The 56,370-nt window shown below is 65.3% G+C and carries 55 protein-coding genes (1 of these 55 only partly in view); 30 read left to right on the top strand and 25 right to left on the bottom strand.

The annotated features are described in order from the left end of the window. From BM297_RS14815 to BM297_RS22380, 3 genes are all read left to right on the top strand, one after another. A protein-coding gene (locus tag BM297_RS14815; RefSeq protein WP_092432857.1) for a peptidase U32 family protein crosses the window boundary here: on the top strand, positions 1–962 show its 3' portion. The gene continues 1,033 nt to the left of window position 1, outside the view; the window shows 962 of its 1,995 coding nt (coding positions 1,034–1,995); its start codon lies beyond the left edge, outside the window; its stop codon occupies positions 960–962. A gap of 225 nt (positions 963–1,187) precedes the next feature. Continuing rightward, positions 1,188–1,568, top strand: a complete 381-nt coding sequence (locus BM297_RS14810) for a hypothetical protein (RefSeq protein WP_092432856.1) — start codon at positions 1,188–1,190, stop codon at positions 1,566–1,568. Further along, entirely contained in the window at positions 1,499–1,987 is a 489-nt protein-coding gene (locus BM297_RS22380; RefSeq protein ID WP_281250251.1) for a peptidylprolyl isomerase, read from the top strand. Before BM297_RS14810 ends, BM297_RS22380 begins: the two co-directional genes overlap by 70 nt. 94 nt (positions 1,988–2,081) lie before the next feature. Here the strand turns inward: BM297_RS22380 and BM297_RS14800 are convergent, their stop codons facing one another. The 3 genes from BM297_RS14800 to BM297_RS14790 all read right to left on the bottom strand — a co-directional run bounded on the left by BM297_RS14800 (position 2,082) and on the right by BM297_RS14790 (position 3,170). Beyond that, positions 2,082–2,363, bottom strand: coding sequence for a cell division protein ZapA (locus BM297_RS14800; protein WP_092432854.1), 282 nt, complete (start codon positions 2,361–2,363; stop codon positions 2,082–2,084). After that, positions 2,360–2,587, bottom strand: a complete 228-nt coding sequence (locus BM297_RS14795) for a hypothetical protein (RefSeq protein WP_092432851.1) — start codon at positions 2,585–2,587, stop codon at positions 2,360–2,362. Before BM297_RS14795 ends, BM297_RS14800 begins: the two co-directional genes overlap by 4 nt. Before the next feature lie 154 nt (positions 2,588–2,741). Further along, on the bottom strand, positions 2,742–3,170 hold the full coding sequence (locus tag BM297_RS14790; RefSeq protein ID WP_092432848.1) for a universal stress protein: 429 nt from the start codon (positions 3,168–3,170) through the stop codon (positions 2,742–2,744). 248 nt (positions 3,171–3,418) lie between these two features. Here BM297_RS14790 and BM297_RS14785 point away from each other — a divergent pair, with 248 nt between their 5' ends. Then, on the top strand, positions 3,419–4,117 hold the full coding sequence (locus BM297_RS14785; protein WP_092432847.1) for a YebC/PmpR family DNA-binding transcriptional regulator: 699 nt from the start codon (positions 3,419–3,421) through the stop codon (positions 4,115–4,117). Between the two features lie 90 nt (positions 4,118–4,207). Here the strand turns inward: BM297_RS14785 and BM297_RS14780 are convergent, their stop codons facing one another. Continuing rightward, positions 4,208–4,933, bottom strand: coding sequence for a DUF2076 domain-containing protein (locus BM297_RS14780; RefSeq protein WP_092432845.1), 726 nt, complete (start codon positions 4,931–4,933; stop codon positions 4,208–4,210). Positions 4,934–5,248: 315 nt separating this feature from the next. Between BM297_RS14780 and BM297_RS14770 the strand changes: the two genes are divergently transcribed. From BM297_RS14770 to BM297_RS14755, 4 genes are all read left to right on the top strand, one after another. After that, positions 5,249–5,590: a zinc ribbon domain-containing protein YjdM gene (locus BM297_RS14770; protein WP_092432843.1), complete on the top strand. Its 342-nt coding sequence runs from the start codon at positions 5,249–5,251 to the stop codon at positions 5,588–5,590. A 125-nt stretch (positions 5,591–5,715) separates the two neighbouring features. Continuing rightward, a complete protein-coding gene (locus BM297_RS14765) occupies positions 5,716–6,729 on the top strand; it encodes a patatin-like phospholipase family protein (protein WP_092432838.1) in 1,014 nt (337 codons plus the stop codon). Positions 6,730–6,819: 90 nt separating this feature from the next. Continuing rightward, positions 6,820–7,212 (top strand): DUF3597 domain-containing protein, encoded by a 393-nt coding sequence (locus BM297_RS14760; protein ID WP_092432834.1) that lies wholly within the window; start codon positions 6,820–6,822, stop codon positions 7,210–7,212. A gap of 27 nt (positions 7,213–7,239) precedes the next feature. Continuing rightward, positions 7,240–7,677, top strand: a complete 438-nt coding sequence (locus BM297_RS14755) for a GNAT family N-acetyltransferase (RefSeq protein WP_092432833.1) — start codon at positions 7,240–7,242, stop codon at positions 7,675–7,677. A gap of 109 nt (positions 7,678–7,786) precedes the next feature. Here BM297_RS14755 and BM297_RS14750 read toward each other — a convergent pair whose 3' ends face one another. The 4 genes from BM297_RS14750 to BM297_RS14735 are packed head-to-tail and all read right to left on the bottom strand — an operon-like array spanning position 7,787 to position 10,030. After that, entirely contained in the window at positions 7,787–8,146 is a 360-nt protein-coding gene (locus BM297_RS14750; RefSeq protein WP_092432831.1) for a hypothetical protein, read from the bottom strand. 8 nt (positions 8,147–8,154) lie between these two features. Next, complete coding sequence (locus BM297_RS14745; protein WP_092432830.1) at positions 8,155–8,598, bottom strand: roadblock/LC7 domain-containing protein; 444 nt, start codon at positions 8,596–8,598, stop codon at positions 8,155–8,157. A 2-nt stretch (positions 8,599–8,600) separates the two neighbouring features. Further along, positions 8,601–9,131: a GTP-binding protein gene (locus tag BM297_RS14740; RefSeq protein ID WP_217648270.1), complete on the bottom strand. Its 531-nt coding sequence runs from the start codon at positions 9,129–9,131 to the stop codon at positions 8,601–8,603. Then, a complete protein-coding gene (locus BM297_RS14735; protein ID WP_092432829.1) occupies positions 9,131–10,030 on the bottom strand; it encodes a hypothetical protein in 900 nt (299 codons plus the stop codon). The genes BM297_RS14740 and BM297_RS14735 overlap by 1 nt, the downstream gene beginning before the upstream one ends. A 227-nt stretch (positions 10,031–10,257) precedes the next feature. Between BM297_RS14735 and BM297_RS14730 the strand changes: the two genes are divergently transcribed. Then, complete coding sequence (locus BM297_RS14730) at positions 10,258–10,491, top strand: hypothetical protein (protein ID WP_092432827.1); 234 nt, start codon at positions 10,258–10,260, stop codon at positions 10,489–10,491. A gap of 162 nt (positions 10,492–10,653) precedes the next feature. Here BM297_RS14730 and BM297_RS14725 read toward each other — a convergent pair whose 3' ends face one another. The 4 genes from BM297_RS14725 to BM297_RS14710 form a co-directional block, all read right to left on the bottom strand. Continuing rightward, positions 10,654–11,799: a serine hydrolase domain-containing protein gene (locus tag BM297_RS14725; protein ID WP_092432826.1), complete on the bottom strand. Its 1,146-nt coding sequence runs from the start codon at positions 11,797–11,799 to the stop codon at positions 10,654–10,656. A gap of 125 nt (positions 11,800–11,924) precedes the next feature. Next, complete coding sequence (gene dinG, locus BM297_RS14720) at positions 11,925–14,069, bottom strand: ATP-dependent DNA helicase DinG (RefSeq protein WP_092432825.1); 2,145 nt, start codon at positions 14,067–14,069, stop codon at positions 11,925–11,927. 102 nt (positions 14,070–14,171) lie between these two features. Then, positions 14,172–14,534, bottom strand: a complete 363-nt coding sequence (locus BM297_RS14715; RefSeq protein WP_092432822.1) for a DUF1145 domain-containing protein — start codon at positions 14,532–14,534, stop codon at positions 14,172–14,174. A gap of 129 nt (positions 14,535–14,663) precedes the next feature. Further along, the gene (locus BM297_RS14710; RefSeq protein WP_092432819.1) at positions 14,664–15,395 is read right to left on the bottom strand and encodes a PA1041 family peptidoglycan-binding anchor lipoprotein; all 732 of its coding nucleotides are present in this window, start codon (positions 15,393–15,395) and stop codon (positions 14,664–14,666) included. 138 nt (positions 15,396–15,533) lie between these two features. Between BM297_RS14710 and BM297_RS14705 the strand changes: the two genes are divergently transcribed. Together BM297_RS14705 and BM297_RS14700 are read left to right on the top strand one after the other, a co-directional pair. Continuing rightward, positions 15,534–16,016 (top strand): YchJ family protein, encoded by a 483-nt coding sequence (locus BM297_RS14705; RefSeq protein ID WP_092432818.1) that lies wholly within the window; start codon positions 15,534–15,536, stop codon positions 16,014–16,016. 14 nt (positions 16,017–16,030) lie between these two features. Beyond that, complete coding sequence (locus BM297_RS14700) at positions 16,031–17,656, top strand: recombinase family protein (protein ID WP_092432817.1); 1,626 nt, start codon at positions 16,031–16,033, stop codon at positions 17,654–17,656. A 175-nt stretch (positions 17,657–17,831) separates the two neighbouring features. Here BM297_RS14700 and BM297_RS21615 read toward each other — a convergent pair whose 3' ends face one another. The 8 genes from BM297_RS21615 to BM297_RS14685 form a co-directional block, all read right to left on the bottom strand. Then, complete coding sequence (locus BM297_RS21615; protein ID WP_139231067.1) at positions 17,832–18,281, bottom strand: hypothetical protein; 450 nt, start codon at positions 18,279–18,281, stop codon at positions 17,832–17,834. A gap of 45 nt (positions 18,282–18,326) precedes the next feature. Beyond that, positions 18,327–19,028, bottom strand: a complete 702-nt coding sequence (locus BM297_RS14695; protein WP_092432815.1) for a recombinase family protein — start codon at positions 19,026–19,028, stop codon at positions 18,327–18,329. A gap of 299 nt (positions 19,029–19,327) precedes the next feature. Further along, positions 19,328–20,599, bottom strand: a complete 1,272-nt coding sequence (locus BM297_RS21610; protein ID WP_139231066.1) for a hypothetical protein — start codon at positions 20,597–20,599, stop codon at positions 19,328–19,330. A 422-nt stretch (positions 20,600–21,021) separates the two neighbouring features. Next, on the bottom strand, positions 21,022–21,489 hold the full coding sequence (locus BM297_RS21605) for a hypothetical protein (RefSeq protein ID WP_139231065.1): 468 nt from the start codon (positions 21,487–21,489) through the stop codon (positions 21,022–21,024). A gap of 18 nt (positions 21,490–21,507) precedes the next feature. Beyond that, the gene (locus BM297_RS21600) at positions 21,508–21,711 is read right to left on the bottom strand and encodes a hypothetical protein (RefSeq protein WP_139231064.1); all 204 of its coding nucleotides are present in this window, start codon (positions 21,709–21,711) and stop codon (positions 21,508–21,510) included. Further along, entirely contained in the window at positions 21,698–21,904 is a 207-nt protein-coding gene (locus tag BM297_RS21595) for a hypothetical protein (protein WP_139231063.1), read from the bottom strand. The genes BM297_RS21600 and BM297_RS21595 overlap by 14 nt, the downstream gene beginning before the upstream one ends. Then, the gene (locus BM297_RS14690) at positions 21,888–22,127 is read right to left on the bottom strand and encodes a DUF2116 family Zn-ribbon domain-containing protein (RefSeq protein ID WP_092432814.1); all 240 of its coding nucleotides are present in this window, start codon (positions 22,125–22,127) and stop codon (positions 21,888–21,890) included. Before BM297_RS14690 ends, BM297_RS21595 begins: the two co-directional genes overlap by 17 nt. A 1,605-nt stretch (positions 22,128–23,732) precedes the next feature. Continuing rightward, positions 23,733–24,314, bottom strand: coding sequence for a hypothetical protein (locus tag BM297_RS14685; protein ID WP_092432812.1), 582 nt, complete (start codon positions 24,312–24,314; stop codon positions 23,733–23,735). Between the two features lie 128 nt (positions 24,315–24,442). On the opposite strand from BM297_RS14685, the gene BM297_RS14680 reads away from it, so the two are divergent. From BM297_RS14680 to BM297_RS14650, 7 genes are all read left to right on the top strand, one after another. Next, positions 24,443–24,940, top strand: a complete 498-nt coding sequence (locus BM297_RS14680; protein ID WP_092432809.1) for an LEA/WHy family protein — start codon at positions 24,443–24,445, stop codon at positions 24,938–24,940. Between the two features lie 3 nt (positions 24,941–24,943). Beyond that, on the top strand, positions 24,944–25,138 hold the full coding sequence (locus BM297_RS14675) for an SEC-C metal-binding domain-containing protein (RefSeq protein WP_092432805.1): 195 nt from the start codon (positions 24,944–24,946) through the stop codon (positions 25,136–25,138). Between the two features lie 7 nt (positions 25,139–25,145). Continuing rightward, positions 25,146–25,613 carry a DUF2489 domain-containing protein gene (locus BM297_RS14670; RefSeq protein WP_092432801.1) on the top strand — a complete coding sequence of 156 codons (468 nt, stop codon included), beginning with the start codon at positions 25,146–25,148 and terminating at the stop codon, positions 25,611–25,613. Positions 25,614–25,832: 219 nt separating this feature from the next. Continuing rightward, the gene (locus BM297_RS14665; RefSeq protein ID WP_092432796.1) at positions 25,833–28,373 is read left to right on the top strand and encodes a penicillin acylase family protein; all 2,541 of its coding nucleotides are present in this window, start codon (positions 25,833–25,835) and stop codon (positions 28,371–28,373) included. A gap of 115 nt (positions 28,374–28,488) precedes the next feature. Then, positions 28,489–29,625, top strand: a complete 1,137-nt coding sequence (locus BM297_RS14660; protein ID WP_092432795.1) for a VIT1/CCC1 transporter family protein — start codon at positions 28,489–28,491, stop codon at positions 29,623–29,625. Between the two features lie 133 nt (positions 29,626–29,758). Then, positions 29,759–30,304, top strand: a complete 546-nt coding sequence (locus BM297_RS14655; RefSeq protein WP_092432794.1) for a DUF4124 domain-containing protein — start codon at positions 29,759–29,761, stop codon at positions 30,302–30,304. 85 nt (positions 30,305–30,389) lie between these two features. Continuing rightward, the gene (locus tag BM297_RS14650) at positions 30,390–31,715 is read left to right on the top strand and encodes an erythromycin esterase family protein (protein ID WP_175526660.1); all 1,326 of its coding nucleotides are present in this window, start codon (positions 30,390–30,392) and stop codon (positions 31,713–31,715) included. Positions 31,716–31,781: 66 nt separating this feature from the next. On the opposite strand, the gene dcd is transcribed toward BM297_RS14650, so the two are convergent. Together dcd and apbC are read right to left on the bottom strand one after the other, a co-directional pair. Further along, positions 31,782–32,348: a dCTP deaminase gene (gene dcd, locus BM297_RS14645; RefSeq protein ID WP_092432793.1), complete on the bottom strand. Its 567-nt coding sequence runs from the start codon at positions 32,346–32,348 to the stop codon at positions 31,782–31,784. 316 nt (positions 32,349–32,664) lie between these two features. After that, complete coding sequence (gene apbC / locus BM297_RS14640; RefSeq protein ID WP_092432792.1) at positions 32,665–33,759, bottom strand: iron-sulfur cluster carrier protein ApbC; 1,095 nt, start codon at positions 33,757–33,759, stop codon at positions 32,665–32,667. A 275-nt stretch (positions 33,760–34,034) separates the two neighbouring features. Between apbC and metG the strand changes: the two genes are divergently transcribed. The 9 genes from metG to BM297_RS14595 all read left to right on the top strand — a co-directional run bounded on the left by metG (position 34,035) and on the right by BM297_RS14595 (position 43,837). Continuing rightward, positions 34,035–36,080 (top strand): methionine--tRNA ligase, encoded by a 2,046-nt coding sequence (gene metG, locus BM297_RS14635; RefSeq protein ID WP_092432791.1) that lies wholly within the window; start codon positions 34,035–34,037, stop codon positions 36,078–36,080. Between the two features lie 252 nt (positions 36,081–36,332). After that, positions 36,333–36,917 (top strand): electron transport complex subunit RsxA, encoded by a 585-nt coding sequence (gene rsxA, locus BM297_RS14630; protein WP_092432790.1) that lies wholly within the window; start codon positions 36,333–36,335, stop codon positions 36,915–36,917. Further along, a complete protein-coding gene (rsxB, locus tag BM297_RS14625) occupies positions 36,914–37,489 on the top strand; it encodes an electron transport complex subunit RsxB (protein ID WP_092432789.1) in 576 nt (191 codons plus the stop codon). Before rsxA ends, rsxB begins: the two co-directional genes overlap by 4 nt. Then, the gene (gene rsxC, locus BM297_RS14620; protein ID WP_092432788.1) at positions 37,486–40,167 is read left to right on the top strand and encodes an electron transport complex subunit RsxC; all 2,682 of its coding nucleotides are present in this window, start codon (positions 37,486–37,488) and stop codon (positions 40,165–40,167) included. The genes rsxB and rsxC overlap by 4 nt, the downstream gene beginning before the upstream one ends. A 289-nt stretch (positions 40,168–40,456) precedes the next feature. Continuing rightward, positions 40,457–41,512, top strand: coding sequence for an electron transport complex subunit RsxD (gene rsxD / locus BM297_RS14615; RefSeq protein ID WP_092432787.1), 1,056 nt, complete (start codon positions 40,457–40,459; stop codon positions 41,510–41,512). Positions 41,513–41,516: 4 nt separating this feature from the next. After that, positions 41,517–42,182: an electron transport complex subunit RsxG gene (gene rsxG, locus BM297_RS14610; RefSeq protein WP_092432786.1), complete on the top strand. Its 666-nt coding sequence runs from the start codon at positions 41,517–41,519 to the stop codon at positions 42,180–42,182. Further along, positions 42,179–42,895: an electron transport complex subunit E gene (locus BM297_RS14605; protein WP_092432785.1), complete on the top strand. Its 717-nt coding sequence runs from the start codon at positions 42,179–42,181 to the stop codon at positions 42,893–42,895. Before rsxG ends, BM297_RS14605 begins: the two co-directional genes overlap by 4 nt. A gap of 4 nt (positions 42,896–42,899) precedes the next feature. Continuing rightward, positions 42,900–43,538 (top strand): endonuclease III, encoded by a 639-nt coding sequence (gene nth, locus BM297_RS14600; protein ID WP_092432784.1) that lies wholly within the window; start codon positions 42,900–42,902, stop codon positions 43,536–43,538. Between the two features lie 110 nt (positions 43,539–43,648). Further along, positions 43,649–43,837 carry a PA3496 family putative envelope integrity protein gene (locus BM297_RS14595; RefSeq protein WP_092432783.1) on the top strand — a complete coding sequence of 63 codons (189 nt, stop codon included), beginning with the start codon at positions 43,649–43,651 and terminating at the stop codon, positions 43,835–43,837. A gap of 68 nt (positions 43,838–43,905) precedes the next feature. Here the strand turns inward: BM297_RS14595 and BM297_RS14590 are convergent, their stop codons facing one another. From BM297_RS14590 to BM297_RS14580, 3 genes are read right to left on the bottom strand one after another with little or no spacing between them, the layout of a single operon-like run. Further along, entirely contained in the window at positions 43,906–44,601 is a 696-nt protein-coding gene (locus tag BM297_RS14590) for an SDR family NAD(P)-dependent oxidoreductase (RefSeq protein WP_092432782.1), read from the bottom strand. Continuing rightward, positions 44,601–45,128 (bottom strand): DUF3833 domain-containing protein, encoded by a 528-nt coding sequence (locus tag BM297_RS14585; RefSeq protein WP_092432781.1) that lies wholly within the window; start codon positions 45,126–45,128, stop codon positions 44,601–44,603. The genes BM297_RS14590 and BM297_RS14585 overlap by 1 nt, the downstream gene beginning before the upstream one ends. A gap of 11 nt (positions 45,129–45,139) precedes the next feature. Continuing rightward, positions 45,140–45,682, bottom strand: a complete 543-nt coding sequence (locus tag BM297_RS14580) for a chalcone isomerase family protein (protein WP_092432779.1) — start codon at positions 45,680–45,682, stop codon at positions 45,140–45,142. 621 nt (positions 45,683–46,303) lie between these two features. Between BM297_RS14580 and BM297_RS14575 the strand changes: the two genes are divergently transcribed. From BM297_RS14575 to BM297_RS14565, 3 genes are all read left to right on the top strand, one after another. Then, entirely contained in the window at positions 46,304–47,818 is a 1,515-nt protein-coding gene (locus BM297_RS14575) for a TolC family protein (protein WP_092432776.1), read from the top strand. Between the two features lie 2 nt (positions 47,819–47,820). Then, on the top strand, positions 47,821–48,594 hold the full coding sequence (locus tag BM297_RS14570; RefSeq protein ID WP_245768264.1) for an efflux RND transporter periplasmic adaptor subunit: 774 nt from the start codon (positions 47,821–47,823) through the stop codon (positions 48,592–48,594). 92 nt (positions 48,595–48,686) lie between these two features. After that, positions 48,687–56,370, top strand: a 7,684-nt coding sequence (locus BM297_RS14565; protein WP_139231062.1) for a VCBS domain-containing protein, incomplete at its 3' end; no start/stop codon positions are given.

Raw genomic sequence — 56,370 nt, 5'->3', positions numbered from 1 at the left:
GCCTGAACGTGCTGGTCAAGCGCGAGGTGGTGGGTTTTCGCGCCAACACGGTCGAGCCGCTCGGCCAGTTCGAGGAGGACGGCCAGCCCCGCTGGCAGTACCGCATCGTGCCCAACGAGATGCCGGCGGAGCTGAAGCAGCTGCGCCCGCAGCACGTGCTGAACCGTAACCTCGACCACAACTGGCAGCAGGCGCTGCTGAAGACTTCCGCCGAGCGCCGCGTGGCGGTCAGCTGGCAGGCCCGGCTGAGCGCGCAGCAGCTCACCCTCAGCGTGACCAGCGAGGAAGGGATCAGCGCCTCGGCCAGCCTGGCCGGGCCGTTCGGGCTGGCGAAAAACCCCGAGCAGGCCCACGAGCAGCTGCGCGATACCCTGAGCAAGCTGGGCACCACCATCTACCATGCGCAAGACGTGCAGATCGACGCGCCGCAGGCCTTTTTCGTGCCCAACTCGCAGCTCAAGGCCCTGCGCCGCGAGGCCATCGAGGCGCTGACCGCCGCGCGCATCGCCGCCCACCCGCGCGGCGCTCGCAAGCCGGTCAGCGTGCCGCCTCCGGTGTATCCGGAGTCGCACCTGACCTTCCTGGCCAACGTGTACAACGAGAAGGCCCGCGCCTTCTATCACCGCTTCGGCGTGCAGCTGATCGATGCGGCCTACGAGGCCCACGAGGAAAGCGGCGAAGTGCCGGTGATGATCACCAAGCACTGCCTGCGTTTCTCCTTCAACCTGTGCCCCAAGCAGGCCAAGGGCGTCACCGGCGTGCGCACCAAGGTCGCGCCGATGCAGCTGGTGCATCAGGACGAGGTGCTGACCCTGACCTTCGACTGCAAGCCGTGCGAGATGCACATCATCGGCAAGATGAAAGGCCACATCCTCAACCTGCCGCAACCCGGCAGCGCCGAGAGCATCGTCGGTCACATCAGCCCCGAGGATCTGCTGAAGACCATCAAGAGCAGGCACTGAGGCCAGCTCGCCTGCCCCGCCCTGCCGCAGGCGGGACAGGCGCCGTTCACCGTGTTCAAGGCGCCATGCCAGCGAGGATTCTCCAGGGGAAACTCTTGCGCAGGGTAGAAACGCTCAGGGCCTCGCCGGCCAGGCCCGCCTGGCGGCAAGCCGCCCGCCAGCGCTTCCGTGCATAAAATCGGCCAATCGCCTAAGATATCGGCAATCTCACCAAGAAAAGATGCCATGCCCTCCGAAGAAATCGCTCACGACCCCAAGAACGCCCTCAAGCACCAAGTGAGCGATGGCTGCGCCTGCGCCATGTGCGGCGCCACTGACCGCCCCCTCGCCTTTCATGTTCTCGAACGCGCCTATCCGAAGGACGACACCCCGGCCAAGGGCTTCCTGGTCATGTCCATGACGGTCGACGCCCTGCGCGGGGTATTCCCGCTCTGCGACCAGTGCGCACCGGCCTGCTCGCTGTGCCGCCTGCCGGTCGAGACCGACCAGGTCCGCGCCTTCAAGCGCTCCGTGGGCGCCGACAACGGCAAGGGCGTATGCCCGCAGCACAAGGGTATCGGCGGGCGCCTCAAGGCGATCATCAAGCGCACCCTCAGCATCGGCTGAGTCCCGGCCTGCCACTCCCGAGACACCGCCAGCCAGTAGCGGGCGCCGCGGCCAGAGGTCAGCGCCCCCTCCCGGCGCTTGAATCGTCCGCGGATTCCGGTAGGCTCAGGAGCTTCTTTGAAAGGAGTATCCCCATGGCCAAAAAAGCCACCGCCCGTCACATCCTGGTCGCCAGCGAAGCCAAGTGCCTGGAGCTGAAAGCCGCCATCGAAGCCGGTGCCGACTTCGCCCAGGTTGCCAAGGAAAATTCGACCTGCCCGTCCAGCCGCCAGGGTGGCGACCTCGGCTCGTTCGGCCCGGGCCAGATGGTCAAGGAATTCGACACCGTGGTGTTCAGCGCCCCGATCAATGTCGTGCAGGGCCCGGTGAAGACCCAGTTCGGCTACCACCTGCTGGAAGTCACCAGCCGCCAGGACTGATGGCGCGCGCCCCAGGGCGCCGCACATAAAAAAGAGGGGCTGCCACTGGCAGCCCCTCTTTTCGTTTGCCCCGCAAGGCCCGGCAGGACGAAGCCTAGACCCGCAACTGCCGGCTGATCAGCTCCACGCTGGCGGCCAGGCGCTCCTGCACGGCGCGCAGTTGCTCGCCCTGCTCGAGCAGCGGAACACACAGATTCAGCGCGGTGAGCACCAGCAGTTCCTGGCTGCCCGCAGCCGGGAAGCGCTGCTGGTTCTCGTTGACGCGCTGCTGCAGCAAGGCCGCGGCCTGTTGCAGCACGGCCTCTTCGCTGGCGGAGGCGCGGACCGAGTAATCGCGCCCGAGGATCTTCAGGACACGGACGCCAGTCTCCTTCATGCGGCGCTACTGACACCGGCACGCTGCACCAGCGCCTGCAGGCGGGCCAGGGTGGCGCTCTGCTGTTCTTCCTGCTCGAGGGCGGCCATCTGCAGGCTGTCGTTCTCGTCACGGGCCTGACGCAGCTGTTGCTCGAGCTGTGCGCAGTTGGCGGCCAGGGTCTGGTTCTGTTGCAGCAGCTCGGCTACCAGGCTTTCCAGTTGCGCGAGGGTTGTTTCTAGCATGGTAATTGTCCGGAGTTCGTGAAAGATGGCGGAAGGATAAAGAAAAGCAGGCGCCCCTACAACCGCGCTACCCGCAGCGTTGGTATTGACGCCAATCCGCACCGGCCGCGACGGCCCCACGCGGCGGCGCAGGAGCCATCGGGGCTTGCCGCGACTACTTGACCAGCGTTACCGGCACCGCCACCTCATGCACCACCTGGGTGGCAACCGAGCCCAGCACCAGGTTCTTGAGGCTGCCCATGCCGCGGGTGCCCATGACCACGGCATCGCAGGCGTATTCCTTGACCACGCGAGCGATCTCCGGCGCCACCATGCCCGTCGCCACATGGGTTTCATGGCTGACATTGGCGGCGCCGAGCAGGGCCGTCGCTTCGGCATTGATCTCGGCGGCGTGCTGCAGGGCACCGGCATGCAGCTGATCCAGCAAATCCGGGGTCACGTATTCGCCATAGAGCACCGGCTCGGTCTGGACATTCAGCACATGCACCTTGATCTGCGCAAAGTCCTTGGATAAATCGATCAGATACTGGATGGCACGTTTGGCACTTGCCGAACCGTCGAAGGGAATCAATACCGTATGCATGACGACTCCTGAACCGTGCAAGGAATGAGTCATTAACTGTAACCAGTCTGTGCGTCGCTGCCAGCCTTTTCGTGCCGGCTGGGCCCTGCCCAGGCGCTCGCCTGGCCGCGCCGGCGCACGTGCCGCAGACCGCCTGCCGATTCCGCCGGCGGAAAATTTTGCTTGTCCGACCACACCCGCGAGCCGCTAGAATCGCCCTCCCGTTCCCGGGCCGGCCCGGGACTCAACCGTCACAGCGGAGAACCGATATGGGCGCCCAGTGGAAAGCCAAACCGAAAGAAGCCGCCGCCAACGCCAGGGGCAAGATCTTCGGCAAGCTGGTGAAGGAAATCATGATTGCCGCGCGCAACGGCGCCGACCCGGACATGAACCCCAAGCTGCGTCTGGCCGTACACCAGGCCAAGAAGGCGTCGATGCCCAAGGAGACCCTGGAGCGCGCGATCAAGAAGGGCGCTGGGTTGTCCGGTGAGATCGTCCACTACGAGCGCACCCTGTACGAAGGCTTCGCCCCGCATCAGGTGCCGGTGATCGTCGAGTGCCTGACCGACAACGTGAACCGCACCGTGGCGGAAATCCGCGTGCTGTTCCGCAAGGGCCAGATGGGCACCTCCGGCTCGGTGAGCTGGGACTTCGACCACTTGGGCATGATCGAAGCGACACCGGAAGGCGACGCCGATCCGGAACTGGCCGCCATCGAGGCCGGCGCCCAGGACTTCGAGCCGGCCGAGGAAGGCGCCACCCTGTTCTATACCGACCCGACCGACCTGGACGCGGTGTGCAAGGCGCTGCCGGAATTCGGCTTCACCGTGCAATCGGCCCAGCTCGGCTACAAGGCGAAGAACCCGGTCAGCCTGTCGGGCAGCGACCTCGAGGAAGTCGAAGCCTTCCTCGAAGCCCTCGACAACCACGACGACGTGCAGAACGTCTACGTCGGCCTCGCCGGCTGAGTTCCCCCTCCGGCCGACACCACACCGTAGATCGCCGCGGGCACGGTGTCGGCCAAGGTCAGACGGTCAGACGGTCAGACGGTCAGACGGTCAGACGAAGTCTTCGTCATCGCCACCGAAGAAGCCGCCTTCATCGCCGCCACCGAAGAAGCCGTTGTCGGCATAGTTCTCTTCCGCGGCGACCGGCTCTTCCATCGCAGCGGGCTGTTCTGCCGGCTCGGCGGGCGCCTGCTCGGCGACCTTCTCCGCTTCGTCACCCTGGAACATGTCCATCAGCATATTGCCCAGCACCATGCCGCCGGCCACGCCGGCAGCGGTCTGCAGCGCGCCGGAGAGGAAGCCGCCGCCCTGCTGGGGTTGGGCGCCGCGCTGGCCGAAACCCGGCTGCTGACCGAAACGTGCCGGCTGGCCGAAGCTGTTGCGGTTGCCGGCCGCCGGTTCTTGCCAGCCCGACTTCGCCGGCTGCGCGGCCACCGAAGCACTGGCGGGCTGCTGCGCCTGCGGCTGCGACTGGCTGCGACCGCCGCCGAACAGGCTGGACAGGAAGCCGCCGCTGCTCTGCTGCGGGGCGCTGCTCTGGCTGCGCTTGAGCGTTTCGATCTGCGCTTCCAGCTCCTTGACGCGGCCATCCAGCTGCTGGATGGCATTTTCCTGCACGACGATGGCCTGAGCCATGTAGTAGGGCGCCGCCGGCTGGCGGGCGAGGTGCTCGTTGATCAGCGCTTCGGCCTCGGCCTCGCGCGGCGCGGCCTGGCTTTCGGCGTCGCGCAGGCGGGAAAACAGGCCATCGATCAAACTCTTCTCTTCAGCGTGCATGCTTGTCTCTATTCCGTGGATTACCGCAAGGATGGCCATCTTCGGAACCCGCCTGGGCAATGTCAAAATCCAGCTATTGCAAGAGTTGTCCTGCCACCACCGGCTGGCTGGCGAACACCCTGGCGGCCCACTGCCCGGGCCTTGCCGTGCATTCGCCACATGACCAAAGGTCATGCGCCTGGGCGCCTCCCAGCCTGGCGAACCGTCCGTCGCCGAGGCGGCCATTCGCGATCTTCCGCCGCAAGGTGTTACTCGGAAGCGGCAAAACCTCATATAATCTCCGGCTTTCTTCCTGCCAGAACATGAGGATCATTCATGAGCACTCTGCCGCCCTGCCCCAAATGCGGTTCCGAATACACCTACGAAGATGGCCCGTCGCTGATCTGCCCGGAGTGCGCCCATGAGTGGTCCGCCCTCGCTGCCGAGACGCCGACCGAAGGCGACAAGGTGATCCGCGACTCGGTCGGCAACGTCCTGCAGGATGGCGACACCGTTTCCGTGATCAAGGACCTCAAGGTCAAGGGCTCGTCGCTGGTGGTCAAGGTCGGCACCAAGGTCAAGGGCATCCGCCTGTGCGACGGCGACCATGACATCGACTGCAAGATCGACGGCATCGGCGCGATGAAGCTGAAGTCCGAGTTCGTCAAGAAGGTCTGAGCCCGAGCGCTCCCGCCACCGCGGCGGGAGCGCGACGCGCAGACCGGCGCCGCTGACACACGCGTGACACTGGAATGGGTTTTGCTGGGCTAACGCCATTCCCGGTCCAACCGCAGGGTCACGCCATGTTCCTTCGCGCGCGCAAGTCGCCGCCCATCAACCTCGCCCTGCAGGGCGGCGGTGCGCATGGGGCCTTTACCTGGGGCGTGCTGGATGCCCTGCTCGAGGACGGCCGAGTCGACTTCGAGGGCATCAGCGGCACCAGCGCTGGAGCGATGAACGCCGTGGTGCTCGCCCATGGCCTGCTGCAGGGCGGCCGCGAAGGGGCGCGCCAGGCACTGGCGCGCTTCTGGGAGGCGGTGGCGCACAGCGCGCCGCTGATCAGCGCGGGCGCCGACATCGAGAGCGGCAGCCTGTCGCCCAGCGCCAAGATGATGCTGTACTGGATCCAGCAACTGTCGCCGCAGCAGTTCAACCCGCTCGACATCAATCCGCTGCGCGACATCGTCAGCACGCAGATCGACTTCGAACGCCTGCGCGCCAGTCCGCTGCGCCTGTTCATCGCCGCCACCAACGCCAACAGCGGCCGGCTGCGCCTGTTCCGCACCGCCGAGCTGAGCGTGGCGAGCGTGCTGGCCTCGGCCTGCCTGCCCAGCCTGCACCACGCCATCGAGATCGACGGCGAGCCCTACTGGGATGGCGCTTTCGCCGCCAACCCGGCGATCTTCCCGCTGCTCTACGACTGCAGCAGTGCCGACATCCTGCTGGTGCTGCTCAGCCCGCCGGTGCAGGGGGCGACCCCGCACAGTCCCGAGGAGATCCGCCGCCGCTCGCAGGACCTGGCGTTCCAGTCCACCTTCCTGCGCGAGATGCGCAGCATCGCCCGCGCCCGGGAGTTCGTCGGGCGCTCGCTGCTGCCGCTCGGGCGCCTGGAGCGCCGCCTGATGCGGACCAACCTCCACCTGATCGCCATGGGCGAGCTGACCCGGCGGCTGGCCAGCGAGTCCAAGCTGACCACCAGCCTGCCCTTCCTGGAGATGCTGCGCGACCAGGGCCGGGCGTGCACCCGCGACTGGCTCGCCGCCCACCACCAGGATCTCGGCCGGCGCTCGACGGTGAATATCGGCGACCTGTTCTGATTTTCGTCGCCCGGCACGCGCCCTCGGGCGGCAACGCCTGCCGTGTGCGGCTATCCTCCCTTGCGCCACTCACTCGATAGAGGAATTCCCATGGGACTGTTCAGCAAGATCCTGGCCAAGCTCGGCTTCGGCGAAGAGGCGCAGGCCGCGCCGGTGGAGCCATCAAGCCCGCCGACCGCCACGCCCGCCACCCCGACGCCGGCAGCACCCGCGGGCATGGCCCTGGTCGACGTGGTCGCCAAACTGGAAGGGCTGGCCGCCGCCAATCCGGAAAAGCTCAACTGGAAAGTCTCGATCGTCGACCTGCTCAAGCTGCTCGGCATGGACAGCAGCCTGACCGCCCGCAAGGAGCTCGCCAGCGAGCTGGGCTGCCCGCCGGAGAAGATGGCGGACTCGGCGCAGATGAACATGTGGCTGCACAAGACCGTGCTGCAGAAACTGGCGGACAACGGCGGCAACGTGCCGGCCGAGCTGCTCGACTGAACCCCAGCGCTAGGCGCGATCAGCCGCATGCACGAAACACGCGACATCCACTGCGAGCTGCTCGCGCCGCTGCTGCAGCCCCTGCTGGGCAAGTTCTACCGCGCCCATCGCTCGCCGATGCGTGCTCCCAGCGGAGCGCAGACCTGGGTGGCGCGGCGGCAGGAAATCCTCGCCGCCCTCAACCTGACCCCGCTGGACCACGGCCACTGGCTGACCGGCCTGCTGGTGGCGCCCACCGCACGCAGCCAGGGCCTGGCCAGCCAGCTGATCGAACATGCCCTGGCGCGAACCGCGGGGCCGGTGTGGCTGTTCTGCCACCCGGACCTGGTCGGCTTCTATCGACGCCTGGGCTTCGAACCGGCCACCCAGCTGCCGCCAGCGCTGGCCGAGCGCCTGGCGCGCTACCAGCGCAGCAAGGCCTTGCTGGCCCTGGCCCGCGGATCAGGCGCCCACGGCGAGGCGTGATGCGCGCAGCCGCCAGCCGGGAGAGGGACACAACAGGGCAGGAAGGCAATCGGGAGGGCGCGAGAAGCGCAAACCTGCCGCCCGCAGCCGGACAGCAGGTCGGGGGACTTCAGACTTCCAGGGCGTCGCCGACATCCACCAGCTTGCGGCGGGCCAGGGCGAGGTTGGCCTTGGTCTTGTCCAGCACGTAGTAGGCGAACAGGTCGCTGGACTTGGCCAGCGGGCGGATCAGGTGGTACTGCTTGCCGAGGGTGATCAGGATGTCCTCGATGGCGTCGTCCAGACCGAGCATCTGGATGGTCTTGACCTTGCTGCGCATCACCTCGGTGTTGCCGCCAGCGGCCAGCTCCAGGTCGATGCCGCCGCCCGCCGAGCCCAGCAGCATGCCGGTGCCGTAGTCGACCACGGCGCAGGCCAGGGCGCCGTCGACGGTCATGAGTTGATCCAGGCTGTCTTTGATAGCTGTCATTGCTTTACTCACAGGTTGCTGGCCGGGCGGTCGCCCAGCGCGTTCAGGGATTCGCTCAGCCGCTTGGCGGCATGCTTGACGGCCCACTGGGCATAGCCGTAGTTGGTTTCCTCATCCGTCACCACCAGGAGGACCATGGGGGTGACGCTGTTGGGGATCTGCCGGCACAACACCAGCCCCTGCGCGGCCTCGATCACCGTGCCCTCCAGCCCCGACAGGGCCAGTTCCTGGACGATGCGCAGGCTGAGCGCACTCAGCGCCGCGCCCATCGCGGTGATGCGCCGGCTGTCCTGCGCCTCCAGATTGAGGCTGGCCAGCGGGAAGCCGTCGCTCGAAGCGACGATGGCCACGCGCACGCCCTGGGTGGTGGCCGCCAGTTCGGCCAACTGCTGCTGGCAGAGGCTCTTCAGTTGCGGCTGCTTGGCTTCGGTTGCGTCAACGGGGAGGCTCATAGTCAGGTCCACGCATTCATTTCGGCATTGGCAATCAGGGTTTCGATGAGCAACAGCACATCGGTCTTGCGCCGCACATCGGCGGCGAACACCGGCAGCGCCATCTGGCGCGCGCCCAGGGCTTCGCGGTACGGCTGCAGGGCATGGCCTGGCGCAGCACCGGCACGGCCGACCGCCACCACCAGCGCGCCGCGCTCGCTGAGTTCAGGGAAGGCATCGAGGTAGTCGAGCAGGTCCTGTCGCGCCTGCGGCCGCTCGTGGTTGAGCAGCAGCACCGCGCCCAGCGCCCCCTCGGCGAGGATCGACCACATGAAGTCGAAACGCTCCTGGCCGGGAATGCCGTAGAGGACCACCATGTCGTCCTCCAGCTGGATCTCGCCATAGTCCATGGCCACCGTGGTGGTCGGCTTGTCGCACTGGGCGGTGTCGGTGTTGAGCACATCGGTGGCGATCGGCGCCACATCGCTGACCGCCGCGATGGCGGTGGTCTTGCCGGCCCCCATGGGACCGATGAACAGGATCTTGGCCGGCACTAGCGGCTCCCTCCAAAGCTGATTCCCAGGCGCTCGCGCAGACGCTGAAGCAGACCACCGCTGGGCGCTGCAGGGCTGCTCGACTGCGGCGCGGGTGTCTTGTCGTAGTCCATGGTCACCCCGACCTGGCAGAGTTCGCAGGCCAGCAGGAAGCCCCTGACCGCGGCCTCGTCCATCCCGGCCAGCCGGCAGCCGCTGGCGATACTGGCCGGCTTGCGGGTATAGAGCGCGGCCAGCCGCAGCAGCGCCGGCGAAACCGCCCACTCGCCGAAGTGCGGCCAGGCCGAGAGGCGGAACAGCAGGCTGTCCGGGTTCCAGCTGCGCCCGCAGCGCGCACCGCTGCGCAGGGCCAGCGCCCAGATCACGCTGCGCAGCGAGGCCTGGAACGTCAGCTCGACGCCATCGTCCGGCGGCAGATCGAGATGCAGTGCGGCCAGCAGATCGAGTTGCGGGCGCAGAAGCAGATCGAGCAGCTCGTCGAGGCTGCCAACCGCCGCCGCGAGACGATCCTGGCGCGGCTGGAGGACAACGCGCCGCCCGTCGAGCGCCAGCCAGCCATCCGGCTTCAACGCGGCCAGCTGCTCGGCGGCGCAGGCTTGCGCGCTGCGGCCGACCTCGAGGCGCTTTTCCACCTCGAGCAGCAGCTCGAGCAGCGCAAACATGCGCAGCGGCCACTCCAGGAACAGATCACCGGCCCGGCTCGGCGGGGTGCCCGCATGCGCCAACAGCGTCGCACCGGCGCCCGCCACCAGCGCGGGATTGCGCACGATCAGCAGATCGGCCTCCTGCGCTTCGCCCACGTACAAGCAAGGCGCGGCAGTACGGCCCGCAAGGATCTTCAGCTGCTGTGCCAGCAGCCCCTGCTCGTGTTCGTTCAGACCGATTGAGGCGATTCGCATATCGACGGCTGCCCAGGAGTGATCAAGCCAGTATGTGAACCAATACTACCCTGACGGCACAAATAATTGTACAAGAATTAGAAAACCAAACTTCTTGTACAAGTTTTTGCGCGTACCTTGACCTCCTGACGATCACCAATCTGTATCCGCTGACAGCCGGGTATACTGCGCAACCTGAAAACCGGCACCACGCCGCATCCCTACGCACCACACCATCCGGACCTGCCATGACGTCGAAACCCAACGCCCCCGAAGCGACCTCCCCCAGCCAGGACGAGCAGACCGCCGCGGACAGCCCGCAGGCTGCCACTCCCGCCTTCCGCTTCCCCTTCTCGCCGGACGCCTACGCGCCGAAGAAAGGCGACGAACAGCCGTGGCACCAGCGCGGCAACAAGTCCAACCACGACAAACGCCCGGGCATGGCCCCGAAGGGCACCCGGCGCTCGATGGGCAAGCGCTGAGGGCAGCGGCACGACCTGGCTGGCAACGAGGGACGCTTGAACTGCAGCCGCGCTCGCCTGGCGTGGTGCGGCTCGTGCCCGCCGGTGCCGGGAACGCACCAGGCCTCATGCCTCGCTTGAAGCATCAATTCGCCCAGTAAAGTCATTACCGGGCAAATCCCCCTACAAACACTCCCCCACCACCCGCGCCAGCCTCTGCACGCGCGGGTCCATCAGCACGTACGGGCCGAGGGTGTTGGTGACGAAGCCGAAGGCCAGCTCGCGCTCGGGGTCGGCGAAGCCGATGGAGCCGCCGGCGCCGGGGTGGCCGAAGGCGTGGCGACCGAGGCCGTAGGTGGCGTTGGCCATGTCCGGCTGCTCGAGCATCAGGCCGAGGCCCAGGCGGGTGCGGGTCAGCAGGGTGAGGTCGTCGCCCAGGCTGTGCTCGCGGGTCATTTCCGTCAGCAGATCGCTGTCGAGCAGGCGGCCGTCGAGCAGGCCGGCATAGAAGCCGGCCAGGCTGCGCGCGTTGCCGTGGCCGTTGGCCGCCGGCTGCTGCATGCGCCGCCATTCCGGCTTGTTGGTGCTGGTCATGATCGACGGCGGGTTGGTGAAGGCGCGGGTGGTCATCGCCTGCGGCTCGCGCAGCATGGCGTTGAGCACGCGCTGGGCGGCGGCGTCGCCGTGGTTGCCCTTGCCGCGCGAGATGTGCGCCACGCGGTGGAACTCGCTGTCGGCCAGGCCGATGTGGAAGTCGAGGCCCAGCGGCCGGGCGGTGCGCTCGACGATCACCTCGCCGGGACTGCGTACGGTGGCGCGGCGGATCAGTTCGCCGATCAGCCAGCCGTAGGTGATCGGTGCGTAGCCGTGGGCTTCGCCGGGCGTCCACCAGGGCTGCTCGGCGGCCAGCGCAGCGGTCATGGCGTCCCAGTCGTAGAGCGCTTCGGGCGGCAGCGGCTGGCGGATCGCCGGCAGGCCGGCGCGGTGGCTGAGCAGCTGACGTAGGGTGATGTGCTGCTTGCCGGCAGCGCCGAATTCGGGCCACAGCCGGGTCACCGGCGCGTCCAGCTCCAGCTTGCCCTCGCCCACCAGCTGCAGGGCGCAAACGGCGGTGAAGGCCTTGGTGCAGGAATACAGGTTGAGAATGGTGTCGGTATGCCAGGGCTCGGCGCCGTCCTTGTCGGCCACGCCGGCCCACAGGTCGACCACGGTTTCGCCGCCGATCTGCACGCATAACGCGGCGCCGCGCTCCTGCGGGTCGTTGAACAGTTCGGCGAAGGCCTCCTTCACTGCCTCGAACTGCAGGTCGAAATAGCCGTGGATGTGCATGGGAACTCCTGTCGGTGATGACGGCACGAGGCGTCCCCGCGCGGCTGCCGCGCGAGGGCCTCTGATAATCTGTAGAGCTTCGCCCCGAGGGCGGGCCTCCCACAAGTGTGGGAGTGCCCGGTGCGTCAGTCGATCTGCCGGCGAAACGGCGGCAGGGCGTTGAGGATGGCCTTGCCGTAGCGCTGGGTGACCACCCGGCGATCGAGCAGGGTCACCGTGCCGGTGTCCTGCTCGGTGCGCAGCAGGCGACCGCAGGCCTGGATCAGGCGCAGGGAGGCGTCCGGCACGGCGATTTCCATGAACGGGTTGCCGCCGCGCGCCTCGATCCACTCGGACAGCGCCGCCTCCACCGGATCGTCCGGCACGGCGAAGGGGATCTTGGCGATCAGCACGTGCTCGCAGTAGGCGCCGGGCAGGTCGACGCCCTCGGCGAAGCTGGCCAGGCCGAACAGCACGCTGGTCTCGCCGTCGTCGACCCGCGCCTTGTGCTTGTTGAGGGTCTCCTGCTTGGACAGGTTGCCCTGGATCAGCACACGCTTGCGCCAGTCGCGCTCGAGGCCGTCGAACACGTCCTGCATCTGCTTGCGCGAGGAGAACAGCACCAGGCTGCCGCGCGCGCCTTCGACCATGCCCGGCAGTTCGCGGATGATCGCCGCGGTGTGCGCGGCGGCGTCGCGCGGGTCGGCCTTGAGATCGGGCACACGCAGCAGGCCGGCCTCGGCGTAGCGGAACGGGCTGGGCACCACGGCGGTGACGGCGCCCTTGGGCAGGCCGGCGCGCATGCGGAAGCGGTCGAAGGTACCCAGCGCGGTGAGCGTGGCCGAGGTCACCAGGGCGCCGTAGGCGACGTTCCACAGGTTGCGGCGCAGGGTCTCGGCAGCGAGGATCGGGCTGGCGTTGACCTCGATGTCGTGATAGCTGCCGCTCTCGGCCAGGGTCATCCAGCGCGCCATCGGCGGGCTGTCTTCCGGGTCCTCGGCGGTGAACGCGGTCCACAGCTCCCAGTTGCTCTGCGCCCGCGCCAGCAGGCTGCCGAACAGCGGATACCACTCCTCGGCCTGGTAACTGCTGACCCCGGCGCTGCCCTCGCCGTCCATGGCTTCCTTGAGGATGTCGCTGAGGCGGGTGAACACCTCGGTCAGGCGGTTGAAGCCCTTCTTCAGCTCGATGCCCATCTCGCCCAGGTGTACGGGCACCACGCCGCCGACGAAGCGGTGGCGCGGGCGGTCGCGGCCTTCCATGTCCTCGCCGGGACGGAAGTCGCCGATTTCCTCGCAGGCGCTGTAGACGAACTGCTGCTGGGTGCGGATCTCGCGGGCCAGCTCCGGCACGCCCTCGATCAGTCGACCGAATTCGCCGGGCAGCGGATTCTGCGCCAGCAGGCGGGTGAGGTTCTTGGCGGTCTGCTCCAGCCACTCGGCGGTGGAGCGCAGGCGGGTGAAGTGGGCGAAGTGGCCGATGGCCTTGTCCGGCAGGTGGTGGCCCTCGTCGAACACGTAGAGGGTCTCGCTCGGCGCCGGCAGGATGGCGCCGCCGCCGAGGGCCAGGTCGGCGAGCACCAGGTCGTGGTTGGTGACGATCACGTCGACCTTGGTCATGCCCTCGCGCGCCTTGTAGAAGGCGCACTGCTGGAAGTTCGGGCAATGGCGGCCGGTGCACTGGGTGTGGTCGGTGGTCAGCCGCGACCACTGCACGTCCTCGATGGCCTCGGGCCAGGCGTCGCGGTCGCCGTCCCAGCGGTTGCCGGCCAGGCGCTCGATCATCTGGGTGAACAGCTTGTGGCTGTCCTCGTCGATCTCGAGGCGAAAGCCGTCCTCGGCGAACAGCTGGGCGGTGGCGCCCTGGGCCTCGCCCTCCTGCAGCAGCATGTCCAGCTTGGACAGGCACAGGTAGCGGCCACGCCCCTTGGCCAGGGCGAAGCTGAAGTTGAGGCCGCTGTTGCGCGCCAGATCGGGCAGATCCTTGAAGACGATCTGCTCCTGCAGGGCGACGGTGGCGGTGGCGATCACCAGGCGCTTGCCGGCGGCCTTGGCCGCGGGAATCGCCGCCAGGGCGTAGGCCACCGTCTTGCCGGTACCGGTGCCGGCCTCGACCGCCACCACGGCCGGCTCGCCGCTGCGCTTGCCTTCGTCGTCGGTGGCGATGGCGCCGAGGCCCTTGGCCACTTCGGCGATCATCAGACGCTGGCCGTAGCGCGGCTTGAGGCTCTTGGCCTCGAGAAAGCGGGTGTAGGCGCCCTGGATCTGGGACTTGAGTTCGTTGCTGAGCATGGCGGGCGCGCTGGATAAACGTTCAGTGATCGGGACGGGCGGCCATGATAGCGCGCCGGCCCCGGCGCTGCAGAACGGATCGCCCGAAAGGTCGACGCCGGCTCAGGCGGCGTCGCACTCGGCAACCGGCGTACGCGCAGCGGCGAGCGGTATCTCGGCAACGGTGGCGTCCGGCTCGCGGGTCGCCTGCAGCAACTCCTCGCCCACCGCCTCGGCCGACGGCAGGGCGTCCAGGTAGAAGGCGCCGAACAGCAACAGCAGTAGGCGGTCGCGGGTCGGGCGGGGGCTGGCCACGAGCCGGCCATGGCACAGGCCGAGCTGCAACACATGCAGCAGCAGCACGCCGGCACCGGCCAGATTGAGCAGCAACGCGAAGGGTGCGGCGAAAGGCGCGATCAGGTTGCCCAGCACCGCCAGCCAGAACGGCACGGCCAGCAGCCGGCCCAGGGTCGTCAGCAATTTCATCGAGGTACCCGCGAGGAATCAGCGCGCACCTTAACGGCAAGCGCCCGCCGCTGCCAAGCACAGGCCGATGTACTGAAGCAGCGAGGGGCCGAATGGCCCCTCGCCGTCATGCCTTGATGGGAGCTGTCATCAGCGATCAACGTGGATTTCCACCCGGCGGTTCTGCGCCCGCCCGGCGTCGGTGCCGTTGTCCTCCAGCGGCTTGCTCTCGCCGAAGCCGTGCGAGCTCAGCTTCTGCGCCGCTACGCCCTGGCTGATCAGATAATCCACCACGCTGGCCGCGCGGCGCTCCGAGAGGCTCTGGTTGTAGGCATCGCTGCCGACGCTGTCGGTATGTCCGTCCACCCTGATGGCGAGCACATCGGCGCCGCGAAGTTTCTCCACCACGCTGTCCAGGGTGGCTTCGGCGGCCGGGGTCAGCTTGGCGGAGTCGAAGGCGAACAGCACGTCGCCCAGATCGCTGAGGACGATGACTTCATCCTGCGGCGGAGCGGCCGCCGGTGCCGGTGCGGCCTCGGGATACTGCGGCAGCGGACAGCCGTTGTGGCGTACCTCGGTGCCCTTCGGGGTATCCGGGCAGCGGTCGCGGCGATCATGCACGCCATCCTCATCCTGGTCGCCATCCTGGGCATAGCAGAGCAGGCCGCCGATGACCGCGCCGGCCGCCGCGCCACCGCCGGCCCAGGCCGAGCTTTCGATGGCGCCCAGACCACCGCCGGCCAGACCGCCGATCAGGCTGCACCAAGGCCAGTTCTTCTGGTTGAGCGGAGCATCGCCGGTACTGCTGGTGGAGGCGCAACCCGTGAGCACCCCACTGACCAGGACAAGGGGTAGCGCCGCTTTCGCGAATATATTTCCCATGCTGCAGTTCTCCTTGGCATCGGTCCTTAATTGCCGATGCTAGAAGTAAAGACGGAGCGTCACGGATGTGCCAGCTGGCGCAGCCTGTCGCGTTGCGGCTAGGCTAGCGCCTCTTTTTTGACTGTAGCGACAACCCAGATGACCCTCTCTCCCTGCCCTTGCGGCAGCTCCCTGCCCCTGGCCGACTGCTGCGGGCGCTACCATGCCGGCGCCCTGCCGGAGAGCGCCGAGGCGCTGATGCGCTCGCGCTACAGCGCCTACGTGCTCGGCCTGATCGACTACCTGGTGGCCACCACCCTGCCGGCCCAGCAGGCGGCGCTGGAACGCGAGGCCATGGCCGCCTGGAGTGCGCACAGCCGCTGGCTGGGCCTCACGGTGGAAGAACACCGTCCGCTCGGTGGCACACCGGAGCGTGCCCAGGTGACCTTCACCGCGCGCTGGCTGGATACGGCCGGCGAGCAGGCCCATCGCGAGCGTTCGGATTTCGTGCGGGTGGATGGCCGCTGGTACTTCGTCGACCCGACCGTGACGCTCAAGGCCGGGCGCAACGACCCCTGCCCGTGCGGCAGCGGGCAGAAGTTCAAGAAATGCTGTCACAATACACTCCTGACGAACAGGTAACGGGGGTGTAAGCGGTGAAGGCGTATTCGTACATTCGGTTCAGCTCTGCCAAGCAGGCGGGCGGTGATTCCTACCGGCGACAGGTGGAGCTTGCACAGACGTATTGCGAGCAGAACGGGCTTGAGCTGGCCGACAGCAACGAATACCTGTTCTTCGATGCCGGGCGTAGCGCGTACAAGGGCCAACACCTTGATGACACTGGAGAGTTAGCGCGATTCCTGAGTTACGTTGAGGACGGGAGCATCCCCAGCGGCAGTACATTGCTCGTTGAGTCGCTGGACAGGTTGTCGAGAGATCACGTGCATGCAGCCCTCCGACAATTTCTGGATCTGCTGGCCAAGGGCATCACCGTCGTTACGCTGAACGACAAGCGGGAGTACAGGCCGGGGGATGACTCTGGTTCGCTGATGCTGTCCATTGCGTACATGGCTCGTGCACATGAGGAGAGTGCCACCAAGGGTAAACGTGTCTCGGCAGCGTGGCGTAACAAGCAGACTCAGGCACGTGCAGGGAAGCCGATTGGCAAGCTGTGCCCACACTGGCTGGTGCTGGAGGGAGATGTTTACAACATCATTTCAGAGCGAGCTGATGTTGTACGACAAGTGTTTGAACTGAGCACTACCGGATATGGCAGCAGGGCGATAGCTGCAACACTTAACCAACAGGGAATACTTACCTTCACCGCACAGCGGGTGAACAGTACCGGACTGTGGGCAGCGTCAACCATTCGGCACATGTTGGAATCCAGAGCCGTGCTCGGAGAGTATCAGCCACACCAGTTTGTTGATGGTAAGCGTGTGCCCCAAGGCGATCCAATCACCAACTACTTTCCGGCTGTCGTGAGTGAGGAAACTTGGTGGCTTGCACAAGCTGCCAGATCTTCCAGAAATGGTGGGGAAGGCGTAGCACCAGTAACCAAGACTTCGAAAGATTTCAACGTGTGGGCTGGCGTGCTCTTCTGCCGTTGTGGGGGTGCCATGCATATCATGGGGCAACACGGCAAACGCTACTACCGTTGCACTAACCAAACTAAGGGAACCTGCGCTAGTGGTCGTGTTGGTAATGGTCGTGCTGAGGCTATCTTCAAGGAAATTCTGAGTAAAGTTGATTCGCTGTCACTTGTACAGGGGAACGCCAACAGCCTGACAAAGCAGCTCTCCATACTTGACGGCAGGCTCGTTGAGCTGAAGGCGAAGTATTCGATTACGAACGAGCTGCACGAAGAGTTTCCCAGCAGGGCTAGTGCTAGGCGTCTAGCCGAGATGGAAGCCGAAATGGAGCAGCTGGAGAACGAGCAGAATAAGCTTATTGCAACACGTGCCGCTGATGTTGTGGTGAGCAAGGAAGACTTCTTCCGTAAACTTGATCTAGTGAGCTACGGGGGACGTAGTGCAGCCAACAACCTTCTGAAGCGTCTGCACATCAAGGTTATGGTGGAGAAGCGCGGCAGGAGTGATGAACGCTACCAGATTGTTGATGCAACAGGACGACTGCACGTAACGCTGTTCTACGTTGAGCATGTTGGTGCTGATGTTGCCGTGGACACTACGAATGCACAGTTTGCTGATGTAATGGTGATGCAGGGCGAAATGAACGAGGAGGACGCCGAGAGGCTGCAATACGCACCAGAAGAATTCTGAATTACTAGTAACCCTGCCCCGCCGCCAGAAATAACGCCCCTTCGTTGGGGCTTTTGTTATTCCTGCGAAAAATATATCTGTCGCTCTCTCCGAGCCGTTAAGCAGGGCCGGCAGGGGCACATGCAGATGCCGATATTCAGCCAAATATCTGGGCCGTTGCAGTGTTCGCCATATTTCACTCCAGCTCAGATAAAGCTTCACAACTTTCCTTCTTGTATGCATCGAGCGCACGTTTAATTTTGGATTTGTACTTGCGGCTATCAAGACCATTAGATCTAGCAGTAACTTCAGCGTAAGGCAGGTCTCCGAACTGCCTTGTTACTTCTGCATTTGCTTGTCCAGCAAGCCACCCCGTCCAGTAAGCCGCATCGACCTCTAGAGGCCAATCACCTTCATCCCTCGACTTCGTAGAGGAGTCGCCAAGGTTGGCTTTAAATGCCAAATCAAATGCTCTTTTTCTGAGAGCAATACGTGAAGATAAATATTTTTCATTTATGCCACCAGCTTCTGACAACTCTGCACACCTGAACATAGCATATGCAGCATCAAGCTTTTTAGTTGTTTCGAGTTCAGCCTGCGCAGTTGTAGCAAAAAGTGCGACTGCTGTCACTATAACAAACTTCATTACCTATACTCCGGTGGATACAGGGACATCTTTCGTGTGAGAAAATCAGGAGAACGTCAGCCCAAGAGATTTCATCACACGACTGGCTTGCATGGGGGACCACTTACCACCACGACTAGTGGTGACGCCCTTGGCATTCAGGCAATCAGCTACCCCTTGCAGGGTATGTGTACCACGAAGAACGCACAGTTCTACAGTATCTCGGATGCTCTCGGCAAACGAAGTGGCCTTTGCTTTAGTGGCATTACCACCCTTCTCCTGATTGGCCTTTGTGCGACCCTTGGCCAGCGACTCAGCACGATTGGCAACCTTACCCTGGGCTACTACGTCCCCAGCTTCTGCACGCTTGGCAAGGCTGTTCAAGGCTTCCTTGGTACGTTGGCTAATGAACTCTCGTTCCTGCTGGGCAAGCATTGCGTACAAGTGCAGTTCCAGGGTTCTGGCTGTTGGCATGGTGGCCACTTTGAAATCAGCACGCTTCATCAGACCGGCGATGTGTTCAACGTCACGGCTGAGGCGGTCCAGCTTCGCCACTACCACAGGAACACCGTGGGTGAATGCTTTGGCAGCTTCAGCACGCTCCAGAGGATGGACAGAGCCGGACACGTTCACATCAGTGTATTCAGCCACCACCACCCAACCATGTTGAGCAGCAGCAGTGGAGACGTACTCCCGTTGAGCTTCCAGACCTAGGCCACTCTCTCCCTGACGCTTTGTGGATACTCGGTAGTAAGCAACAACTTCCATGATGACCCTCTGGGGAATGCCCCTTTAACAACGCTTGGCGCCATTGTACATAGGCTGGAACGAACGTTCAAGCATTGTTATGTGCTTGAGGAGACTCCCTGCGCATGCCGTTTGTCGGCAACTGGGCTTCATCTGGGGTTGGGGGCTTGCATTGGCATGCTGCTGCAAGCTGGGCGGGCTACATCTTGCACATCTGGAACATTTTAAAAAAAGAGTGCTCTAGGATCGGTTTTGCTAAACCAATTGGGCAGAAATGAGGGAGGTTGTATTTAGGCAGGAAGCATGAATCACTCACTTATCTACACATGGGATTCCATGTGCAGATGAGCTGCAGACCAGCCAAGTGACGGCAACGCCTGCGGGCTGTATACCGGCATGCCCCGCATGAAGGCTTCGTATTCTGCGTCAAGTTCCTTGACCCAATCAGCTACATTGCAGGGCTGTAACACGCTACTAGACTGTTCAATCTCGGCAGGAATATCAGTCTCAAGAATCGGGACAACTTTAGTAGCAGTAGATGTGGCGCGGGTTTCAGCGGGATTGCTGGCGCTGTCGGCTTGTGCAAGGAAGGTGTCCAGCACGGTTAGGAACTCTCCAACTGACCCACCATGTAGCAGCTGGAACTGAGCCTCCTGAAGTGGTGCGACTATAGACAAGGCGTCTGCATACTCTTCCTTCGTGCCACCCTTTCGAGGATTGCTCCAATACACATCAATGAATAGTGGGTTAATGTATGGCATCACTGATTCCCAAAGCTCGACCACTCTGCACAGTGATGGGCGAGAGGCTGACAGGCGCTTCAATTCGTGCATGAACACTTCAACAGCCGAATCTGCTTCAGGCAGATATCCACCAGCACTCTTACCGCTAATCTCTGACTTGAGTTTGGTAAGTGATACTGTGGTTGTGTTGGGATCGTGCATAACTTCGAGGGAGGGGACGCGGGGATCAGTGCAGGCTGTTAGCCAATCAATAACAGCTTGACGAGTGGTTGGCTGTAGCTTGAGTTTTACGGCGATTGTTGCAGTGAAGTCTGCACCAAGGTAATCAATGATCTTCTGAATAACCAGCTTGGAACTTGTGTCGCTAGACACTGCCCACTTGGGATTGAGGGTCATGCGGCCAATCTTGTGACCAGAGCTAGCGTTAACAACACTAGCCCCATGCTTGGCGTTTAGATTCCGGTAACTGATGACGAGGTTATCAGCGTGCATTGTGCCGATGAAGAATGGGTGTTGAATCGGGAAGATGTGGCACAAACTGAATTGGTCGTCTTCACCGTAACCATTGGCAGCTAGCGAATATTTGTAAACAGCGTGCAGCTTCACCAGCTCATCAAGCGTATTCGGGATTACTTCAACTGTTCCACTACGCTTGGCGGCACTGGCTAGGAAGAATGTGAATGCAGAAGTTGCGAATCTGTACTTACGTTTCTTATCGAGGGTGGCTGTTCTCGCTCTTGAGAACGCTTTCTTGTGCGCCTCGGAACAGAACTGAGCTTTGGCGCTCTTATATGTGAACTGCTGGTTGCAGTGCTTACAGGCTTTGGTGTTCTGTGGTTGTGTTTGCATGTGATGCTCCATCAAGGTTAGCTGGTGATGTTGTTGGTGTTGATGTGGATGTTGTTGAACGGGGATGTTTCACCCCGTAGGCAAAGCGACAGGCTGCACTGCAGAAGGGCCGCACCTTAGTTGCCATATACACGGCATCGCAGTTCTTGCAGAAGCAAGTTTTCATTTGGATAATCCTCGGTATGGATATAAGGGGCTTGTGCCCCACGTGATGACACAGAACTGGATGGTTCAATCTTGAGGGGCGTTACATTCTGAGAATCGGGACACTTTTAGTTCTACCCCATGGGACGGGGCTTTCAGGTGTTCTTACTTACCGTCTCGCTCAGCTATGCGGCAGTCTGGGCAGCAGAAATCTTGACGACGATAGTGCGTGAAGTGCTGCTTGCAGTGTTTGCACACCAGATTCAATCTAGGGCGACTCATACACCACCAACCTGTGCTGCCAAATCACGCTTCAGCTGCTCAAGGGCTTTGGCATCGAGTGCGGCTTGTTTCAACTCAGCTTGAGCTTTCTTCTCAGCGAGCATTCGCACTGCCTGTTCTTCGATGTATCGGGCTTTCTCAGATTCAAGGTTTGCACGGTATTCAATCTCGGCATTACGCTTGATCTCTTCGATCTCGGCTTGTTGCATTTCAGCGGGCTTAAGCAGATATACTGAACTCCATGCACCAGTGATATTGCATGGGGCATCTTCTGCCAGCTCATAACCGGCCTTGGTTAGCTCCACCACTCGTTTCAATGCGAGCATGGGGTAAGGTTCGGAGATGTTCACCAATGCGCCTTTGGTATTGTGTGTATCTTCCTGGGCGGCATACCAAGATGCGCGGTGAGCGATGAGTTTTTCCAGCTGTTTTGGATCGAAGGTGAAGCTGTTGTTAGTTTGCATAATATTCTCTCGCTATGTTCAAGTGTGGTTGAGTTGTTGTTCAATGCCGGCATGACGTTGGATGATTTCATCCAGATCTTTGTCAGTGGTGCGGGCTATCAGGTTACTGTTCACAAGGTGGCCTGCCATGCAGATATCGATGCAATAGCCTGTTTTCAACAGGTATGCTGCACCGACCATTACCAGACCTTCCGGTGTGTACGTGATTTTATTCTGACTCATCTTGTGGAATCTCCTGTTCGCGTAGTTTGCGACGATACCAATAGGCCCTGTCTTTGCACTTGTCGCTGCAATATCGTTTGGTGATGCGTTCACGAAGCATCGCCTGCTTGCAGCACTGGCAAATGGCAACTTCCGAGAAGTAGCCTTCAGGAATGGGCAGGCAAGCTGCCTGTATTTCAATGGCGGGTTGCATTGTCGAGCTCCTCTCGTGCTGCTGCTGCTTCTAGTGCAAGGCGAGCTTGCAAACGTTTGCGGTAACGACGTTGTGTGCACTTGTGGCTGCAAACTTCTGCATCTGAGCGGATTGCTTCGAAGGGTGTGCCGCATACTACGCAAGTCTTGTGGGTGCTGTACTTGTGGCGGTCTGCGGTGTAGTCGATTGCCGCGTCGATTGCGGCGAAGTCTTTTCGGGACATAGTTATAGCTCCTGTGTATCCTGGATAATTAGTGTGATTGGTGGTGATGTAATGTAGGCAAAAAGAAACCAGCCGGAGCTGGTCTAAATGTTTGTGTTGGAGAACACGAGGAAATCGAGGCTAGTATTGCAGACATGTACTAGCGGACATGCGAACCAGCGTCGGCAAACGCTGCCTGCAGGGCGAGGAGCCCCTATGGAATCGTATGCTCTGGAATTAATGCCAGTTTCGTGGAAATACATACTGGCAGCTGTACGAGAACGACATGGATGGGGCCGCTTCCACTATTTACCTCGCCATCCCCACAGCGAGGGAAGATCGGAAATGAACGAATGACTGATTAAACTTTCACTTCCTCATCTTCAATATAATATTAACATGGAACTGGTATATGTCAATAGCTGTAACCACATATCAGTATATAATTTCAAGTTGTTTATGCATTGACCGACGAACGGTAATTTAGCTATTACACGAACACCGCCACGTTATCCAAACCCTAGTATTGGAGTGAGTACGATATGCACGAACGAGCGTGCGAATTGCTGCGCTTCGCTTGCGAGTTGCACTACCAGCGTTGGCAACAGTTGTGATGAAGTGTCGTCGCTGCAATTGGTTGATGGTCGTTATCAGGCGATCCAGCAGGGCGCATGAGTGTTCTACGTATATGCCCGGTATGGTTGTGGCTATGCACTAGCGAACGCTGCAGGAGCAGCTTCGTTGGGGCCTTCCTGGGCGTCTGTATTGGTATGGCTGGGGGGCTGGAACTGGTGGTATGCACGAACGAACAGACGGACAAATCTGCCAAGTCGCCAGCGGTGGCGAGCTGATGGGGTCGTAAGCCGCACCACGGTTGGTGGCAGTAATTTCGATATCTATAGGGAGGGGCGTTTGCACCAGAATTGTGCGAGGGACGCTCATAACGAAGTTATGGCATTGGGACAGGCGTAGTGCGGAGCACTAGAGGGATATATCAATCTGGTATAACAACACAAATACATATACCAGATAGTTTAAATCTTTCAATGATATAATATCAATAGCATATTGCTATTGAGTAGTTACTACACACCATAAGATCAAGATCAAAGTCAAGATCTTAGATTAGAGTAATTATATTATATATAAGGTGTACTTCTGGAAGATCAGTGGTATCAGGAAGCTCTTAAAGATCAAACCCATCGCTCGCTGCGCTTCGCTCTTGAAGAGCCAGTGCATTATATGAGGGCTTCAGGATCTTGTCAACACTTTTTTCAGTGCGAACAATACCCTCACCCAGCAGGTGACGAGATTTGAAGTATAGCCTGTCGGCCGGCAGGTGCAAGAGCCGCTGCAAGCTCCTGTGCTGCGTTCTGTGCAACGTTCGTGTGTTGGGATAGGAAAGGGTAGCTCCCTACGGTTGGAAACGCTCCTGATGACCTCTCTGGCGCTCTGGGCAATGGCGTGCTGTCGGCACTGGTGGGTGGGGTGGGCGGGAAGGCAACCTGCACCCTCCCCCTCCCTGCCGGCTGAGGCAGCTTCAACGAATTAGTAGTGTACTGTTGCAACACCTCAAGAAGTGCTGCGCGAGCCTGCTCTGAGGCGCAGCTGCGCGGGGTAACCCGTTCAGTCCAGCAGCTGCAGATACGAGGTATCCGGCGGCGGGGCCGCCGGCGGCGCCTTGGCCTGGCCCATGTCGCTGCCCACCGGCGCCACGCTCAACTGACTCAGGTCCAGTGCCGGCGCCACGGGTGCAGGGCGCTGGTCCTGCAGGTCGGCGCCGACCGGCGCCAGGCCGAAGTCCGGCGCGGCGACATCGCGAAACGCCGCCATGTATTCGTCGCGCGGCGCCACCTTGAGGGCGGCGAACGCGCCGGGAGGCGTGGGCGTCGTCACCGGCTCGGCGGGCGCGACGACCGCTGGCGGCGGGACTGCGACTGCCGGAGCCACGGCTACCGGGGCGACCACCTCGACCGGCCCGACCGGACTGACCTCGACTCGCGCGCCGGCGCGCTCGAGGGTCAGGCGATACTTTTCCGCACTTTCGGCATCCAGATTGCTCTTGATGACGATCCGCCGCCCGGAGAACAGCGCGGCGATACGCTGCGGATCGGCCTGGAACAGCCGCGCCAGATTGGCCCTGACCTGCGCCGCATCGGCACCGGGAACCAGCTCACCGGCGAAGGCCACTTCAAGAAGATTGCTCAACCGTCACACTCCTGTCCTTTTTCCTGCGCAGTATGGCGCAGGTTTTTTTCCTGCAACATTCCCGCAACAACAATACGTTGCAGGCTGATATGTGATTGTTACACTCGGGCATCGGATGGAGTCATGGCATGTTTTTTCCGGCACCACTAATAAGAAACCTCGGCCTGCTGCTGCTCCTGTGCGGCGGCGCCAGCCTCGGAGGCTGCGCCACCTGGATGGGCGGTGGCTTCAAGGATCCCGATGTGCAACTGGCCCACGTCGAGGTGGTGCGTGCGCGCCTGCTGGAACAGGAGTTCCTGCTGCGCTTTCGTGTCGACAACCCCAACGACGTGAGCCTGCCGATACGCGGACTCGTTTACACCGTTTTCCTCAACGAGGTGAAGCTGGCAAGCGGCGAATCCGCTACCTGGTTCACCGTTCCGGCCCACGGACATGAGGAATTCGAGGTGCCGGTGCACACCAACCTCTGGCGGCACATGAAATACATCGTCAAACTGTTGGAGAAGCCCGACAAACCGATTCGCTATCGCCTCGAGGGCGAAGTGAAGACCGGGCTGATGTTCGGCCGCCGCGTCCAGCTGGCACGCAGCGGCGAGATTGTTCCCGGCGATTTCATTCCGGAGTGAGTAATGAATCAGCAAGCCCATGTGCATGGCCCCGACTGCAACCACGACCATGACCATCACCACGAACCCCACGTCCACGGCCCGCACTGCAACCACGGCCATCAGGAGCCGGTGCGCAACCCGCTGAAGGAAGTCGGCCGCAACGATCCCTGCCCATGCGGCAGCAACAAGAAGTTCAAGAAGTGCCACGGCGCCTGATCCGATCATGAATGCACTGTCCATCGTGGTACTGCTGGTCGGTCTGCTCGCTGTGCTGGTGCTGGGCGGTTACGCCCTGCACCTGTGGCGGCGGGTCTGGGCCCAGCAACGCGCCTTTGCCGCCGCGGAAAGCGAGCGCCAGCAACGTCTGGGCGCCGACCTGCGCATCCTCGCCAGCAGCCTGCTCGACGAGCAGCTGCCGCTGATCGAGGGCGCCATCCGCATCAAGGTGCTGCTCGACAACTACGACATCGCGCTGAGCAGCCACGAGTACTGCCAGGTGTTCCACACCCTGTTCGACGCCACCTCCGGCATCCCCACCCATGCGGGCTGGAAGGCGCTGACCGCGGTGGAACGGCGCCAGCACGAGAAACACTTCAGCGAGCTCGAGCTGCAGCACAAAGCCGCCGCCCGCAAGGCCGCCCGCTGGCTGCTCGACGAAGGCCTGCAGCAGCCGCTCGCCCACGCCTGCTAGCTTCGACGCCCCACGCCTCCCGCAGAGCACCGGCTGGCGACCCCATGGCGTCCGCCCGCGGGCTGCCCTGCCGGTGACCGACCCGGATCTCCACAATCTCCCGCCCACTGCACGGCTCTTGTCAGGCACCGGCGCGCGCCCTAACGTAGCGACCTTTTCCGGCACGGCCCCCGGCCCTGTGCTGAACTGATCCTGCCTGCCCGCTCCAGGAGCTTCTTCATGTCGCTGCGTTCGTTTCGTCCTCTCGCCCCGCTGGCGGGCGCTGCCGTGCTGACCACGCTGGTCGGCCTGAGCGGCTGCCAGACCTGGCTGGACAACCGCTACCAGGCCAGCCTGCCGCCCAGCTCCGGCGTGCAGCCGCTCAAGGGCCTGGCCGACACGGTGTCGGTGCGGCGCAACGCGCTGGGCATGCCGCTGATCGAGAGCCGCAGCTTCCACGACGCCCTGTTCGCCCTCGGCTACGTGCACGCCAGCGACCGCTTCAGCCAGATGGTCGGCCTGCGCCTGATGGCCCAGGGTCGCCTGGCCGAGATGGCCGGCCCCGGCGTGCTGGAGATCGACCGTTTCATGCGCGCGGTGAACCTGCGCCAGAGCGCCAACATCGTCTACAAGAACGCCTCGCCGCGCCTGCACAAGTTCTTCGAGGTCTACGCCCGTGGCGTCAACGCCTGGCTGTTCCGCCATCGCGACAAGCTGCCGATGGACCTGGCCGCCTCCGGCTACCGCCCGGAGTACTGGAAGCCGGAGGACTCGGCACTGATCTTCTGCCTGCTCAACTTCGGCCTGTCGGTCAACCTGCAGGAGGAGATCGCCGGCCTGGCGCTGGCGCAGCAGGTCGGCGCCGAGCAGCTGGCCTGGCTGCTGCCGACCTACCCGGACGAGCCGCTGGCGCAGGACGAGGCGGACAAGCTCAAGGGCCTCAGGCTCGGCGGGCAGCTCCCCGGTCTCGCCGCGCTGGGTTCCGCCGCCGGCCAGGTAGCGTCGCTGAACATGCTCGGCGTCGCCGCCTCCAACAACTGGGCCATCGCCCCGCAGCGCAGCCGCAGCGGCAAGAGCCTGCTGGCCAACGACACCCACCTGCCGCTGTCGATGCCCTCGCTGTGGAGCTTCGTGCATATCCGCGCGCCGAAATACCAGGCCGCCGGCGTCTCGGTGGCCGGTATCCCGGCGGTGGTCGCCGGCTTCAACGGCAAGCTGGCCTGGGGCATGACCATGGTCATGGGCGACACCCAGGACCTGTTCCTCGAGCAGGTACGCCGCCAGGGCGGCCGTCTCGAATACCTCGCCGACGGCAAGTGGCAGCCGGTGCGCGAGCGCCAGGAAACCTTCTTCGTCAAGGGCCAGCGCCCGCTGCGCGAGACCATCATGGAAACCCGCAACGGCCCGCTGCTCAACAGCGTGCTCGGCGAGCGCAAGGACCCGCGCCAGCCCATCGCCCTGGCCAGCGGCTACGGCATCGCCCTGAAGAGCGGCCTGTTCGAGGCCGACCAGAGCCTGGACGCCTTCTTCGAGCTGTCGCGCGCGCAGTCGGTGGACGAGGCTCACGAGCCGGTGCGCAACATCCGCGCCCTCGGCCTCAACATGGTGTATGCCGACGCCCAGCACATCGCCTGGCAGGTCACCGGCCGCTATCCCAACCGCCAGGGCGGACGCGGTCTGCTGCCCTCGCCCGGCTGGGACAGCCAGTACGGCTGGGACGGCTACGCCGACACCATGCTGCACCCCTACGACCAGGACCCGGCACAGGGCTGGCTGGGCACCGCCAACCAGCGCAGCGTGCCGGGCGGCTACGGCGTGCAGCTGTCCAATTCGTGGTTCTATCCCGAGCGCGCCGAGCGCATCGCCGAACTGGCCGGCGCCAGCCAGCGCCACGACGCGCGCAGCATGATCGCCATGCAGTACGACCAGCAGACGCCGTTCGCCGCCAAGCTCAAGGCGGTGTTCAGCGATCCCGGCATGGCCCAGCCGCTGGCGCAGGCCATCGACGCCCTGCCGGCCAGCGAGCGCGACAAGGCCCGCGAAGCGCTCAAGCGCCTGCTGGCCTTCGACGGCCGGCTGAGCGCGCAATCGGCCGACGCCGCGCTGTACGCGATGTTCCTGCAGGAAAGCACGCGACAGACCTTCCTCGACGAACTGGGCCCGGAAGACAGCGCGGCCTGGCAGGGCCTGGTGGAGATCGCCAAGCTCAGCTACTCGGCGCAGGCCGACCACCTGCTCGGCCGCATCGACAGCCCGTTCTGGGACGACGTGCGCACGCCGCACAAGGAAGACAAGCCGGCGATCCTCGCCCGCAGCCTGGCCAGCGCCGTGGCCCGCCTGGAAGAGCAACTGGGCAGCAACCGCAGCGCCTGGCAGTGGGGCAAGCTGCACAGCTACCAGTGGGACAGCGACGCCACCCGCCTGGCGCCGTACATGAGCGCCGGCCAGCGCACCAGTCTGGCCGCCCTCAAGGACTATCTGGACCGCGGCCCCTATCCGGCCGGTGGCGACCACAGCACCCTCAACGTGTCGGCCTGGCTGTGGGGCAAGGACTTCGATACCTGGCTGGTGCCGGCCATGCGCATGGTCGTCGACTTCGGCCAGGACGAACCGCTGCAGGCGCTCAACAGCTCCGGCCAGTCCGGCAACCCGGCCAGCAAGCACTACGCCGACGGCATCGACGCCTGGCTCAAGGGCCGCTACATGACCTTCCCGTTCCAGGACCGCAACCTCGAGCGCGCCTACGGCAGCCAGCGCCTGCTGCTGACGCCGGGACGCTGACTCCGCCGCTGATCGCGCCCACGCTCCGGCCTGGGCGCGCATCCCAGGGCACGCGGCCTGCCCTCCCCAACCGGGCTAATCTTCAGGGATGTTCCCGCATCGCCGAGGCCGCCCCATGCCCAACGAACGCGAGGCCCACCTCGAACGCTACCGCCGCAACCTGCAGGGCGAGATCGACAGCGCCGCGCTGTACCGCACCCTCGCCCAGTGCGAGAGCCGGCCCGAGCTGGGCGAACTGTACCGCCGCCTGGCCGGCATCGAGGAGCGCCATGCCGACTTCTGGCGCGAGCAGTTCCGCCACATCGACGCGACGCCTCCGGAGTTGGCGCCCAGCTGGCGTACCCGCCTGCTGATCCGCATCGCCCGCCTGCTCGGCCCGGACTGGGTGGTCGGTGCCGCCGCCTCGCTGGAGCAGATCGACCGCGGCCAGTACGACGAGCAGCCGGAAACCTGCGATACCGGCATGCCCGGCCAGGAACGCTCGCACGCCCGCTTGCTCAGCGAGCTGGCCCGCGGCCGGCGCAATACCTGGAACGGCCGCCTGTTCGCCAGCCTGGAAGGTCGCCACAGCGCCGGCGGCGGCAACGCCCTGCGCGCCGCCGTACTCGGCGCCAACGACGGCCTGGTGTCGAACTTCAGCCTGGTGATGGGCGTGGCCGGCGCCGCCTTTTCCGCCCAGGCGCTGCTGCTCACCGGCCTCGCCGGCCTGCTCGCCGGCGCCTGCTCGATGGCGCTGGGCGAATGGCTGTCGGTGCAGAACGCCCGCGAGCTGTACCAGCAGCAGATCGCCACCGAGCGCGACGAACTGGCGATGGTGCCCGACGAGGAGGCCGAGGAGCTGGTGCTGATCTACCGCGCCAAGGGCCTCGAGGAGGGCAAGGCGCGGGCCATGGCCGAGGGCATCATGGCCGACCCGAGCCGCGCGCTGGACACCCTGGTGCGCGAGGAGCTGGGCATCGACCCCGACGACCTCGGCGGCTCGGCCTGGCTGGCGGCCGTCACCTCCTTCGTGGTGTTCTGCCTCGGCGCGCTGATTCCGGTGCTGCCGTTCCTGTTCCTCGACGGCCAGGCCGCGGTGGTCGCCTGCGCGCTGTTCAGCAGCTTCGGCCTGTTCCTGATCGGCGCGCTGGTCACGTTGTTCACCGGCCGCAGCCTGCTCTACTCGGGCCTGCGCCAGGTCGCCTTCGGCCTCGGCGCGGCGGCGGTCACCTATGCACTCGGGCACTGGCTGGGGGTGACGGTGGGCGGGTGACCCTTCGACGTTCTGTGAACCGCTTGGCAATGCCGCGACGGATGCTTATTCTCTGTTCCGCCCGAGCGGGGAAGCACCAAGCAGACCCGCTGCCTGCCGGCGTTGCCGAACTGTGGATAAAGGAACTATCAACATGCCCGCTCTGCGCCTTGCCCTGCTCCTCGCCCTCAGCTGCGCCCTGCCTGCCCAGGCGCAGATCTACAAATGGGTCGACGCCAACGGCCAGCCCCATTTTGGCACCCAGCCGCCCAGCTCCGAGCCCGACCACCAAGCCGTGAAGCTGCACCGGACCAACCAGAGCGACAGCACCCTGCCCCAGCTGCAAAACCAGACCAGCGACAGCGCAGCCCCCACAGACGAAGAGGAGCTGACTCGCCAGGAGGGCAAGATGTGCCGGCAGGCCGTGCAATGGACCCACGAGGAAGACATCCCCAACCTCATCGCCAGCGGCGAGGAGCGTCTCAAGGCCGGGCAGATCGACCGCCAGCAGCACCAGCAGGCCCTGAAGGACCTCGAAGGGGTCAAGACCCACATCACCCTGCCCAAGTGCCTGGTCAGCAAGGGCGAGGATCGCAAGAGGTTCGAATGCCTGGCGAAAGGCCTCGGCCTCGCCGTGTGCAGCGGTGCCGCGGGCGAGGCCATCGATGCCGGCATGCAGAAGGCGCAAAGCAAGCGCTGATCTCGACCCGGCAGCCCTCTCGAATCGCAAAACTGGCTAGGCTTTCCTTGATGCGCCCGCGATCCCCGGCGCATCGGGAGGCCGCATGAAAGAGCATTCCAGCGCACCCGCCGGCGATGAGAGCATCGCCCTGCTGCGCCGTAGCGCCGAACCCCTGCCGGATCTGGCCAGCGCGGAGTTCGCCGCGCTGTTCGACCGCTACGCCGACGCCCGCGTGGTGCTGATCGGCGAGGCCAGCCACGGCACCTCCGAGTTCTACCGAAGCCGCGCGGCGATCACCCGCCGGCTGATCGAAAAACACGGCTTCAACATCGTCGCCGTCGAAGCGGACTGGCCGGACGCGGCGCAGATCGACCAGCAGGTGCGCCGGCAACAGCCGCCGACCTGGCACCAGCACGCCTTCCAGCGCTTCCCCACCTGGATGTGGCGCAACCGCGAGGTCGCCGGGTTCTGCGAGTGGCTGACTGCCTACAATCGCGGCCTGCCCGCCGAGCGCCGCGTCGAATTCCGTGGCCTCGACGTCTACAGCCTCGGCGCCTCGATCGGCGCGGTGCTGGCCTACCTCGACCGCACCGATCCGCCGGCCGCCCAGGCCGCGCGGCAGCGCTACGACTGCCTGGAGCCCTGGCAGGACGCCCCCACCCTGTATGGGCGCAACGTCCTGCACGGCCAGCAGTCCTGCGAGGACGCCGTGGTCGAGCAACTGCGCGCACTGCTCGAACGACGCCTGGAGCGCCTCGGCCGCAACGGCGAAGCCCTCTTCGACGCCACCCAGAACGCCCGCGTGGTGCAGGCCGCCGAGCAGTACTACCGGACCATGTACCACGGCTCGACGGCCTCGTGGAACCTGCGCGACCAGCACATGTTCGACACCCTGGAGCGCCTGCTGGAGCATCGCGGCCCCGGGGCCCGGGCGGTGGTCTGGGCGCACAACTCGCACATCGGCAATGCCGCCGCCACCGCCATGGGCTGGGCCGGCGAGTTCAATATCGGCGAGCTGTGCCGCAGCGCCTGGGGGCGCGAAGCGGTACTGATCGGCATGGGCACCGACCGCGGAGAGGTGGTGGCGGCGAGCAACTGGGACGAGCCGGCGCAGATCAAGCGGGTGCGCCCCTCGCGCAGCGACAGCTGGGAGCAGGTGTTCGTCCAGGTCGGCCTGCCCGCCACCCTCACCGACTGGCGCGGCGACACGCGCGCCGAGCTGCGCGAAGCGCTGTCCGCGACCCTGCTGGAGCGCGCCATCGGGGTGATCTACCGCCCGGAAACCGAGCGCCAGAGCCACTACTTCGAGGCCGTGCTGGCCGAGCAGTTCGACGCCTGGATCTGGCTGGAGGAAACCCACGCCGTCACCGCGCTGGGCCGACAGGAGCCGCATCTCGGCGAGGACGAAACCTGGCCGTTCGGCGAGTGAGGCTCGCGCAGACATGAAAAAGCCGGACGTCGAGGTCCGGCTTTCTTCATTCGCTCAGCGGTGCGATCACGCCTTGGGCAGGGTCACGCCGACTTGCCCCTGGTACTTGCCGCCGCGGTCCTTGTAGGACACTTCGCAGGCTTCGTCCGACTGCAGGAACAGCATCTGCGCCACGCCCTCGTTGGCGTAGATCTTCGCCGGCAGGGTGGTGGTATTGGAGAACTCCAGGGTCACGTGGCCTTCCCACTCCGGCTCGAGCGGGGTGACGTTGACGATGATGCCGCAGCGCGCGTAGGTGCTCTTGCCGAGGCAAATGGTCAGCACGTCGCGCGGGATGCGGAAGTACTCGACGGTACGCGCCAGGGCGAAGGAGTTCGGCGGGATGATGCACACGTCGCCCTTGACGTCGACGAAGCTCTTCTCGTCGAAGTTCTTCGGGTCGACGGTGGCCGAGTGGATGTTGGTGAACACCTTGAATTCGTCGGCGCAGCGCACGTCGTAGCCGTAGCTGGACACCCCGTAGGAGATCACCCGGTCGGCAGCCGCACCGCGCACCTGGCGCTCGACAAAGGGCTCGATCATGCCGTGCTCGAGGGCCATGCGGCGAATCCACTTGTCCGATTTGATGCTCATGCGACTGTCCTGCCTGGGTGGGTAAAAACGGGGATGTGGCGGAAAAACGAGCGCGTATCTTACCGGCTGGCCTGCAGCGGGCAAAGGGCCGGGCGCCGCACGGCCATGGGCAGGGTGGGAAACTCGCGCAGCGATTTCCCACCCTTGACGGCGGACACGGCGGCGCCGGTGTCCAGCCTACGCACTTGAGCTGAGGCTACGCCGCCAGATCAACTGCTTCGCCCCGAGGTCGGGCCTCCCACAAGAAGCAGAACCATCCTCTACCTGTAGGAGGCGCGACCTTGCGGCGATGCGGGCCAGCGGCCCGCCAGAACCCTCAATCCTCGCTGATGCTGATGCTCGGCATCGCCGTGGCGTTGGCCGCCTGGCGCAGCAGGCGCGCCCCGACCTTGCGCGCCAGCTGCTGGTAGAGCAGCGCCAGCGGGCCGTCCGGCTCGGCGACCACGGTCGGCTTGCCGCCGTCGGCCTGCTCGCGGATGGCCATCGCCAGCGGCAGCGAGGCCAGCACCTCGACGCCGTACTGCGCGGCCAGCTTGGCGCCGCCGCCCTCGCCGAACAGGTGCTCGGCATGCCCGCAGTTGGAGCAGATGTGCACGGCCATGTTCTCCACCACGCCAAGCACCGGGATGTTGACCTTGGTGAACATCTCCACGCCCTTCCTGGCGTCGAGCAGGGCCAGGTCCTGCGGGGTGGTGACGATCACCGCGCCGGCCACCGGCACCTTCTGTGCCAGGGTCAGCTGGATGTCGCCGGTGCCCGGCGGCATGTCCACCACCAGGTAGTCGAGGTTGTCCCAGGCGCTCTGGGTGATCAGCTGCAGCAGCGCGCCGGAGGCCATCGGCCCGCGCCAGACCATCGGCGTGCGCTCGTCGGCGAGGAAGGCCATCGACATCACCTGCACGCCGTGGGCCTGCAGTGGCACGAACCACTGGCCGTCCTTGATCTGCGGGCGGGTGCCGTCCTTGATGCCGAGCATCAGGCCCTGGCTGGGACCGTAGACGTCGGCGTCGAGGATACCGACCCGCGCGCCCTCGCGGGCCAGCGCCAGCGCCAGGTTGGCGGCGGTGGTCGACTTGCCGACGCCGCCCTTGCCGGAAGCCACGGCGATCACGTTCTTCACCCCGGCCAGCGCCGGGGTCTGCGCCGGCACCGGGTGGGCCGGGATCACGCAGTCGACCTGCACCTCGGCCGCGCTCACGCCGGCGAGGTTTTCCAGGCCGCTCTTCAGCATCTCGGCCCAACCGGCCTTGAACAGCCCGGCGGCGTAGCCCAGCTCCAGACGCACGCGCACCCGGCCGCCGTCGATGCTGACGTCGCGCAGACAGCCGGCGCTGACCGGGTCCTGATCGAGATGCGGATCGGTGTACTGACGCAGGACCGCCTCGACGGCGGCGCGGGTGACGACACTCATGGATGACTCCCGGGAAAAGGTTGAGCGGAACAGGGGGATATCCTACCCGACCAGCGACGCGGTGGAGAAACGCTCTGGCTCCAGTAGGAGGCGCGACCCCGCGGCGATGCGGGCTGCAGGCCCGCCAGCAGAACAAGAGCATCGCCCCGAGGTCGGGCCTCCTACAGGGATGGGCTGAGCGGGCCGCCCACCGGCGCCAGCCCCACGGATGAAAAAAACCGCCCGGGGCTATATAGTTGCCGACTTCCCTCGTTTTGCCAGTGCAGCCGATCATCATGTCCGAAGCCCGCCAGATCCTCGTCACCAGCGCCCTGCCCTACGCCAACGGCTCCATCCACCTGGGCCACATGCTCGAGTACATCCAGACCGACATGTGGGTGCGCTTCCAGAAGCTGCGCGGCAACCAGTGCATCTATGTGTGCGCCGACGACGCCCACGGCTCGGCGATCATGCTGCGCGCCGAGAAGGAAGGCATCACTCCGGAGGCGCTGATCGCCGGCGTGCAGGCCGAGCACAGCGGCGATTTCGCCGACTTCCTGGTCGACTTCGACAACTTCCACTCGACCCATGCCGAGGAAAACCGCGAGCTGGCCACCGCCATCTACCTGAAGCTGCGCGATGCCGGGCATATCGCCACCCGTTCGGTGACCCAGTACTTCGACCCGGACAAGGGCATGTTCCTTGCCGACCGCTTCATCAAGGGCACCTGCCCGAAGTGCGCCGCCGAGGACCAGTACGGCGACAACTGCGAGAAGTGCGGGGCCACCTACGAGCCGACCGAGCTGAAGGACCCGCGCTCGGCGATCTCCGGCGCCACCCCGGTGCTGCGCGACTCCAAGCACTTCTTCTTCAAGCTGCCGGACTTCGAGGCCATGCTCAAGCAGTGGACCCGCAGCGGCGCCCTGCAGGACGCGGTGGCCAACAAGATCGCCGAATGGCTGGATGGCGGCCTGCAGGAGTGGGACATCTCCCGCGACGCGCCCTACTTCGGCTTCGAGATTCCCGACGAGCCGGGCAAGTATTTCTACGTCTGGCTGGATGCGCCGATCGGCTACATGGCCAGCTTCAAGAACCTCTGTAAGCGCCGCCCGGAGCTGGACTTCGACGCCTTCTGGAACAAGGATTCCAAGGCCGAGCTGTACCACTTCATCGGCAAGGACATCGTCAACTTCCACACCCTGTTCTGGCCGGCGATGCTCGAAGGCGCCGGCTACCGCAAGCCGACCGCGGTCAACGTGCACGGCTACCTGACCGTCAACGGCCAGAAGATGTCCAAGTCGCGCGGCACCTTCATCAAGGCGCGCACCTACCTGGACCACCTGAACCCCGAGTACCTGCGCTACTACTACGCCAGCAAGCTGTCGCGCGGGGTGGACGACCTCGACCTCAACCTCGAGGACTTCGTGCAGAAGGTCAACTCCGACCTGGTCGGCAAGGTGGTCAACATCGCCAGCCGCTGCGCTGGCTTCATTCACAAGGGCAACGCCGGGGTGATGGTCGACGCCAACCCCGAGCCGCAGCTGTGGGACGCCTTCCAAGCCGCCTCCCCGGCCATCGCCGAGGCCTACGAGCACCGCGACTTCGGCCGCGCCATGCGCGAGATCATGGCCCTGGCCGACCGCGCCAACGCCTGGATCGCCGACAAGGCGCCGTGGGCGCTGAACAAGGTCGAGGGCAAGCAGGCCGAGGTGCAGGAAATCTGCGCCTTCGGCGTCAACCTGTTCCGCCAGCTGGTGATCTTCCTCAAGCCGGTGCTGCCGAACCTCTCCGCCGCCGCCGAGGCCTTCCTCAACGTCGCCCCGCTGAGCTGGGATGACCATGCGCTGCGCCTGGCCAACCACCAGCTGAACCCGTTCACCCCGCTGATGACCCGTATCGAACCCGCGAAGATTGACGCCATGATCGAAGCCTCCAAGGAAGACCTCGCCGCCCAGTCCACCGAAGCCGCCGCCCCCGCGGGCAATGGCGAGCTGGTCAAGGAGCCGCTGGCCCCTGAGATCAACTTCGACGCCTTCGCCGCGGTGGACCTGCGCATCGCGCTGATCGAGAAGTGCGAGTTCGTCGAGGGCGCCGACAAGCTGCTGCGCCTGACCCTGGACATCGGCGACGCCAAGCGCAACGTGTTCTCCGGCATCAAGAGCGCCTACCCGGACCCGAGCAAGCTGGAAGGCCGCCTGACCCTGTACGTCGCCAACCTGGCGCCGCGCAAGATGAAGTTCGGCATGTCCGAGGGCATGGTGCTGGCCGCCGGTCCGGGCGGCGAGGAAATCTTCCTGCTCAGCCCGGACGCCGGCGCCAAGCCGGGCCAGCGCGTGCACTGATCGCCGCGCCTTGAACAAGACCCCGCCACGGCGGGGTCTTGTGTTTCTGCCTTGCCGCACGCTCAGCGCCTGCGCGCGCAGCAATGGGCCGCAACGGATTCTGGCCAGCCTGCAAGTCGCACAAATAGCCGGATCCGCACTCTTTATTCCTAAAAGGAATTACAAGCTCGAGCCCGCTCGACTTGTACGCTATAACCCGCTCCACGATAATAGACCCCCTCATTCATCGACGGCGCGAGCCCGCTTCTGCCCATGACCGAATTCGCCCTCATCCTGGTCAGCGCCATTCTGGTCAACAACTTCGTGTTGGTGCAGTTCCTTGGCCTCTGCCCGTTCATGGGGGTTTCGAAGAAGATCGAAACCGCCATCGGTCTGTCGCTGGCCACCACCTTCGTGTTGACCCTGGCCGCCATGTGCAGCTACCTGATCCACCAGTACGTGCTCAAGCCGCTGGACCTGGAGTTCCTCAGGACCATCAGCTTCATCCTGGTGATCGCCGTGGTGGTGCAGTTCACCGAGATGGTGGTGAACAAGACCAGCCCGATGCTGTACCGCGTGCTCGGCATCTTCCTGCCGCTGATCACCACCAACTGCATCGTCCTCGGCGTGGCCCTGGTCAACGCCAACAAGGCCGAGTTCACCTTCCTCACCGCCACCGCCAACGGCTTCGCCGCCGGCCTGGGCTTCTCCCTGGTGCTGGTGCTGTTCGCCGCGCTGCGAGAGCGCATCGCCATCGCCGACGTGCCCGTGCCGTTCCGCGGCGCCGCCATCGGCATGATCACCGCCGGTCTGATGTCGCTGGCGTTCATGGGCTTCACCGGATTGATCAAGCTATGAGTCTGGTCCTCATTGCCGTCGTTGCCCTAGCGGCGATCTGCCTGGTTGCCGGCGCCATCCTCGGCTACGCCGCGGTGCGCTTTCGCGTCGAGGGCGACCCCATCGTCGAACAGATCAACGCCCTGCTACCGCAGACCCAGTGCGGCCAGTGTGGCTACCCGGGCTGCAAGCCCTACGCCGAGGCGATCGCCAACGGCGACAAGATCAACAAGTGCCCGCCCGGCGGCCAGGCCACCGTGCAGGCGCTGGCCGACCTGCTCGACGTCGAGGTCGAGCCTCTGGACGCCACCGGCGGCGAGAAGCCGCGCATGGTTGCCTTCATCCGCGAGGCCGAGTGCATCGGCTGCACCAAGTGCATCCAGGCCTGCCCGGTGGACGCCATCGTCGGCGCCGCGCGGCAGATGCACACGGTGATCGTCGACGAATGCACCGGCTGCGACCTGTGCGTCGAGCCCTGCCCGGTGGACTGCATCGACATGATCGAGATCGGCACCAATGTGCAGAGCTGGAAGTGGGAGCGTCCGCTGGCGCCCGGCCAGTTGATCGCCACCGACCGGGAGCAGGCCGCATGACTGCCGCAGTGAAGACCTGGGACATCCCCGGCGGCATCCATCCGCCGGAGCGCAAGACGCTGTCCAACCGCACGCCGATCCAGCCGGCACCGCTGCCCAAGCGGCTGATCCTGCCGCTGAGCCAGCACATCGGCGCTCCCGCCGAGCCGCTGGTCGCGGTCGGCGAGCGCGTGCTCAAGGGCCAGAAGATCGCCGACGCCGCGGGCGTGGTCAGCGTGCCGCTGCACGCACCGACCTCCGGCACCGTCGCCTTCATCGGCCCGCAGCCCTACCCGCACGCCTCCGGCATGCTCGCCCCGGCCATCGTCATCGAGGCCGACGGCCTGGACGAGTGGTGTGCCCTCGAGCCCTGCGCCGACTTCCGTGCCCTGCAGCCCGAGGCGCTGCTGGAGAAGATCCGCGACGCCGGCATCAACGGCCTGGGCGGCGCCGGCTTCCCCACCGCGGTCAAGCTCACCGCGCGGCCGCAGCAGAAGATCCACACGCTGATCATCAACGGCACCGAGTGCGAGCCGTACATCACCGCCGACGATGTGCTGATGCGCGAGAAGGCCCGCGAACTGGTGACGGGCATCGACATCCTCGCCCAGCTGATCCAGCCGGACGAGGTGCTGATCGGCATCGAGGACAACAAACCCGAGGCCATCGCCGCACTCAGGGCCGCCCTGAGTGAGCGCGCCTATCAGCTGCGGGTGTTCCCCACCAAGTACCCGTCCGGCGGCGAGAAGCAGCTGATCCAGATCCTCACCGGCCGCGAAGTGCCGGCCGGTGGCCTGCCGGCGGACATCGGCATGCTCTGCCAGAACGTCGGCACCGCGGTGGCCGTGCACGACGCCGTGGTGCTCGGCAAACCGCTGATCTCGCGGATCACCACCCTCACCGGCGAAGCGCTGGCGCGACCGATGAACGTCGAGGCGCTGATCGGCACCCCGGTCGAGGAGCTGCTGGCCTTCGCCGGCCTCGACGCACAGAAACTGGACCGCCTGATCATGGGTGGACCGATGATGGGCGTCACCCTGCCCGCGCTCGACGTGCCGCTGATCAAGACCAGCAACTGCCTGCTGGCGCCGACCCGCAGCGAGCTGCCGCCGCCGCCACCGGCGCTGCCGTGCATCCGCTGCGGCGAGTGCGCGCTGGCCTGCCCGGCCAGCCTGCTGCCGCAGCAGCTGCACTTCTTCGCCCTCGGCAGCGAGCACGAGCAGCTCAAGGCGCACAACCTGTTCGACTGCATCGAATGCGGCGCCTGCGCCTACGTCTGTCCGTCGAGCATCCCGCTGGTGCAGTACTACCGTGCGTCCAAGGCGGAGATCCGCGAGCTGGAGCAGAAGCAGCAGAAGGCCGAGCACTCCAAGCAGCGCTTCGAACTGCGCCAGGAACGCCTGCGCCGCGAAGAAGAGCGCAAGGAAGAGGAACGCCGCGCCCGCGCCGAGAAGGCCGCGCGCGCCAAGGCCGCCCAGGCCGAAGCTGCTGCGGCGGCACCGGCCGCGGCCGCCGCACCAGCGGTCAACGAGGACCTCAAGCGCCTGAAGATCGAGGCCAGCATGGCCCAGGTGGCGCTGAAGAAGGCCGAGAAGCAGCTGGCCCAGCACGACACCGCCGAGCTGCAGACCCAGGTCGCCGAACTGCGCGCCGCCCTCGAGGCCGCGCAAAAGGCCCTCGCCGAGGCCCAGGCCGCCGCCCCGGCCAGCGCCCCCGCGCCTGCCACCGCCAAGCCGGCCGGCGACGAGGCCTTGAAGAAGGCCAAGATCGAAGCGGCGATGCTCAAGGCGCAGATCCGCAAGCTGGAGAAGGTCGAGGCGCCGGACGACGCTCAGCAGGCCGAACTGGCCAAGTTGCGCGAACAACTAACTCAAGCCGAACAGGCCCTGGCTGCCGCCGAGAGCGCCGCGCCCGCCCCCGCAGCCAAGCCGGCCGGCGACGAAGCCTTGAAGAAGGCCAAGATCGAGGCCGCCATGCTCAAGGCGCAGATCCGCAAGCTGGAGAAGGTCGAGGCGCCAGATGACGCCCAGCAGGCCGAACTGGCCAAACTGCGCGAGCAGCTGGCTGAGGCAGAAAAGGCCCTGGCCACCGCCGAGAGCAGCGCGCCCGCGCCCGCAGCCAAGCCGGCCGGCGACGAGGCGCTGAAGAAGGCCAAGATCGAGGCCGCCATGCTCAAGGCGCAGATCCGCAAGCTGGAGAAGGTCGAGGCCCCGGACGACGCCCAGCAGGCCGAGCTGGCCAGGCTGCGCGAACAGCTCGCTGCCGCCGACCAGGCTCTCGCCGACCTGGAGCAGGCGGCGGCCGCGCCGACGCCTGCAGCCGCGGCCGAACCGGTCAAGGCCGAGATCGACCCGCTGAAGAAGGCCAAGGTCGAACTGGCGATGAAGCGCGCCGAACTGAAGAAGGCCGAGAAGGCCGGCGCCGACGCCGCCGAGCTGGCCAAACTGCGCGAGGCACTGGCTGGCGCCGAGCAGGCCCTGCACGCGGCCGAGGAAGGCTCCGCCAAGCCGGCACCCGAGCTGGTGCGCACGGAGAAACGCCCCGTCGACGAGGCCACCCGCGCGCTGAAGACCGAAGTGGCCTTCGCCCGCGCCGACCTGCGCAAGCTGGAGCGCGACGAGTCCGCCACGGACGAGGCCCTGGAGGCCGCGCGCACTCGGTTGGCCGAGGCCGAAGACAAGCTGGCGGAGCAGCAATGAACGTAGGGTGGGTTAGGCCGCAGGCCGTAACCCACCACCCGGCCGCCAGACCGGCCACGACATGCCGGCTCACGCCGGCAGCGGTGGGTTACGCCGCAAGCGGCTAACCCACCCTACGAACGACGAACAACCCTCCCCTCTCCCACCCGTGGGAGAGGGGCCGGGGGTGAGGGCCACGCGACTCGACGCACCGCCCTCACTCCACCTCTCTCCCGCCAGCGGGAGAGGGAGCACGAAACTCCGGAGCCGGGAGTCTCTCCCGCTCCTTACCAAACACAACGGAGCATCAATGGCCCTGCCCCGCATCACCTCGCCCCACGCCACGGGCCGCAACCGCACCCAGCAGGTCATGCAGCTGGTGCTGCTGGCCACCCTGCCCGGCGTGCTGGTGCTGACCTGGCTGTACGGTTTCGGCACCCTGATCAACCTGTGCTGGGCCGTCGCCGTCGCCCTCGGCTGCGAAGCCGCGGTGCTGCGCCTGCGCCAGCGGCCGATCGGCTTCTTCCTGCGCGACTACAGCGCGGTGCTCACCGCGGTGCTGCTGGCCCTCGCCCTGCCGCCCTACTCGCCCTGGTGGCTGACCCTGGTGGCCACCGCCTTCGCCATCCTGTTCGGCAAGCAGCTGTTCGGCGGCCTCGGCCAGAACCCGTTCAACCCGGCGATGCTCGGCTACGTGGTGGCGCTGATCTCCTTCCCGGTGGAAATGACCAGCTGGCCCGCGCCGCGCGGCTTCGAGGCGGCCAACCCGACCCTCGGCCTGCTCGACGGCCTGCAGCGCATCCTCGGTCTGACCGCCAGCCTGCCGGACGCCTGGACCCAGGCCACCGCGCTGGACGCCCTCAAGGTCAACAAGAGCCTGACCATCGCCGAGCTGTGGGCAAGCAATCCGTCGTTCGGCAGCCTCGGCGGCTATGGCGCCGAAGCGGTCAACCTGGCCTTCCTCGCCGGCGGCCTGTTCCTGCTCTACAAGCGGGTATTCACCTGGCACGCGCCGGTGGCCATGCTCGCGGGCCTGGGCCTGATGAGCCTGGTGTTCTGGAACGGCTCGGGGTCGGACTCCAACGGCTCGCCGCTGTTCCACCTGCTCAGCGGGGCGACCATGCTCGGCGCCTTCTTCATCGTCACCGACCCGGTGTCCGGCGCCACCAGCCTGCTCGGCCGCCTGCTGTTCGGCGCCGGCGTCGGCGTGCTGGCCTACGTGATCCGCGCCTGGGGCGGCTACCCGGACGGCGTGGCCTTCGCCGTGCTGCTGATGAACCTGGCCGCACCGACCATCGACTACTACACCCGTCCGCGCACCTACGGCCATCGCAAGCCGGAACGCGGCTTCAAGCTGGGAGAGTAAGGACATGCTGCCGGAAATCCCCCGCTCGATGCTGAAGAACAGCCTGCTCCTCGGCCTGTTCGCCGTCGCCACCGTCGGCGTGGTCGCCGTCACCCAGCAGGGCACCGCCGAGCGCATCCAGGTCGCCGAGCGCGAAGCCCAGGTGCGCGCGCTGGCCGAGATCCTGCCGGAAGGCAGCTACGACAACCACCTGCTGGACAACAGCCTGCAGCTCAGCGATCCGCTGCTCGGCAGCGCCCGGCCGCTGCCGGCCTACCTGGCCCTCAAGGGCGGCCAGCCCAGCGCCATCATCCTCCAGGCCATCGCCCCGGACGGCTACAGCGGCAGCATCCGCCTGCTGGTCGGCATCCATGCCGACGGCCGTCTGGCCGGCGTGCGCGTGCTCGCCCACAAGGAGACACCGGGCCTGGGCGACAAGATCGAGCTGGCCAAGAGTCCCTGGGTGCTGGCCTTCGCCGGCAAGTCGCTGAGCGACCCCGACGCGGCCGGCTGGGCGGTGAAGAAGGACCAGGGCGTGTTCGACCAGTTCGCCGGCGCCACCATCACCCCACGCGCGGTGGTCAAGGCCGTGCACCACGCCCTGCAGTACTTCGACGCCCACCGCGCCGAGCTGCTCGGCCTGCCGGATACCGCCACCCCGGCGGCCGCACAACAGGAGCCCGTGCAATGAGCCAGAGCTACCGCGAGATCGCCGGCAACGGCCTGTGGAAGAACAACCCCGGCCTGGTCCAGCTGCTCGGCCTGTGCCCGCTGCTTGGCACCAGCAACTCGACGGTCAACGCCCTCGGCCTGGCGCTGGCCACCATGCTGGTGCTGGTCTGCTCCAACGCCGCGGTGTCGCTGATCCGCGGGGTGACGCAGACCGCCGTGCGCCTGCCGGCCTTCGTGATGATCATCGCCGCGCTGACCACCTGCATCGAGCTGCTGATGCAGGCCTACACCTACGAGCTGTACCAGATCCTCGGCATCTTCATCCCGCTGATCACCACCAACTGCGTGATCCTCGGCCGCGCCGACGGTTTCGCGGCGAAGAACGGCATCGCCCGCTCGGCGTTCGACGGCCTGATGATGGGCATCGGCTTCGGCCTGGTGCTGGTGGTGCTCGGCGCCGCGCGCGAGCTGCTCGGCACCGGCGTGCTGTTCGCCAACATGCAGCTGCTGTTCGGCCCCCTGGCCGAAAACTGGCAGCTCAGCCTGCTGGGCAGCGACTACAAGGGCTTCCTGCTGGCCATCCTGCCACCGGGCGCCTTCCTCGTGCTGGGCCTGATGATCGCCGGCAAGAACATCATCGACCAGCGCGCCGAAGCCCGCGCCAAGGCCCGCCAGCCGGCGCCGGAGCCGATCACCAGCCGCCGCGTGCGGGTCACCGGCGTGGTGGAGTAAGCCCATGAATGCCGCCAAGCGTGCGGAAATCTTCCGCCGCCTGAAGGAGGACAATCCCGAGCCGACCACCGAGCTGGAGTACCAGAGCGTGTTCGAGCTGCTGGTGGCGGTGATCCTCTCCGCCCAGGCCACCGACGTCGGCGTCAACAAGGCCACGGCGAAGCTGTTCCCGGTGGCCAACACCCCCGAGGCGATCCACGCCCTGGGCGTCGAGGGCCTCGAGCAGTACATCAAGACCATCGGCCTGTACCGCAGCAAGGCGAAGAACGTCATCGAAGCCTGCCGCCTGCTGATCGAGAAGCACGCCAGCGTGGTGCCGAGCAGCCGCGAGGAGCTGGAGGCGCTGCCCGGCGTCGGCCGCAAGACCGCCAACGTGGTGCTCAACACCGCCTTCCGCCAGCCGGCCATGGCGGTGGACACGCACATCTTCCGGGTCAGCAACCGCACCGGCATCGCCCCCGGCAAGACCGTGCTCGAGGTGGAGAAGAAGCTGGTCAAGTTCGTGCCCAGGGAATACCTGCTCGACGCCCACCACTGGCTGATCCTGCACGGCCGCTATGTGTGCAAGGCCCGCAAGCCGCAGTGCGGCAGCTGCCGGATCGAAGATCTGTGCGAGTACAAGCACAAGACTTCCGACGATTGAGCAGATAAAAATAATTCCTATCGACCGATAGAAAAATTCTCTTTTACCCGCTTCTGCTTTGCCGCTATAAGGTGCGCGAAACGCCCCCTGATTTCGTGGAGCCGCACGCCATGGCACAAGCCAAGACCGACCTCGACCTGGAAGAAGATTTAGTCGTCGATGCCGAACCGGACGACGCCGAAGCCAGCAGCGATGCCCCGACCAGCAAGACCAACCTGGCCAAGCGTCGCGTGATCGACAACCTGCTGGAAGAAAAGCGCCTGAAGAAGCAACTGGCCGATTACGACTTCGACCTGTAAGCCCCCGCCACACCAATGCACAAGCCCCGCAGCTCTGGCGGGGCTTGGCGCTTTCCACGGCCCGCCAGCTACCAGGGCAGCCGCTCGCCACTCCAGGAGTGGAACTGCCCGCTGGCCTCGGCACCCAGACCGTCGATCACCGCCAGCATCTGCTGTGCCGCCACGGCCGGCGGGCGACCGATCTCGGCGCCGCGAAACGGCTGCGACAGCCGCGAGTTGACCGTCCCCGGATGCAGGGCCAGCAGCAGCGCGCCAGGGTTGCTGCGGCGCACCTCGATCGCCGCGGTCTTCAGCAGCATGTTCAACGCCGCCTTGGAAGCCCGGTAGCTGTACCAGCCGCCCAGACGATTGTCCTCGATGCTGCCGACCTTGGCCGACAGCAGCGCCAGCACGCTGCGCTGGCGGTCCAGCAAGCGACTGAAATGGCGCAAGACCAGCGCCGGGCCGAAGGTATTGACCCTGAAGGTTTCCAGCATCTGGTCGTAGTGCAGATCGGCGAGCTTTTTCTCCGGCATGAACGCCGCGCCATGCAGGATGCCGGCGGCATTGATGATCAGCTGGAACGGCCCCTGTGCCGCCAGGGCCGCTGCCGCCTCGGCGACGCTCTCTTCGCGAGCGAAATCGATGACCGGCTGCGAATGGCGGTCCAGCCCCACCACCAGCGCGCAACGCGGATCGTCGCGCAACGCCGCGACCAAGGCGCCGCCGATGGCCCCGGAAGCGCCGATCACCAGGGCGCGATAGCCGTCGGGAAAGGAGTCCATCACTCGGCCTGCTTGCGGAAGAACAGGGTCACCTGACCCAGCTCGAAGCCGAACTTGGTCATGAACGAGCGGTTGGCCATGGTGTTTTCGTCGAGCAGGTACATCCAGTCGTCGAAGTCGACCTGGTAGACCTTGCCGTCCACCGGCAGGCTCAGCACGTAGCGCCAGCGCAGCGCGTTGCCGGCCACCTCGCCGCGCGCCTCGCCGACCACATCGTCCGCGGTGCCGCGCCAGCGACCGGGGCCGTCGGGATGCAGGGTCCACACCCGCTTCTGCCTGCTGCCGTCGCTGTAGGTGAAGTCCTCGTCGAGGATCAACTGGTCGCCCTGCGTATGGCCGTTGATCACCACATGGAAGCGCTTGATCACCTCCCCCGAGCGTTTCTGGAACATGCCCCAGGCATCCACCCGGCCGCTGAAGTACTGACGCAGGTCGAGCTGCGGCTGCTGGTCGCGATAGTGCTCCACTTCGATCTGCCCGCAACTGGCCAGCAGCAGGCACAGCGGCAGGAGGAATTTCTTCAGCATGGCGGGTGTCCTCAAGGGGCGGCGGCGCCCAGCAGCTGCGCACGCAGCTCCGGATTGCGCGTGCGCGGGTCGAGCCAGATGGCGAAGAAGGCGGCGGCGAAGGCAGCGTCGCGCACCTCGTGCTGCAACTGCTGGCCAACATAGAAGCGCGCGCCGACGCCCGGCAGATGCACGCCGGTGATCCGCGCGCCCGGCTCGACGTCGACGAACGCCTGGCGCATCTGCGCCCGCCAGCCGGCCAGCTGCGCCGCGCTCACCGCATCGCCATACAGGCGGCGGATCTCCCTGACGCTGGCGGCGACCAGGTCGTCGCGGCTGATGGCGCGGTGGTAGGTGAGCTCCAGGGCAAAGGGCGTGTCCGCCGCCAGTGGCTGCGCGGGGCTCCACAGGCGCGCGCTGTAGATGCGCAGGCCGAACAGGCGCAGCTCGCCGGCACCGATCACCCGGGCCTCGGGCACGGCCTCCTGCCAGTTGGCCAACGCGCCGCTGCTGAGCAGGCAGAGCAGAACCAGCCAGGCTTTGCTGGTCCCCTGGCGGGACGCTGGATCATTCATCGCAGGCTCCTCGTCGCCTGTCCGCAGGCAGAGCGGACCGAAAGGTCACCCCTAAAAAACTATACGATAATTCACAGTATGTACAATTGCAGTCCATGAACTCAGCGCTCGGCGGACGGGAAAGCCAGAATTGCGGGGATGCCCTGCTCGCCGCTTTCGAGCCGCGCGCTGCCGCCATACCACTGCGTGATCGCGCACGCGCTCACCGGGTCCGGGTCGCCGGAGTCGCCGGCTGGCTGGGCTGGGCGAAGGGCCGCCACCCTGGAAGCGCTCGAACAGCGGCGACAGGTGCCCGACGACGACCACGACTCGCTACGAGCGCTACTCCGCCACACACCAACACGTTCATTTTTTGACTCCCGTCAATCCATCTAAAAGCGCAACAAAAGCGCAAGTAATCCAAGGTGACACAGAGCACATTTATTGGCAGAATTTCGCCAATTATTTGGCATGCATCAATATGCCAGTATTGAAAGTGACCGCTTATCTGCGGGATTGCGCCACTGCGCCATTTTTTTGAACGCAAAACTGGTCGTCTCCCTCACCCCCGTGCAACCCACTCGCCCGCTCATTTTGCCGCTCCCCTGTACAGGATCGTCGCAGCAGTCAAGGACTACAGTCATGCCCGGCACCCCCTACAAGAAAAACAGTCTTGTCATCCTGGTCGCGCTCGCGCTCTCCGCATGCACGACCATCAGTCCCCAGCAGCTCTCCGAGCAAGCGCTGACCGAACAGGGGCATGCCGACCGGGGCGCAGCGCTTGCCGAAGCCGAGCCGATCAGCGGCATGCTGACCATCGAGCAGGCCATCGCCCGCGCGTTGAAATACAACCTCGAGCGTCGCTCGCGCCTGATGGAGGAGGCGATGGCCTTCCGCCAACTGGACGTCAGCCACTACGACATGCTGCCCAAGCTGCTGGCCCAGTCCGGCTACAGCTGGCGCGACAACGACAAGATCAGCCAGAGCCGCAACAACGAGACCGGCGAACTGTCGCCCTCGCAGTTCGTTTCCCAGGAGCGCACCCACACCCTGAGCAGCCTGGGCGTGAGCTGGAACCTGATCGATCTCGGTGTCGGCTACTACAACACCCGGCAGCAGGCCGACCGTGTGCTGATCGCCGTCGAGAAGCGTCGCAAGGCCATGCACGTGCTGATGCAGGATGTGCGCACCGCCTTCTGGCGCGCTGCCAGCGCCCAGAAACTGCGTGCCGAGGTGCAGAGCACCCTCGCCCTGGCCGAACAGGCCCTGGTCGACTCACGCACGGCGGAGTCCGAGCGCCTGCGCAACCCCCTCGACGCCCTGCGCTACCAGCGCCAGGTACTGGAGAATCTGCGCCTGCTCGAGGCGATCGACCAGGAACTGTCGACCGCCCAGATCGAACTGGCCGCCCTGATCAACGCGCCCATCGGCCAGCGACTGCAGCTCGCCGAGCCTGAGTTCCGGGTCAGCCGCCAGGCCCTGGAGATCCCGGTCACCCGTCTGGAGGAAACGGCCATGGCCGCCAACGCCGACATCCGCGAGCAGCACTACAACGCCCGCATCGCCCGCGAAGAAACCCGCAAGACCCTGGTACGCCTGTTTCCCAACCTCAGCTTCAACTACAGCATCAACTACGACACCGACAGCTATCTGGTGAACAGCAACTGGAACGAGGCCGGCCTGCAACTGTCCTTCAACCTGTTCAACCTGTTCACCGGTCCCGGCCAGCTGAAGCTCGCCGAGGCCGGCGTCAAGCTGGCCGATCAACGCCGCATTGCCGTACAGATGGCGACCCTGGCGCAGACCCACCTGGCCCGCCAGCAACTCGCCAACGCGCTCAACCAGTTCGAGCGCGCCGATGCCATCTGGAGCACCGACCAGCGCATCAATGGGCACATGCAGAACCGCCAGAACAGCCAGATGCAGAGCCAGCTGGACATGGTCGCCAACCAGACCACCGCCATCCTCAGCCTGCTGCGCCGCTACCAGGCCCTGGCCCAGGTCCAGGCGGCCGAAGCGCGCCTGCAGTCGACACTCGGTGTAGAGCCGCGGATCAGCAGCGTGGATGACCTGTCACTGGCGCAGCTGACCGATGACATCATCCGCAGCCAGAACACCTGGGGCGATTTCGGCCAGCCCACCGTCGGGGGAGAGTGATCGTGCTCACTCCCCCTGCCCGTCTGCTGCTGCCACTTCTGTTCGCGCTCTCCAGTGCGAATGCCAGCGAGGATGCCGCGCCATCGCCGGCGCGGGCGGGCATCGAGCGTCAGGAAATCCGTGCCCAGCTCATGCCCCGCCAGTTCACCACCATAGCCGCCGAGATCGGCGCCAAGATCAGCCAGCTGCCGCTGCGCGAAGGCGAACCCTTCAAAGCCGGACAGCTGCTGGTGCGCTTCGATTGCTCCATGCAGCAAGCCATGCTGCAGAAGGCGCGCGCCGAGCTGAACGGCGCAGAACACACCCACAAAGCCAACCGCCGCCTGGCCGAACTGGACTCGATTGGCCAGCTTGAGCTCAACCTGTCGCAATCCGCCGTGGAAAGGGCCGCCGCCGAGGTAGGCGCCCAACAGGCCGTACTGGCCAAGTGCAGCATCCCCGCGCCGTTCAGCGGCCGCATTGCCGAGCAAAAGGTGCGCAACCAGCAATACGTGCAACCCGGCCAAGCCCTGCTGGAAATCATCGACGACAGCGTGCTGGAGCTGGAGTTTCTGGCTCCGTCCGCGTGGCTGAGCTGGCTCAAGCCCGGCCTGGGCTTCGAGATCGAAATTGACGAAACCGGCAAGGTCTACCCGGCCCGCTTCACCCGCCTGGGCGCACGCATCGACCCGGTCAGCCAGTCCATCAAGGTCGCCGCAGCCATCGACGGCAGCTTTGCGGAGCTGCTCACCGGCATGAGCGGACGGGTACGCATCACCCCGCCAAGCCAGCTCTGAAACACCTTCAGAATCCGCCAGGTCCCACGCCTGGCATCGGACAGATATCAGGCAGCCACAGGCTGTAGTACCACACGGAATAGGACTCAGACATGGGCGACAACAAGACTCCAATCACCGCCTCCAGCTCGGAACCTTCGGCTTCCAGCCCAGGCAATCGCCTGGTTCGTCGCAGCCCCACGCCGATGGCTCTGGAGCAGCGCTTCGTGTTCGATGGCGCCGCGGCAGCCGATGTGCTCGACACTGCGCCCGCCGCTGCCGAGCCGGCCGCGCCAGCGACCGAGCCCCTGTCTGAAAACCTGCTGCTGGCGGCCTATGGCCCTGTGGCAGAGTCGCAGTCGATTGCCGCCGAAAGCACCGCGCCTGAAGTGACGACCTCCGAACGGCCGGCAGCGGACGGCAACCTGTTCCATCAGGGCGAGGACAACGCGGCCCTGCGCGAGGCTGCAGCCGCGGCAACGCAGCTGATCCAGAACTACCTGGCCGAAGCGAGCGACGAGCAACTGTTCGTCCTGTTCCACGGCGAGCAAAGCAGTCCCGACGGCCAATGGAGCGCCAACCTGGCCCAGCTGCGCGATGCCGTTGCCAACGGCAGCCTCGACATCAGCCTGATGCTGCTCGACAACGCGCAATTGCAAGGCGCGCTGGCCGCCTACACCCCGGAAGGACCGCAAGGCGCGGCAAGCATCTTCATCAACAGTGACTGGCTGAACGTGCTGGATGTACAGAAGGTATCGAGCCTGCTGATCGAGGAGTACGGTCACCACATCGACCATGTGTTGAACCAGGGGATGGACACCGCCGGGGACGAAGGCCAACGCTTTGCGGCTGTCGTCATCGGGGCCGATACCAGCGCGGCGGGCTTTGCGACCGACAACGACCACGCTACGCTGCAGATCGACGGTGAGTCGATCGAAGTCGAGCTGGCCAATCTCAGCTTCAGCAACGCCTACGCGGTCAACGTCGCCAGCACCCCGGCCGGCAAGGAGTCGAACAGCCACGACTTTATTGCCACGGGACTGGGTATCGCCAGCATCAGCGACGACACCAACAGCAATCTGTTCAGCGGCAACGACGTCGCCGCCATCGGCATCAATATCGGCGGCCAGGAGTATTTCGGCTGGATCAGCCGGCCGATCAAGAGCGGCGGCGTGGTCCGCGGCTTCTACTTCTGGACCGACACCAACTTCAACTCGCTCGCCACCGCCCAGGCCGACGGCAACATGGACGGCGACAGCAACGTGGCCGACAACCGCGGCTTCCTGCTGGTGGTGGACCAGGCCTGGTTCGACAGCCTCGGCTGGAAGGACCAGGCCGCCAACCTGAAGAACGTCGGCTCGTCCTCCGACCGCGTCGACAGCGCGCTGAACGCCCTGCTGCCGGTGAACAGCGCCCCCGTCGCCAGCGCCGACAATGCCAACGCCACTCCCGGCTCGGCCGGCGGCGCCGCCGTCGAGGCGGGCGGCCTGCACAACGCCACCAGCGGCTACACCGCCAGCGGCAACGTGCTGAGCAACGACCTCGACGCCAATGTCGGCGATACCCTCGCGGTCATCCGGGCCGGCACCTCCGCGGCCAACCTCAACGTGAATGCCGCCACCACTGCTGCCAGCGGCACGCTCGTCACCGGCCAGTACGGCAACCTGACCATCGGCGCCGACGGCAGCTACCAGTACGTCGTCGACAACGCCAATGCAGCGGTCGAAGCACTGCGCTCCAGCACCAACACGCTGAGCGATACCTTCACCTACACGGTGGCCGACAAGGCCGGCGCGACCTCCACCACCACGCTCACCGTGACCATCCAGGGCGCCAACGACACCCCGACGGCCACCAACGACTACAACGTGGCCAAGGAGTCGCTGCTCAGCACCGGCGCCTACGGCGCCAGCGATCCGCTGGGCAGCCAGGCGATCGGCAATGTGCTGAGCAACGACAGCGATCCGGATCGCTATGGCGAGACCAAAGCCATCATCGGCGTGGGGGTCGAGGGGGCGGCTACCGGTACGACCAACAGCACCGTCACCTTTACAACGACCGTCACCACCTCCGGCGCAAGCTCTGTCAAGGTCGATGGCGCCCAGTATGTCTACAAGCTGAACGACAATGGCAGTCGAACCCAGCTGTTCCATGCGAACGGCACTACCCCGGTCACAGTGCTGACCAAGATCGGCAGCGGCGCCAATCTGTCATTCACCTTCAGCGACACCAGCGCTCTCCAAGGCATAACCAAGTTCAGCTTCATCGATGGCACCAAGTATTACGACGGCACCATCGACAGCACGACGGTCAGTAGCTCGACCAGCGTACTGGTTTCGGCTCCCAGCGGCACCATCGCCGTCGGCATGACCGTCGGCGGCACCAATCTGGCCACGGCGCCCACGGTGACCGCGGTCAACTACGACGCCAGCGGCAACATCAGCTCCATCACCCTGAGCACAGCGGTCGCCATCACCAACCAGTCGCTCACCTTCAGCGCCGCAGCCAGTGCCGGCGCCACGCTGACCGGCCAGTACGGCAGCCTGCAGCTCAATGCCGACGGCAGCTACACCTACACGCCGACCGCCAACAACCCGGCCCTCAGCGCCGGGCAGTCGGTGGTCGAGCGCTTTGCCTACACGATGCGCGACGGCGCAGGCGCGACCAGCTCCGCCACCCTGTTCATCACCGTTCTGGGCTCGGGGGCCAACGACCCCAATGCCGTGGCCGACAGCGTCAGCGCCACCGAACGCGGCGGTGTGGCCAACGCCACCACCGGTGTCGACCCCACCGGCAACCTGCTGGACAACGACACCACCCCCAGCGGCACCAAGACCATCGTCAGCGCGCGCAGCGCCAGTGTCGCCAGCAACACCGCCATCGGCGCCAGCGACACGCAGATTGTCGGCCTCTACGGCACCCTGACCCTGCGCGCCAACGGCACCTACACCTACGCCGTCAACAACGACCATGCCAGCGTCCAGGCGCTGAACAGCACGAACAGCCTGACCGACACCTTCGTCTACACCATCGAGAACGGCCAACTGCTCGGCAGCACCCCGCTGCGCGACTCAGCCACCCTGACCGTGACCATCCAGGGCGCCAACGACGCTCCCGTGGCCAGCGACGACAGCGCCACAGCGATCGAGGCCGGCGGCACCGGCAACGCCAGCGCTGGCTACAACCCCAGTGGCAACGTGCTGGGCAACGACAGCGACATCGACGACGCGGCCAGCGAACTGCGGGTGACCGCGGTCAGGACCGGCAGCGCAGAAGACTCCGGCACTGCCGGCACGCCGGGCAGCGCCCTGGCCGGCAGCTATGGCTCGCTGACCCTCGCCGCCGATGGCAACTGGAGCTACGTCGTCGACCAGAGCAATGCCGCGGTCAACGCCCTGGCTCCCGGTCAGAGCCTGACCGAGCGCTTCAACTACACGGTGACCGACCGCACGGGCAGCGGCCTGTCGGACATCGCCACCCTGACCATCACCATCCAGGGGGCCAGCGACACCGTTGCGGTCAACGACGTCTTCGTCAACGAAGCCTCGGAATACGCGGTGTTCAGCGTGACCGGCGGCGCCGGCGTGCGGGTCAGCCTGGCGTTGAGCGACACGAACGGCCTGCCGCTGGGCGACCGCAAGGCCAGCCTGACTGGCAGCGATGCCGACACCGGCAACCCGCTGCAGTACCTCGACGGCAGCACCTGGAAGGTCTACGACGCCGCCAACCCGCCCGTCATCCCCGCTGGCGGCGCCCTGCTGGTGCGCGTGGCGATCAACCAGGACGACATCCACGAAGGCAACGAGTCGTTCAGCCTGACCGCCACCACCAGCGACGGCAGCGCGAGCACCGGCATCGGCACCATCAACGACGAGGGCGAAGGCGCCATCTACCTGGCCGGCAACACCAGCAGCACCCCCGACAGCGCGACACTGGACGACGACCGCCCGACCCTCAGCATCGCCAACGTCAGCGTGACCGAGGGCGAGCCGGCCGAGTTCGTCGTCAGCCTCGACAAGCGCTCCGCCGCCCCCATCAGCTTCACCCCGCTGCTCGCCAGCGGCACGGCGATCATCGGCAGCGACACTGCCGCCGCCACCGAACTGCAGTACCACGACGGCACCGGCTGGGCCGCCGTCAGCGGTCCGGTGACCATCGCCGCCGGCGAACTGTCGGTGCGCTTGCGCCTCGCCACCGTCGACGACAGCGAGGTCGAGCCCGCGCAGAGCTTCAGCCTGTCCAGCGGCAACGTCTCCGGCACCGTGACCAACCCGCTGGGCGCCACCGGCACCGCGACCATCCTCGACAACGACACCGCGGTCGCCGGCACGCCGGAGCTCGACCTCGACGCCGACAACTCCTCGACCGCCACCGGCGCCGACTACCGGACCAGCTTCACCGAGAACGGCAGCGCCGTGGCCATCGCCGACAGCGACCTGAGCATCGTTGACGCCGACAGCGCCAACCTGGCCTCTGCAACCATCGTGCTGAGCAACGCCAAGGCCGGCGACAGCTTGAGCGTCGGCAGCCTGCCCGCGGGCATCAGCGCCACGGTCGACACCAGCGTGGCGGGCCAGATCACCGTGACCCTCAGCGGCAACGCGAGCAAGGCCGACTACCAGGCCGCGATCCGGGCGATCACCTTCAGCAACAGCAGCGACGCCCCCGACACCAGCGACCGCCTCGTCGTAGTCAAGGTCAGCGATGGGGCGAGCGAGTCGAACAGCGCGCTGACAACCATCGCGGTGGTGGCGTTGAACGACGCGCCGACCCTCGCCGATACCGCGCTCAGCCTCAGCTTCGCCGAAGATGCCGGCGCGCCCAGCGGCGCCATCGGCTCCCCGCTCAGCGCCTTCATCGGAGGCATCGGCGATCCCGACAGCGGTGCAGTGAAAGGCATCGCCGTCATCGGCAGCGACGAGACTCACGGCACCTGGTACTACACCACCGATGGTGGCAACAACTGGCAAGCCGTAGGCAGCGTCAGCGCTAGCAGTGCGCTGCTGCTCGCCGACACCCCCAGCACTCGCCTGTACTTCAAGCCGACGGCCAACTTCAACGGCAGCATCGCCTCCGGCCTGACCTTCAAGGCCTGGGATCGGAGCAGCGGCACGGCGGGCAACCGCGCGGATACCACTCTGCCGCCCCCGTCGAACAGCTACACCTCGAGCGAGCCGGTGGTAATTCCTTCTTCGGGATCGACCGGCAGCGTCACCCTGGCCTCCTCGCAGACCATCAGCGGCCTGAACGGCCCGCTCACCGGCGTCACCATCACCCTGAACGGACTGACCCACGGCTGGCCGCAGGATCTCGACATCCTGCTGGTCGGCCCGCAGGGGCAGAAGGTGCTGCTGATGTCCGATGCGGGCGGGGGCAGCAGCAATGCTTTCAACAACCTGTCCCTGACCTTCGACGACGCGGCGACCAGCAGCTTGCCTGCCGTGGGCGAACCCGTGAGCAGCGGCACCTTCAGGCCGACCGACCTGGCTGATGGAGAAGGCGGCGACAGCTTCACCGGGGTTTCCGGGCCCTTCGCCAGTCAACTGGCGGAGTTCATCGGCACCAACCCCAACGGCCAGTGGACCCTGTACATTTCCGACGACGTGGTTCAGTTCGATGGCGGCAGCCTCGCCAGTTGGACGCTGACCCTGCATACCCCCGTCGATGGCCCCGCCTTCAGCACCGCCAGCGACAGCATCGCGGTGACCGTGACGCCGATCAACGACGCGCCCCTGGCCTCCGGTAGCGCCATCCTGGCCCCGGTAGCCGAGGACGAGACTGCTCCACCCGGCGCCAGCGTGAGCAGCCTGTTCGCAGCCAGCTTCGACGACAGCACCGATCAGGTGGCCGGCGGCAGCAGCGCCAACAGCCTCGCCGGCATCGCCATCACCGGCTACACGGCCGATGCCACCAAGGGCGACTGGCAGTACAGCACCGACAGCGGCAACAACTGGATCACCCTGACCAGCATCGCCAGCGACGGCAGCGCCCTGACCCTGCAGGCCAGCGCCCTGCTGCGCTTCCTACCAGCAGCCGACTACAACGGTGCAGCCCCGGACCTGACCGTCCGCCTGATCGACAGCAGCACGGCAGTTGTCAGCGGCGCAACCGTCGATGTCAGCAGCAACGGTGGCATCACGGCCATCTCGGCAGACACAGTGCTTCTGTCCACCAACGTCACCGCGATCAATGACGCCCCGACGGGAAGCGACGACAGCATCACCACCGCCGAGGACACTCCGAAGGTGCTCTCCACCTCCGACTTCGGCACCTTCACCGACGTCGACGGCGACCCACTCGCCAAGGTGATCATCACCACCCTGGCAAGCAACGGCAGCCTTGAGTACTTCGACGGCACCAGTTGGGTTGCCATAAGCCGCAACCAGGAAATCAGCAAGGCCGATATCGACGCCGGCAAGCTGCGCTTTGCACCGGCTGCCGACGAGAACGGTAGCCCCTATGCCAGCGTCGGCTTCAAGGTCAGCGACGGCACAGCGACCAGCAGCGCCGAATACACCCTGACCATCACCGTCACCCCGGCCAACGACGACTTCAGCGACGCCGGCGAAACCCTCAGCGTCGCCGAGGACAGCGGCGCCACCACCGGCAGCCTGCTCAGCGGCAGCTCCAGTGTCGACGGCCCGCTGTCGATCGCCAGCTTCAGCCTCGCCGGCCAGACCGGTCCCTTCGTGCTCGGCAGCGCCTACAGCGTCGCCGGCCAGGGCTCGATCACCATCAACGCCGACGGCAGCTACAGCTTCACCCCGGCCGCCAACTGGAACGGCAGCTTCCCGGTCATCACCTATGTGGTCACCGACGGCTCCGGGGCCAACGACAGCTCGACCCTGACCATCACTGTCGATCCGGTAAACGATGCTCCAGTCAGTAGCGACGATAGCCTCACCATTGACGAGGACACTGCGGTGCTGCTGACTATCGGCGACTTCGGTAACTTCACCGACGTCGATGGTGATGCCATCACCAAAGTAAGAATCACAGCCCTGGCAACCAACGGCAGTCTCGAATACTTCGATGACACCAACTGGAATGCCGTGCTTCTCAATCAGGAGATCAACAAGGCTGATATTGACGCCGGCAAGCTGCGCTTCGTTCCGGGGGCCAACGAGAATGGCAGCCCATATGGCAGCATCGGCTTCAAAGTCAGCGACGGTGCAGCTTTCAGTATCTCTGCAAACACCCTGACCATCCATGTCAGGCCAGTAAGCGACCCAGCAGTTATAACCGGCACCAATACCGGCGCGGTCACCGAAGACGCCAACGTCGACGGCAACGGCAAGCTCAATGCCTCCGGCAGCCTGACCATCAGCGATGCCGACACCGGCGAAGCCAAGTTCCAGACCTCCGGCGTCGTCGCCGCCCCGGGCACCCTCGGCAGCCTGACCATCGATACCAACGGCGCCTGGACCTACAACGTCGCCAACAGCGCCGTGCAGTACCTCAAGCAAGGCGAGACCAAGCTCGAGACCTTCACCGTCCGCGCGCTGGACGGCACCACCCATCAGGTCGTGGTCACCATCCACGGCGTCAACGACGCCGCGCTGATCGGCGGCACCAATACCGGCGCGGTCACCGAAGACGCCAACGTCGACGGCAGCGGCAAGCTCAATGCCTCCGGCAGCCTGAACATCAGCGATGCCGACAACGGCGAAGCCTCGTTCCACTCCGGCGCGGCCGACATCAGCGCCGCCCCGGGTACCCTCGGCAGCCTGACCATCGATGCCAACGGCGCCTGGTCCTACAGCGTCGCCAACAGCGCCGTGCAGTACCTCAAGGCCG

It is taken from the genome of Geopseudomonas sagittaria, assembly GCF_900115715.1.
GTDB classification, from domain to species: Bacteria; Pseudomonadota; Gammaproteobacteria; order Pseudomonadales; family Pseudomonadaceae; genus Geopseudomonas; species Geopseudomonas sagittaria.
This window is presented reverse-complemented; position numbering and strand designations above follow the sequence as displayed.

Coding starts and splice junctions, on each gene's coding strand:
- BM297_RS14810 (WP_092432856.1), top strand. CDS start 1,188: ATGCCCTCCGAAGAAATCGCTCACGACCCCAAGAACGCCCTCAAGCAC.
- BM297_RS22380 (WP_281250251.1), top strand. CDS start 1,499: ATGCCCGCAGCACAAGGGTATCGGCGGGCGCCTCAAGGCGATCATCAA.
- BM297_RS14800 (WP_092432854.1), bottom strand. CDS start 2,363: ATGAAGGAGACTGGCGTCCGTGTCCTGAAGATCCTCGGGCGCGATTAC.
- BM297_RS14795 (WP_092432851.1), bottom strand. CDS start 2,587: ATGCTAGAAACAACCCTCGCGCAACTGGAAAGCCTGGTAGCCGAGCTG.
- BM297_RS14790 (WP_092432848.1), bottom strand. CDS start 3,170: ATGCATACGGTATTGATTCCCTTCGACGGTTCGGCAAGTGCCAAACGT.
- BM297_RS14785 (WP_092432847.1), top strand. CDS start 3,419: ATGGGCGCCCAGTGGAAAGCCAAACCGAAAGAAGCCGCCGCCAACGCC.
- BM297_RS14780 (WP_092432845.1), bottom strand. CDS start 4,933: ATGCACGCTGAAGAGAAGAGTTTGATCGATGGCCTGTTTTCCCGCCTG.
- BM297_RS14770 (WP_092432843.1), top strand. CDS start 5,249: ATGAGCACTCTGCCGCCCTGCCCCAAATGCGGTTCCGAATACACCTAC.
- BM297_RS14765 (WP_092432838.1), top strand. CDS start 5,716: ATGTTCCTTCGCGCGCGCAAGTCGCCGCCCATCAACCTCGCCCTGCAG.
- BM297_RS14760 (WP_092432834.1), top strand. CDS start 6,820: ATGGGACTGTTCAGCAAGATCCTGGCCAAGCTCGGCTTCGGCGAAGAG.
- BM297_RS14755 (WP_092432833.1), top strand. CDS start 7,240: ATGCACGAAACACGCGACATCCACTGCGAGCTGCTCGCGCCGCTGCTG.
- BM297_RS14750 (WP_092432831.1), bottom strand. CDS start 8,146: ATGACAGCTATCAAAGACAGCCTGGATCAACTCATGACCGTCGACGGC.
- BM297_RS14745 (WP_092432830.1), bottom strand. CDS start 8,598: ATGAGCCTCCCCGTTGACGCAACCGAAGCCAAGCAGCCGCAACTGAAG.
- BM297_RS14735 (WP_092432829.1), bottom strand. CDS start 10,030: ATGCGAATCGCCTCAATCGGTCTGAACGAACACGAGCAGGGGCTGCTG.
- BM297_RS14730 (WP_092432827.1), top strand. CDS start 10,258: ATGACGTCGAAACCCAACGCCCCCGAAGCGACCTCCCCCAGCCAGGAC.
- BM297_RS14725 (WP_092432826.1), bottom strand. CDS start 11,799: ATGCACATCCACGGCTATTTCGACCTGCAGTTCGAGGCAGTGAAGGAG.
- dinG (WP_092432825.1), bottom strand. CDS start 14,069: ATGCTCAGCAACGAACTCAAGTCCCAGATCCAGGGCGCCTACACCCGC.
- BM297_RS14715 (WP_092432822.1), bottom strand. CDS start 14,534: ATGAAATTGCTGACGACCCTGGGCCGGCTGCTGGCCGTGCCGTTCTGG.
- BM297_RS14710 (WP_092432819.1), bottom strand. CDS start 15,395: ATGGGAAATATATTCGCGAAAGCGGCGCTACCCCTTGTCCTGGTCAGT.
- BM297_RS14705 (WP_092432818.1), top strand. CDS start 15,534: ATGACCCTCTCTCCCTGCCCTTGCGGCAGCTCCCTGCCCCTGGCCGAC.
- BM297_RS21615 (WP_139231067.1), bottom strand. CDS start 18,281: ATGAAGTTTGTTATAGTGACAGCAGTCGCACTTTTTGCTACAACTGCG.
- BM297_RS14695 (WP_092432815.1), bottom strand. CDS start 19,028: ATGGAAGTTGTTGCTTACTACCGAGTATCCACAAAGCGTCAGGGAGAG.
- BM297_RS21610 (WP_139231066.1), bottom strand. CDS start 20,599: ATGCAAACACAACCACAGAACACCAAAGCCTGTAAGCACTGCAACCAG.
- BM297_RS21605 (WP_139231065.1), bottom strand. CDS start 21,489: ATGCAAACTAACAACAGCTTCACCTTCGATCCAAAACAGCTGGAAAAA.
- BM297_RS21600 (WP_139231064.1), bottom strand. CDS start 21,711: ATGAGTCAGAATAAAATCACGTACACACCGGAAGGTCTGGTAATGGTC.
- BM297_RS21595 (WP_139231063.1), bottom strand. CDS start 21,904: ATGCAACCCGCCATTGAAATACAGGCAGCTTGCCTGCCCATTCCTGAA.
- BM297_RS14690 (WP_092432814.1), bottom strand. CDS start 22,127: ATGTCCCGAAAAGACTTCGCCGCAATCGACGCGGCAATCGACTACACC.
- BM297_RS14680 (WP_092432809.1), top strand. CDS start 24,443: ATGTTTTTTCCGGCACCACTAATAAGAAACCTCGGCCTGCTGCTGCTC.
- BM297_RS14675 (WP_092432805.1), top strand. CDS start 24,944: ATGAATCAGCAAGCCCATGTGCATGGCCCCGACTGCAACCACGACCAT.
- BM297_RS14670 (WP_092432801.1), top strand. CDS start 25,146: ATGAATGCACTGTCCATCGTGGTACTGCTGGTCGGTCTGCTCGCTGTG.
- BM297_RS14665 (WP_092432796.1), top strand. CDS start 25,833: ATGTCGCTGCGTTCGTTTCGTCCTCTCGCCCCGCTGGCGGGCGCTGCC.
- BM297_RS14660 (WP_092432795.1), top strand. CDS start 28,489: ATGCCCAACGAACGCGAGGCCCACCTCGAACGCTACCGCCGCAACCTG.
- BM297_RS14655 (WP_092432794.1), top strand. CDS start 29,759: ATGCCCGCTCTGCGCCTTGCCCTGCTCCTCGCCCTCAGCTGCGCCCTG.
- BM297_RS14650 (WP_175526660.1), top strand. CDS start 30,390: ATGAAAGAGCATTCCAGCGCACCCGCCGGCGATGAGAGCATCGCCCTG.
- dcd (WP_092432793.1), bottom strand. CDS start 32,348: ATGAGCATCAAATCGGACAAGTGGATTCGCCGCATGGCCCTCGAGCAC.
- apbC (WP_092432792.1), bottom strand. CDS start 33,759: ATGAGTGTCGTCACCCGCGCCGCCGTCGAGGCGGTCCTGCGTCAGTAC.
- metG (WP_092432791.1), top strand. CDS start 34,035: ATGTCCGAAGCCCGCCAGATCCTCGTCACCAGCGCCCTGCCCTACGCC.
- rsxA (WP_092432790.1), top strand. CDS start 36,333: ATGACCGAATTCGCCCTCATCCTGGTCAGCGCCATTCTGGTCAACAAC.
- rsxB (WP_092432789.1), top strand. CDS start 36,914: ATGAGTCTGGTCCTCATTGCCGTCGTTGCCCTAGCGGCGATCTGCCTG.
- rsxC (WP_092432788.1), top strand. CDS start 37,486: ATGACTGCCGCAGTGAAGACCTGGGACATCCCCGGCGGCATCCATCCG.
- rsxD (WP_092432787.1), top strand. CDS start 40,457: ATGGCCCTGCCCCGCATCACCTCGCCCCACGCCACGGGCCGCAACCGC.
- rsxG (WP_092432786.1), top strand. CDS start 41,517: ATGCTGCCGGAAATCCCCCGCTCGATGCTGAAGAACAGCCTGCTCCTC.
- BM297_RS14605 (WP_092432785.1), top strand. CDS start 42,179: ATGAGCCAGAGCTACCGCGAGATCGCCGGCAACGGCCTGTGGAAGAAC.
- nth (WP_092432784.1), top strand. CDS start 42,900: ATGAATGCCGCCAAGCGTGCGGAAATCTTCCGCCGCCTGAAGGAGGAC.
- BM297_RS14595 (WP_092432783.1), top strand. CDS start 43,649: ATGGCACAAGCCAAGACCGACCTCGACCTGGAAGAAGATTTAGTCGTC.
- BM297_RS14590 (WP_092432782.1), bottom strand. CDS start 44,601: ATGGACTCCTTTCCCGACGGCTATCGCGCCCTGGTGATCGGCGCTTCC.
- BM297_RS14585 (WP_092432781.1), bottom strand. CDS start 45,128: ATGCTGAAGAAATTCCTCCTGCCGCTGTGCCTGCTGCTGGCCAGTTGC.
- BM297_RS14580 (WP_092432779.1), bottom strand. CDS start 45,682: ATGAATGATCCAGCGTCCCGCCAGGGGACCAGCAAAGCCTGGCTGGTT.
- BM297_RS14575 (WP_092432776.1), top strand. CDS start 46,304: ATGCCCGGCACCCCCTACAAGAAAAACAGTCTTGTCATCCTGGTCGCG.